Origin of the sequence: Mesorhizobium sp. WSM4310 (genome assembly GCF_007003935.1) — a bacterium.
In the GTDB taxonomy this organism is placed as follows: Bacteria; Pseudomonadota; Alphaproteobacteria; order Rhizobiales; family Rhizobiaceae; genus Mesorhizobium.
In genome coordinates, this window is the sequence record NZ_VFTA01000001.1 from 57,672 (window position 1) to 113,236 (window position 55,565).

Annotated in this window: 56 protein-coding genes (2 of these 56 cut by a window edge); 20 read left to right on the forward strand and 36 right to left on the reverse strand. The window is 64.3% G+C overall.

Annotation, left to right across the window (positions count from 1 at the left end; all coding sequences use genetic code 11):
- From doeA to FJV80_RS00265, 4 genes are all read left to right on the forward strand, one after another.
- On the forward strand, nt 1-602 hold the 3' portion of the coding sequence (gene doeA / locus FJV80_RS00250) for an ectoine hydrolase DoeA (RefSeq protein WP_095771460.1). Its footprint begins 577 nt before the window's first position; the window shows 602 of its 1,179 coding nt (coding positions 578-1,179); its start codon lies off the left edge, out of view; it ends in the stop codon at nt 600-602.
- Between the two features lie 5 nt (nt 603-607).
- Nucleotides 608-1,609, forward strand: coding sequence for a N(2)-acetyl-L-2,4-diaminobutanoate deacetylase DoeB (gene doeB / locus FJV80_RS00255; protein ID WP_142875245.1), 1,002 nt, complete (start codon nt 608-610; stop codon nt 1,607-1,609).
- Between the two features lie 218 nt (nt 1,610-1,827).
- On the forward strand, nt 1,828-2,949 hold the full coding sequence (locus FJV80_RS00260; protein WP_142875246.1) for an acyltransferase: 1,122 nt from the start codon (nt 1,828-1,830) through the stop codon (nt 2,947-2,949).
- A gap of 115 nt (nt 2,950-3,064) precedes the next feature.
- The gene (locus FJV80_RS00265; protein ID WP_246688869.1) at nt 3,065-3,472 is read left to right on the forward strand and encodes an FCD domain-containing protein; all 408 of its coding nucleotides are present in this window, start codon (nt 3,065-3,067) and stop codon (nt 3,470-3,472) included.
- A 102-nt stretch (nt 3,473-3,574) separates the two neighbouring features.
- Here FJV80_RS00265 and FJV80_RS00270 read toward each other — a convergent pair whose 3' ends face one another.
- From FJV80_RS00270 to FJV80_RS00305, 8 genes are all read right to left on the reverse strand, one after another.
- The gene (locus FJV80_RS00270; protein ID WP_185975118.1) at nt 3,575-4,030 is read right to left on the reverse strand and encodes a MaoC/PaaZ C-terminal domain-containing protein; all 456 of its coding nucleotides are present in this window, start codon (nt 4,028-4,030) and stop codon (nt 3,575-3,577) included.
- On the reverse strand, nt 4,027-5,103 hold the full coding sequence (locus FJV80_RS00275) for a Gfo/Idh/MocA family oxidoreductase (RefSeq protein ID WP_142875248.1): 1,077 nt from the start codon (nt 5,101-5,103) through the stop codon (nt 4,027-4,029). The genes FJV80_RS00270 and FJV80_RS00275 overlap by 4 nt, the downstream gene beginning before the upstream one ends.
- Entirely contained in the window at nt 5,096-5,425 is a 330-nt protein-coding gene (locus FJV80_RS00280; protein WP_142875249.1) for an L-rhamnose mutarotase, read from the reverse strand. Before FJV80_RS00280 ends, FJV80_RS00275 begins: the two co-directional genes overlap by 8 nt.
- A gap of 9 nt (nt 5,426-5,434) precedes the next feature.
- On the reverse strand, nt 5,435-6,547 hold the full coding sequence (locus FJV80_RS00285; protein WP_142875250.1) for a mandelate racemase/muconate lactonizing enzyme family protein: 1,113 nt from the start codon (nt 6,545-6,547) through the stop codon (nt 5,435-5,437).
- Between the two features lie 3 nt (nt 6,548-6,550).
- Complete coding sequence (gene ugpC / locus FJV80_RS00290; RefSeq protein WP_142875251.1) at nt 6,551-7,648, reverse strand: sn-glycerol-3-phosphate ABC transporter ATP-binding protein UgpC; 1,098 nt, start codon at nt 7,646-7,648, stop codon at nt 6,551-6,553.
- Between the two features lie 4 nt (nt 7,649-7,652).
- On the reverse strand, nt 7,653-8,519 hold the full coding sequence (locus FJV80_RS00295) for a carbohydrate ABC transporter permease (protein WP_038645102.1): 867 nt from the start codon (nt 8,517-8,519) through the stop codon (nt 7,653-7,655).
- Complete coding sequence (locus tag FJV80_RS00300) at nt 8,519-9,415, reverse strand: sugar ABC transporter permease (protein WP_142875252.1); 897 nt, start codon at nt 9,413-9,415, stop codon at nt 8,519-8,521. The genes FJV80_RS00295 and FJV80_RS00300 overlap by 1 nt, the downstream gene beginning before the upstream one ends.
- Nucleotides 9,416-9,539: 124 nt before the next feature.
- Nucleotides 9,540-10,859: a sugar ABC transporter substrate-binding protein gene (locus FJV80_RS00305; RefSeq protein WP_142875253.1), complete on the reverse strand. Its 1,320-nt coding sequence runs from the start codon at nt 10,857-10,859 to the stop codon at nt 9,540-9,542.
- A 169-nt stretch (nt 10,860-11,028) separates the two neighbouring features.
- Here FJV80_RS00305 and FJV80_RS00310 point away from each other — a divergent pair, with 169 nt between their 5' ends.
- Together FJV80_RS00310 and FJV80_RS00315 are read left to right on the forward strand one after the other, a co-directional pair.
- Nucleotides 11,029-11,814 carry an IclR family transcriptional regulator gene (locus FJV80_RS00310; protein ID WP_095771266.1) on the forward strand — a complete coding sequence of 262 codons (786 nt, stop codon included), beginning with the start codon at nt 11,029-11,031 and terminating at the stop codon, nt 11,812-11,814.
- Nucleotides 11,815-11,879: 65 nt separating this feature from the next.
- A complete protein-coding gene (locus tag FJV80_RS00315) occupies nt 11,880-12,719 on the forward strand; it encodes an amidohydrolase (protein WP_095771265.1) in 840 nt (279 codons plus the stop codon).
- A gap of 62 nt (nt 12,720-12,781) precedes the next feature.
- Here the strand turns inward: FJV80_RS00315 and FJV80_RS00320 are convergent, their stop codons facing one another.
- The 6 genes from FJV80_RS00320 to FJV80_RS00345 form a co-directional block, all read right to left on the reverse strand.
- The gene (locus FJV80_RS00320) at nt 12,782-13,930 is read right to left on the reverse strand and encodes an extracellular solute-binding protein (RefSeq protein WP_142875508.1); all 1,149 of its coding nucleotides are present in this window, start codon (nt 13,928-13,930) and stop codon (nt 12,782-12,784) included.
- A 14-nt stretch (nt 13,931-13,944) separates the two neighbouring features.
- Nucleotides 13,945-15,105 (reverse strand): CaiB/BaiF CoA-transferase family protein, encoded by a 1,161-nt coding sequence (locus tag FJV80_RS00325; protein ID WP_142875254.1) that lies wholly within the window; start codon nt 15,103-15,105, stop codon nt 13,945-13,947.
- Between the two features lie 2 nt (nt 15,106-15,107).
- The gene (locus tag FJV80_RS00330) at nt 15,108-15,659 is read right to left on the reverse strand and encodes a MaoC family dehydratase (protein WP_142875255.1); all 552 of its coding nucleotides are present in this window, start codon (nt 15,657-15,659) and stop codon (nt 15,108-15,110) included.
- Between the two features lie 356 nt (nt 15,660-16,015).
- Nucleotides 16,016-17,002 carry a Tim44 domain-containing protein gene (locus FJV80_RS00335; protein ID WP_142875256.1) on the reverse strand — a complete coding sequence of 329 codons (987 nt, stop codon included), beginning with the start codon at nt 17,000-17,002 and terminating at the stop codon, nt 16,016-16,018.
- A gap of 64 nt (nt 17,003-17,066) precedes the next feature.
- Nucleotides 17,067-17,360: a zf-TFIIB domain-containing protein gene (locus FJV80_RS00340; RefSeq protein ID WP_032929194.1), complete on the reverse strand. Its 294-nt coding sequence runs from the start codon at nt 17,358-17,360 to the stop codon at nt 17,067-17,069.
- A 197-nt stretch (nt 17,361-17,557) separates the two neighbouring features.
- Nucleotides 17,558-18,547, reverse strand: coding sequence for a zinc-dependent alcohol dehydrogenase family protein (locus FJV80_RS00345; protein ID WP_142875257.1), 990 nt, complete (start codon nt 18,545-18,547; stop codon nt 17,558-17,560).
- Between the two features lie 102 nt (nt 18,548-18,649).
- Here FJV80_RS00345 and FJV80_RS00350 point away from each other — a divergent pair, with 102 nt between their 5' ends.
- Nucleotides 18,650-19,552: a LysR family transcriptional regulator gene (locus FJV80_RS00350; RefSeq protein WP_095771261.1), complete on the forward strand. Its 903-nt coding sequence runs from the start codon at nt 18,650-18,652 to the stop codon at nt 19,550-19,552.
- A gap of 89 nt (nt 19,553-19,641) precedes the next feature.
- Entirely contained in the window at nt 19,642-21,288 is a 1,647-nt protein-coding gene (locus tag FJV80_RS00355; protein WP_142875258.1) for an acetolactate synthase large subunit, read from the forward strand.
- 44 nt (nt 21,289-21,332) lie between these two features.
- Here FJV80_RS00355 and FJV80_RS00360 read toward each other — a convergent pair whose 3' ends face one another.
- The 8 genes from FJV80_RS00360 to FJV80_RS00395 all read right to left on the reverse strand — a co-directional run bounded on the left by FJV80_RS00360 (nt 21,333) and on the right by FJV80_RS00395 (nt 30,385).
- Nucleotides 21,333-22,502 (reverse strand): substrate-binding protein, encoded by a 1,170-nt coding sequence (locus FJV80_RS00360; RefSeq protein WP_095771259.1) that lies wholly within the window; start codon nt 22,500-22,502, stop codon nt 21,333-21,335.
- 69 nt (nt 22,503-22,571) lie between these two features.
- A complete protein-coding gene (locus tag FJV80_RS00365; RefSeq protein WP_142875259.1) occupies nt 22,572-23,273 on the reverse strand; it encodes an ABC transporter ATP-binding protein in 702 nt (233 codons plus the stop codon).
- 2 nt (nt 23,274-23,275) lie between these two features.
- A complete protein-coding gene (locus FJV80_RS00370) occupies nt 23,276-23,980 on the reverse strand; it encodes an ATP-binding cassette domain-containing protein (protein WP_095786778.1) in 705 nt (234 codons plus the stop codon).
- On the reverse strand, nt 23,977-24,963 hold the full coding sequence (locus tag FJV80_RS00375) for a branched-chain amino acid ABC transporter permease (protein WP_142875260.1): 987 nt from the start codon (nt 24,961-24,963) through the stop codon (nt 23,977-23,979). The genes FJV80_RS00370 and FJV80_RS00375 overlap by 4 nt, the downstream gene beginning before the upstream one ends.
- Complete coding sequence (gene urtB, locus FJV80_RS00380) at nt 24,960-25,877, reverse strand: urea ABC transporter permease subunit UrtB (RefSeq protein WP_245437946.1); 918 nt, start codon at nt 25,875-25,877, stop codon at nt 24,960-24,962. The genes FJV80_RS00375 and urtB overlap by 4 nt, the downstream gene beginning before the upstream one ends.
- Entirely contained in the window at nt 25,822-26,943 is a 1,122-nt protein-coding gene (locus FJV80_RS00385; RefSeq protein WP_095786776.1) for a class II histone deacetylase, read from the reverse strand. The genes urtB and FJV80_RS00385 overlap by 56 nt, the downstream gene beginning before the upstream one ends.
- 83 nt (nt 26,944-27,026) lie before the next feature.
- Nucleotides 27,027-29,741, reverse strand: coding sequence for a LuxR C-terminal-related transcriptional regulator (locus FJV80_RS00390; RefSeq protein ID WP_142875261.1), 2,715 nt, complete (start codon nt 29,739-29,741; stop codon nt 27,027-27,029).
- Entirely contained in the window at nt 29,738-30,385 is a 648-nt protein-coding gene (locus FJV80_RS00395; RefSeq protein WP_095786775.1) for a GNAT family N-acetyltransferase, read from the reverse strand. Before FJV80_RS00395 ends, FJV80_RS00390 begins: the two co-directional genes overlap by 4 nt.
- Nucleotides 30,386-30,562: 177 nt before the next feature.
- Here FJV80_RS00395 and FJV80_RS00400 point away from each other — a divergent pair, with 177 nt between their 5' ends.
- From FJV80_RS00400 to FJV80_RS00415, 4 genes are read left to right on the forward strand one after another with little or no spacing between them, the layout of a single operon-like run.
- Nucleotides 30,563-31,864 carry an ArgE/DapE family deacylase gene (locus FJV80_RS00400; protein WP_185975105.1) on the forward strand — a complete coding sequence of 434 codons (1,302 nt, stop codon included), beginning with the start codon at nt 30,563-30,565 and terminating at the stop codon, nt 31,862-31,864.
- Nucleotides 31,861-32,919: a phosphotransferase gene (locus tag FJV80_RS00405; protein ID WP_142875262.1), complete on the forward strand. Its 1,059-nt coding sequence runs from the start codon at nt 31,861-31,863 to the stop codon at nt 32,917-32,919. Before FJV80_RS00400 ends, FJV80_RS00405 begins: the two co-directional genes overlap by 4 nt.
- Complete coding sequence (locus FJV80_RS00410) at nt 32,920-34,236, forward strand: aspartate aminotransferase family protein (protein ID WP_185975106.1); 1,317 nt, start codon at nt 32,920-32,922, stop codon at nt 34,234-34,236.
- Between the two features lie 12 nt (nt 34,237-34,248).
- Nucleotides 34,249-34,905: a GntR family transcriptional regulator gene (locus FJV80_RS00415; RefSeq protein ID WP_095786773.1), complete on the forward strand. Its 657-nt coding sequence runs from the start codon at nt 34,249-34,251 to the stop codon at nt 34,903-34,905.
- A gap of 21 nt (nt 34,906-34,926) precedes the next feature.
- Here FJV80_RS00415 and FJV80_RS00420 read toward each other — a convergent pair whose 3' ends face one another.
- From FJV80_RS00420 to FJV80_RS00440, 5 genes are read right to left on the reverse strand one after another with little or no spacing between them, the layout of a single operon-like run.
- On the reverse strand, nt 34,927-36,231 hold the full coding sequence (locus FJV80_RS00420) for an FAD-dependent oxidoreductase (protein WP_142875264.1): 1,305 nt from the start codon (nt 36,229-36,231) through the stop codon (nt 34,927-34,929).
- Nucleotides 36,228-37,211: a branched-chain amino acid ABC transporter permease gene (locus FJV80_RS00425; RefSeq protein WP_185975107.1), complete on the reverse strand. Its 984-nt coding sequence runs from the start codon at nt 37,209-37,211 to the stop codon at nt 36,228-36,230. Before FJV80_RS00425 ends, FJV80_RS00420 begins: the two co-directional genes overlap by 4 nt.
- Complete coding sequence (locus FJV80_RS00430; RefSeq protein ID WP_095771250.1) at nt 37,208-38,116, reverse strand: branched-chain amino acid ABC transporter permease; 909 nt, start codon at nt 38,114-38,116, stop codon at nt 37,208-37,210. The genes FJV80_RS00425 and FJV80_RS00430 overlap by 4 nt, the downstream gene beginning before the upstream one ends.
- Nucleotides 38,113-38,862: an ABC transporter ATP-binding protein gene (locus FJV80_RS00435; protein WP_095791180.1), complete on the reverse strand. Its 750-nt coding sequence runs from the start codon at nt 38,860-38,862 to the stop codon at nt 38,113-38,115. The genes FJV80_RS00430 and FJV80_RS00435 overlap by 4 nt, the downstream gene beginning before the upstream one ends.
- Nucleotides 38,859-39,659 (reverse strand): ABC transporter ATP-binding protein, encoded by an 801-nt coding sequence (locus FJV80_RS00440; RefSeq protein WP_142875265.1) that lies wholly within the window; start codon nt 39,657-39,659, stop codon nt 38,859-38,861. Before FJV80_RS00440 ends, FJV80_RS00435 begins: the two co-directional genes overlap by 4 nt.
- Nucleotides 39,660-39,783: 124 nt before the next feature.
- Between FJV80_RS00440 and FJV80_RS00445 the strand changes: the two genes are divergently transcribed.
- The 7 genes from FJV80_RS00445 (at nt 39,784) to FJV80_RS00475 (ending at nt 45,763) form a co-directional block, all read left to right on the forward strand.
- Nucleotides 39,784-40,518 carry a GntR family transcriptional regulator gene (locus FJV80_RS00445; RefSeq protein WP_142875266.1) on the forward strand — a complete coding sequence of 245 codons (735 nt, stop codon included), beginning with the start codon at nt 39,784-39,786 and terminating at the stop codon, nt 40,516-40,518.
- Complete coding sequence (locus FJV80_RS00450) at nt 40,515-41,003, forward strand: DUF3830 family protein (RefSeq protein ID WP_095786769.1); 489 nt, start codon at nt 40,515-40,517, stop codon at nt 41,001-41,003. Before FJV80_RS00445 ends, FJV80_RS00450 begins: the two co-directional genes overlap by 4 nt.
- Before the next feature lies 1 nt (nt 41,004).
- Entirely contained in the window at nt 41,005-41,358 is a 354-nt protein-coding gene (locus FJV80_RS00455) for a TIGR04076 family protein (RefSeq protein WP_095786768.1), read from the forward strand.
- Nucleotides 41,355-42,410, forward strand: coding sequence for an aldo/keto reductase (locus FJV80_RS00460; RefSeq protein WP_142875267.1), 1,056 nt, complete (start codon nt 41,355-41,357; stop codon nt 42,408-42,410). Before FJV80_RS00455 ends, FJV80_RS00460 begins: the two co-directional genes overlap by 4 nt.
- Nucleotides 42,407-42,838 carry a DUF4440 domain-containing protein gene (locus FJV80_RS00465; RefSeq protein ID WP_142875268.1) on the forward strand — a complete coding sequence of 144 codons (432 nt, stop codon included), beginning with the start codon at nt 42,407-42,409 and terminating at the stop codon, nt 42,836-42,838. The genes FJV80_RS00460 and FJV80_RS00465 overlap by 4 nt, the downstream gene beginning before the upstream one ends.
- Before the next feature lie 48 nt (nt 42,839-42,886).
- Nucleotides 42,887-44,146, forward strand: a complete 1,260-nt coding sequence (locus FJV80_RS00470; protein WP_095771243.1) for an ABC transporter substrate-binding protein — start codon at nt 42,887-42,889, stop codon at nt 44,144-44,146.
- 213 nt (nt 44,147-44,359) lie between these two features.
- Nucleotides 44,360-45,763, forward strand: coding sequence for an FAD-binding oxidoreductase (locus tag FJV80_RS00475; protein ID WP_095786765.1), 1,404 nt, complete (start codon nt 44,360-44,362; stop codon nt 45,761-45,763).
- A 25-nt stretch (nt 45,764-45,788) separates the two neighbouring features.
- On the opposite strand, the gene FJV80_RS00480 is transcribed toward FJV80_RS00475, so the two are convergent.
- The 8 genes from FJV80_RS00480 to FJV80_RS00515 all read right to left on the reverse strand — a co-directional run bounded on the left by FJV80_RS00480 (nt 45,789) and on the right by FJV80_RS00515 (nt 54,000).
- Nucleotides 45,789-46,589, reverse strand: coding sequence for an ABC transporter permease (locus tag FJV80_RS00480; protein WP_142875269.1), 801 nt, complete (start codon nt 46,587-46,589; stop codon nt 45,789-45,791).
- Nucleotides 46,586-47,458, reverse strand: a complete 873-nt coding sequence (locus FJV80_RS00485; protein ID WP_095786763.1) for an ABC transporter permease — start codon at nt 47,456-47,458, stop codon at nt 46,586-46,588. The genes FJV80_RS00480 and FJV80_RS00485 overlap by 4 nt, the downstream gene beginning before the upstream one ends.
- Nucleotides 47,455-48,558 (reverse strand): ABC transporter ATP-binding protein, encoded by a 1,104-nt coding sequence (locus tag FJV80_RS00490; RefSeq protein ID WP_142875270.1) that lies wholly within the window; start codon nt 48,556-48,558, stop codon nt 47,455-47,457. The genes FJV80_RS00485 and FJV80_RS00490 overlap by 4 nt, the downstream gene beginning before the upstream one ends.
- Nucleotides 48,559-48,635: 77 nt before the next feature.
- Nucleotides 48,636-49,661 carry an ABC transporter substrate-binding protein gene (locus FJV80_RS00495; RefSeq protein WP_142875271.1) on the reverse strand — a complete coding sequence of 342 codons (1,026 nt, stop codon included), beginning with the start codon at nt 49,659-49,661 and terminating at the stop codon, nt 48,636-48,638.
- Nucleotides 49,662-49,713: 52 nt separating this feature from the next.
- A complete protein-coding gene (gene araD1, locus FJV80_RS00500) occupies nt 49,714-50,712 on the reverse strand; it encodes an AraD1 family protein (protein WP_142875272.1) in 999 nt (332 codons plus the stop codon).
- A 32-nt stretch (nt 50,713-50,744) separates the two neighbouring features.
- On the reverse strand, nt 50,745-51,521 hold the full coding sequence (locus FJV80_RS00505) for an SDR family oxidoreductase (protein ID WP_142875273.1): 777 nt from the start codon (nt 51,519-51,521) through the stop codon (nt 50,745-50,747).
- Between the two features lie 11 nt (nt 51,522-51,532).
- Entirely contained in the window at nt 51,533-53,260 is a 1,728-nt protein-coding gene (locus FJV80_RS00510) for an IlvD/Edd family dehydratase (protein ID WP_142875274.1), read from the reverse strand.
- Nucleotides 53,257-54,000: a FadR/GntR family transcriptional regulator gene (locus FJV80_RS00515; protein WP_095786757.1), complete on the reverse strand. Its 744-nt coding sequence runs from the start codon at nt 53,998-54,000 to the stop codon at nt 53,257-53,259. Before FJV80_RS00515 ends, FJV80_RS00510 begins: the two co-directional genes overlap by 4 nt.
- Nucleotides 54,001-54,109: 109 nt before the next feature.
- Between FJV80_RS00515 and FJV80_RS00520 the strand changes: the two genes are divergently transcribed.
- Nucleotides 54,110-55,123: an aldose 1-epimerase gene (locus FJV80_RS00520; RefSeq protein WP_246688870.1), complete on the forward strand. Its 1,014-nt coding sequence runs from the start codon at nt 54,110-54,112 to the stop codon at nt 55,121-55,123.
- On the opposite strand, the gene FJV80_RS00525 is transcribed toward FJV80_RS00520, so the two are convergent.
- On the reverse strand, nt 55,068-55,565 hold the final stretch of the coding sequence (locus FJV80_RS00525; RefSeq protein WP_142875275.1) for an aldehyde dehydrogenase. 948 nt of this gene lie beyond the right edge of the window; the window shows 498 of its 1,446 coding nt (coding positions 949-1,446); its start codon lies beyond the right edge, outside the window; the stop codon is at nt 55,068-55,070. The two genes, FJV80_RS00520 and FJV80_RS00525, sit on opposite strands and share 56 nt — an antisense overlap.

Consider the following 55,565-nt stretch of genomic DNA (forward strand, 5'->3'; position numbering starts at 1 on the left):
GCGATCTCGTCGCCGAGATCTATGATGCCGGCACGCGCGGCGTCGACGGCATTGGCGGCGACTATCCGGCGATCGTGCCGCTGCTGCCGTCCGGCGTGGACGCCTCGGCGCCGCATCTGACCTGGGACGACCAGCCGATGAAGCGGGGCGAGGGCACCTTCTTCGAGATCGCCGGCTGCTACAACCGTTACCATTGTCCGCTGTCGCGCACCGTCTTCCTCGGCAAGCCGACGCAGGAGTTCCTCGATGCCGAGAAGGCGACACTGGAAGGCATGGAGGCGGGGCTCGCCGCCGCCAAGCCCGGCAACGCCTGCGAGGACATCGCCAATGCCTTCTTCGCCGTGCTGAAAAGGTATGGCATCGTCAAGGACAACCGCACCGGCTACTCGATCGGTCTGTCCTATCCGCCGGACTGGGGCGAACGCACGATGAGCCTGCGCCCCGGTGACCGCACCGAACTCAAGCCCGGCATGACCTTCCACTTCATGACCGGCCTCTGGCTGGAGACGATGGGGCTGGAGATCACCGAGTCCATCCTGATCACCGAAACCGGTGTAGAGTGCCTGGCCAATGTTCCGCGCAAACTGGTGGTGAAGAATTGAGCCCGATGTCCAGCGTCCGCCCGTCGCCGATCGCGCCGACCGTCGAATTCGACCGTGACGGCGTCCAGCACGGTTTCCTGCGCCTGCCCTACAGCCGAGACGACTCGGCCTGGGGTTCGGTGATGATCCCGATCTGCGTCATCCGCAACGGCAAGGGGCCGACGGCGCTGCTTTCCGGCGGCAACCACGGCGACGAGTATGAAGGGCCGCTGGCGCTCTACGATCTCGCCCGCACGCTCGACCCGAAAAATGTCAGCGGTACGGTGATCATCGTGCCGGCGATGAACTATCCAGCCTTCCGCGCCGGCACGCGGACCTCGCCGATCGACAAGGGCAACATGAACCGCAGCTTTCCCGGACGGCCGGACGGCACGGTGACCGAGAAGATCGCCGACTATTTCCAGCGTGAACTGCTGCCTCGAGCCGACATCGTCTTCGACTTTCATTCTGGGGGAAAGACGCTGGACTTCGTGCCGTTCTGCGCGGCCCACACACTGCCCGACAAGGCGCTGGAGCAAAAAGCCTTCGATGCGGTGGCGGCATTCTCGGCTCCGTTCTCGATGCGCATGATCGAAATCGACTCGGTCGGCATGTACGACACGGCGGCCGAGGAGATGGGCAAGGTCTTCGTCAGCACCGAACTGGGCGGTGGCGGCACCTCGCGTGCGCAAACCGTGCGTATCGCGCGGCGCGGCATTCTCAATGTGCTGCGCCATGCCGGCATCGTGGATGGCGCGGTCGAGAAGAGCAGAACTCGATGGCTGGACATGCCGTCAGGCGATTGCTTCTCCTTCGCCGAGGAGGACGGCATGATCGAAACCATGGTCGATCTCGGCGAGCCCATCGAAGAGGGCGCGGTGCTGGCACGGATCCATTCGGTTGGCCGCACAGGCATTGCCCCGCAGGAGATCCGGGCAAAAATGCCGGGCATGTTGGCGGCACGGCATTTTCCCGGCCTGGTCAAGGCCGGGGACTGCGCGGCGGTGGTAGCCGTGGAGGTCGATTGATCGACACGGCTGCGTCCCGGTACATCCCGCGCGGTTTCCGGCGATTGCGGCTGGCCGAGCCGGACATCAATTTTCTCCATCTGATGGAAGTGTAAATTAACGAGAGGCAGACAAACTAGGCATTGGCGAGCGGACCCTCGCTCTGCGGCCACGGTTGCGGGTATTGGACCGCGCGACATGGCGATGATCGTTGAACGCCCGGACGCCTGGTCTGAATCATGAGATCTTCGACTGGAGAACACTATCCGGCGCTGGACCATATTCGTGGCCTAGCGGCGTTCCTGGTCTTCACCTGGCATTTCCTCCATCAGTCTCCCGAGGGGCCGGTGCCCTATGATTTCGTGCCTGCCGTGCCCATTTTCAGCCTGCTGGATGAGGGGTTCACCGGAGTTTCATTGTTCATGGCGCTCTCCGGCTACCTGTTCGCCAAGCTTCTTGATGGGAAACAAGTCAGCTATCTGCCCTTCTTCGCCAACCGGGCGCTGAGGTTGCTTCCGCTCTTGCTGGCCGTGATAGCCGTCGAGGCTTGCCGCGTATCTATGGCAGGCCAACCCCTGGGCGGCTATTTCACCGACGTCGGGAAGGGGGTGATCTTTCCCACCCTCCCGAACGGCGGTTGGTCGATAACCGTGGAAGCTCACTTCTACATCCTGCTGCCGTTCCTGCTGATGGCGTCCAGACGCTTCCTGTTCGCCCCTTTGCTGTTTATCGCTGCAGCCATTTTGCTGAGGTGGGCGCTTTACGCGCAGTTCGGCGAGGTGCAGTCGGCGGCGGCCTGGACCATCATTGGCCATGCCGATCAGTTTCTCGCCGGCATCCTTGCCTTCCATCTCCGCGCCTATGCGAAGGACCGGCACTGGCTGGCGCTGGCCGTACTGCTGGCCTTTTCGGGGTTCTTCTGGTGGTTCGATGCCGCCGGGGGATTCTACCAGCTACAGCGATACCCCTCGCCACATTGGATATGGATCATCCTGCCGACGGTGGAGGCGGCGGCCTATTCATTTGGGATCGCCTATTACGACACCAGCTTTCCAAGGAAGCGAACAGGCTTGCCGTTCAAGATCCTGGAGAAGGCTGGGGCCTACAGCTATTCGATCTATCTCCTGCACCTGTTCTTCGTCATGCAGCTGGCGGCGTTCATAAACACGAACATCATGGGCATAAGCAATTTCTACATTGCCTGCCTCTGGTCCTTGCTGTGTTTCCTGGCGACGATCCCGATCGGCTATCTCAGCTACACCTGCATCGAAGCGCCATTTCTGCGCCTGCGCATACGGTATGCGGAGCCAGCCGTTGCTGATCCGGTCCTGTTCAAGGATCGGCCGGCCACGGCAGCATAGGCGCCACGCCTGCGCTGGGCAGAGCCCTGCAGAGATTTTCGACAGAGACCATCGGCGCGGGGAATCTCGCTATCAATGCTGGCCAGTCTGCAGCGGGCCTGCGCATGTCGCACGGATGGACGGGGCCGAGATCAGCGAAATCTACGCGGTGCGCGAATTGCTCGAATGCGAAGCGCTCCGCCTCTCCATTCCGGCTTTGTTGGACGGCAATCTCGATGAGGCCGAACAGGTGCTCGACCAGATCGACGCGGAGCGCAATGTCGGCCGCTGGGGTGCGCTGAACCGAACCTTTCACCTGTCGCTCTACGCTGCCTGCGGCAATCAGCGTCTGCTCGGCCTGATCGAGGCGCATCACAACGCGGCCGATCGCTATGTCCGCATCCTCTTGTCCAACCTCGACCATCGCGCCCGCTCGCAGGCGGAACATCGCGACCTGCTGGCCGCCGGCGCGACGGCAAGAAGGCCGGGAGCATTCTGCGGCAGCACCTGCGCGAAGGAAGCGATACGCTCGTCAATGCGATAGAGGGCGGCGGCCTGTCGCGAAAATCATAGTCGGGATGGTCCTGCTGCTCGGGGCTTGAGCGCATCACCGCACGCGACCGGTTCGTAAGAACCACGCTGTTTTTCAGCTCTGCGCCGGCTTGCGTTCGACGACGTAGATATGATCGGCCGCGAGTACCACTTCGCCGCGCTGGTTGATCACCTCGCAGCGTTCGATCACGCGTCCCGAGCCCAGCCGCTTGGGATCGTCCTCCTTGGCCGTAATGGTGGTGCGCGTGCGGATCGTGTCGCCGATGAACACCGGCTTGATGAAGCGCAGCCGGTCATAGCCATAGGAGAACGCGACGGGGTTGATAATGCTTGCCGTCAGCCCGATGCCGACCGAGAACACCAGCGTGCCATGCGCGATGCGCTGGCCGAACGGCGTCGTCTTCATGTATTCGGCGTCCATGTGGTGCGGAAAGAAATCGCCGGTGTGGCCGGCATGGACGACGAAGTCGGTTTCGGTGATGGTGCGGCCGCTGGTCAGCCGCGAAGAGCCGATCTCATAATCTTCGAAATATTGGATTTGTTCCATCAGGGTCTTTCCGCGATCGGCGTCGCCGGCGCCGCGCTCGATCTATAGGCGGCTTCCACCAGCGCCATGGTGCTCCAGGCGTCCTCGACCGAGCTGACCAGTTCGCCGTCTTCTCCTGATACAAAGCGCTGCACATTGGCCATGCGCCCGACGAAGGCGTCGGGGAACCATTCGCCGGCAAGCGGTACCGCGATCCAGTCCGTTGCGCCCTTCGGATGGATTTCCAGAATGTCCGGTTCGCCCCGGGGGTAGTCGAGGTTGAGGCCGAGCTTGAGATAGGCCGCGCCCTCGGTGCCGCAGATGCGAAACTCGCAGGCCTGGTGGCGGCGGCCGAATTTGTGGTCATGGTTGATCGACAGCGCGCAGCGCACGGTGTCACCATAGTCGAGAATGGCGCTGGTGCGGGTCTGCGCCACCTTGTGGTTGGGATGGCCGAGCGTCTTGGCGTGGACGCCTTTGGGATCGCCGAGCAATTGCCTGATCAGGTCGAGATAATGGATCGAGTGCATGGCGATCTCGACGCGCGGCGCCTTGAGCAGGAACTCCCACAACTCCCACGGTGTTGCCAGCGCCAGCCAGGCATCGAAGTCGACGACTTCACCGAGCCAGCCCCTGGCGACGGCGTCCTTGAGCGCCAGCATCATCGGCGCGAAGCGCAGCTGAAAGTTCACCGCCGCCTTGAGGTTCTTGGCGCGGCAGATTTCGAGGATTTCGGTGGCCTCGCCGAGATAGTTGCCCATCGGCTTCTGGATCAACGCAACCGCGCCGTCGGGCAGAGCTTCCAGGATCTCGGCGTGCCGTCCTGGCGGGGTCGCCAGATCGAAGATCGCATCCTGGACAGATGCGGCTTCGTCGACCGAACGGAACGCCGTCACGCCCCATTTTTCGGCCAGGGTTTTCGCCTTGGCCTGGTCCGGATCATAGAGGCCGGCAATCGGAAAGCCGCCTTTGCGATAGGCGGGAAAATGCGCGTCGCCGACGATCGATCCGGCACCGAAAGTGACGATCGGGCGAGGCTTCGAGGGTTTTGGCCAGGACTGGACGAGTAAGGCAGGGTCGAAACCGCCCTCAGTCATAGTGGAAGACCTCGTCCGTGCTGGCCCACCATTCGCCCTCCTTGCGGGTCGAGAGCGGCTCCTGGCATGGTATGCAGACCGCCCACCATTCCTGCGTCTTCGGGTCGGCTGCCATCTTGGCCATGTCGGCCGCATAGTCGGTGCCGTGATATTCGAAATAGGAGAACAGCAGGTTCTCCGGCCGCTTCAGATAGATCGAATAATTCTTGATGTTGCAGGCCGAGATCATGGTCAGCACGTCGGGCCAGACGGCGGCATGCAGGCGGACATACTCCTCGACCTTTTCCGGCTTCAACCCCAGCACCATGCCCATTCGCTGCATATCCGACTCCTACTTCGTGATCGCCGTGGTGAATTCGGCGATGCTCATGGCCTTGACCGCGTCCCAATCCCAGTCGATGCCGATGCCGGGCTCGTCGGGCGCCAGCGCATGCCCATCCTCGATGCGCATGTGCTTGCCGGTCAACTGGTCGAGTTGCGGAATGTACTCGACATACCTGCCGTTCTGAACCGCGCAGGTCAAGCTGACATGCAGCTCCATCAGGAAATGCGGGCAGACCGGAATGTCGAAGGCCTCTGCCGCATGGGCGATCTTGAGCCATGGCGTGATGCCGCCGATGCGGCCGACATCGACCTGCACGATCGAGCAGGCGCCTTTCTGCATATATTCGCGGAAATGGCGGATCGAATAGAGCGACTCGCCAATGGCGATCGGCGTCGGCGTCGAGTTGGACAACCTGATATGGCCGTCGACATCGTCGGCCGGCAGCGGCTCTTCGATCCAGGCGAGATCGAGTTCGCGCAGCCGCGCCGCGCGCCGGATCGCCTCGTCGACCGAAAACCCCTGGTTGGCGTCGGTCATGATCTCGTAGCCGTCGCCCACCGCCTTGCGCACCGCCGACAGGCGGGCGAGATCCTCCGACCCGTGCGGCCTGCCGATCTTCACCTTCGAGCCGCGGAAGCCCTTGGCCTTGGCAGCCAGCGCGTCGTCGACAAGTGCTGCCGTCTCGATGTGCAGCCAGCCGCCCTCGGTGGTGTAGAGCGGACAGCGGTCCTTGGCACCGCCGGCCAGTTTCCACAGCGGCAAGTTCTGCTTCTTCGCCCTGAGATCCCAGAGCGCCGTATCGATCGCCGCGATAGCAATGGCGGTGATCGCACCGATGGTGGTCGCATGGGTGGCGAATTCGAGATCGTGCCAGATCGCCTCGATCATGTCGGGGTCTCGGCCGATCAGGCGTGACGCCAGATGGTCGGACAACAGCCGCATCACCGAGGAGCCGCCGGTGCCGATCGTGTAGCTGTAGCCGGTGCCGGCCGCGCCGTCGGAATCGGTGATGGTGACGATCGGTGTTTCCTGGCTGACGAAACTCTGGATGGCGTCCGTGCGCTTGACCTTGGGCACAAGGTCCACCATCCGCAGTTCGACTTTCTCGATTCTAGCCATCGGTCAGCTCCGCAATGTCGTTCCGGTCTCGGCGGCAAACAGATGCGCCTGCGACAGGTCGAGGCTCATCGCCACTCGCTCGCTGGAACGCAGCGGGCGCGGGTTCAGCATGCGCGAAACCCAGTCCGTGCCGTTGAACTCGACGAACACCAGCGTTTCGTTGCCGAGCGGTTCGGTGACGGTGATCGGCAGCTCGATCTGATGGACGTCGGCCGCGCCGCCGGAGCTGATGCCATGGCCGGTCGGATAGATGTCATCAGGCCGCAGACCGAACACGACCTTGTCGCCGGTCGCGACATTGGCCTTGAACTGGGCGGGCAGCGGCAGCTTTTCGCCGCTGGCGAAAACCAGTTGGCCGTCGTCGACAGTCGCCTCGTGCAAATTCATCGGCGGCGAACCGATGAAGCCGGCGACGAAGCGTGTCGCCGGGCGGCGGAAGACTTCGTCTGGCGTGCCGACCTGTTCGATATGGCCGTCGCGCATGATGACGATGCGGTCGGCAAGCGTCATCGCCTCGACCTGGTCGTGGGTGACGTAGATCACCGTCGACTGCACCTTGGCATGGAGCTTCTTGATCTCGGTGCGCATCTGCGTCCTGAGCTTGGCGTCGAGATTGGAAAGCGGCTCGTCGAAGAGAAACACGTCAGGGTCGCGCACGATGGCGCGGCCCATGGCGACGCGCTGGCGCTGGCCGCCCGACAGTTGCGACGGGCGGCGGTCGAGCAGCGTATCGAGGCCGAGAATGGCCGAGGCCTCGGCGACGCGGCGCTCCATGTCTTCCTTGGCCGCGCCGGCGATCTTCAGCGAGAAGCCGAGGTTTTCGCGCACCGTCATATGCGGATAGAGCGCATAGGACTGGAACACCATCGAGATGTTGCGCGAGCGCGGCGGCAGATCGTTGACGATACGTCCACCGATCTCGATCGAGCCGGCGCTGATTTCTTCCAGTCCGGCGATCATGCGCAAAGTCGTCGACTTTCCGCAGCCCGACGGGCCGACCAGCGCGATGAATTCGCGGTCGGCGATATCGAGATCGATGCCATGCACGATCCCGATATTGCCGTAGCGCTTGGTCAGCTTTTTGAGGGAAACGGTTGCCATGGGATCAGCCTTTCACCGCGCCGGAGGTCAGGCCGCCGACAAGGTGTTTCTGGACGATGTAGGTGAGGGTGAGTGCGGGAATGATCATCACCACGGCCAGCGCGCACATGCCGCGCCAGTCGATGGTGAATTCGGCCGTGTAGTCGAGCAGGCCGACCGGCAGCGTCTTGGCGCTCACCGAACGGGTCAGCTGCGAAGCCAGCGCGAACTCGTTCCAGCAGGTCAGGAAGGCAAAGATGGCGGCGGAAGCGATGCCCGGTCCGGCGAGCGGAAACTCGACCTGCCAGAAAGCCTGCCAGCGCGTGCAGCCATCGATTTGTGCTGCCTCCGCGAGGTCTTTCGGCACCTGGCGGAAGAAGCCGTCGATCAGCCAGATGGTGAACGGCACGTTGAGCGCGACATAGGCCAGGATCAGCCCGAAATGCGTGTCGATGATGCCGAGCCGCACATAGAGGAAGAACAAAGGCAGCGACAGCGCGATGCCAGGCACCGTGCGCGTCAGCATCAGGCCGAGGAACACGCTCGATTTGCCGCGGAAGCGGTAGCGCGCGAAGGCATAGCCGCCGGCCATGCCGATGGCCACCGCAATGATCGTCGAGGTCACCGAGATGATCAGCGAATTGCGGAAATATTCGATGACCGGGATGCCGCCTTTGCCGATGCCTGAGAACATTGCGATGTAAGCGTCGAACGAGATCTCCTGCGGGATCCACACCGGCGGCTTGGCCATGATCTCGACGGTCGGCCGGAGAGAGGACAGCACGATCCAGAGGCCGGGCAGGCAGATCGTCAGCATCGCCAGGAACAGGCCGACGCGATGGACGATGCCCAGCAGCCGGCGCTTCAGGCGGGCGGAAGAATTCTCGTCCATCACCACTCCGCACCGATCTGCGTGCGCGCCGCGGCGAGCTTGTTGAAGAAATAGACGGTGAAGGCGATCGACAGCAGGATCGAGAAGTAGGCCATGGCGTTCGCCATGCCCATGCGGCCGTCGCTGTAGGCGGTGCGTGCCACCAGCGTCCACAACAGCTCGGTGCGGCCCGCCGGTCCGCCATCGGTCATGATCTTGACGATGTCATAGGCGCGCGCCACGTCGAGCGAACGGATGGTCATGGCGATATAGGCGAAAGGCATGACGAACGGCCACGTCACATAGCGGAAGGTCTGCCACGGCGTGCAGCCATCGACCCGCGCGGCCTCGATCGGCTCCTTGGGCATTGCGAGCAGTCCGGCGAGGATCAGGATGGCGAAGATCGCGGTCGACGACCATACCTCGGCGACCGAGATGGCGATGAAGGCGAGGTGGCCCTCGATCAGCCACGGAACGGCGTCCTGTGTGATGCCGAGCGACTGCAGGGCGTTGTTCACCAGGCCGATATTGTCGTTGAACATGAACTTGAACTGGAAGCCGACGAGGATCGGCGAGAACATCATCGGAAACATCATCAGCGTGCGCAGGATGCGCTGGCCGCGCGTCGCCTTCTCGACCAGCATGGCGAGCCCCAGGCCTAGCAGCATTTCGAGATTGAGCGCGATGGTCAGCAGCAGCACCGTGCGCCCGAACGCCCACCAGAAATCGGAGTTGGCCAGGATCGAGAGATAGTTCCTGAAGCCGACGAAGACGAAGAACGTTTCGGGCCTGGTCAGGCGGAACGGTGTGAAGCTGGAATAGAGCGACAGAAGCAGCGGCACGACGACGACCGCGGCCAGCACGATGAAGGCTGGAAGCAGCAGCAGAAATGGCGCCGATGGCTTGAAGCCCTTCATCAGAATCCTGTGGGGTTTTGCATTGCGTGGGTGGGACACCGAAAGGCGATGTGCATCGCGGAGCTTCCGACGAGACGCGATCGCCTCCCCCATTCGTCATGGGGGAGGCAGCCTTGGGACTGTTCTAAAGCTTGCCGGCATCCTGCAGGATCTGCGTCGCCTTGGCGGCGGCTTCGTCCAATGCCTGCTTGGAGGTCTTGTCGCCCAGGATCGCCGCCTGCAGCTCAGGATAGACGGCGTTCGAAATCTCGATCCACTCAGGCGTCTGCGGCACGGCGAAGGCGTGCTTGGCTTCTTCCTGGAAGGCGGAGAGAACCTCCTTCTTGTAGGGATCGTTTTCGGCCTGCTTCAAGTCCCAATCCCACACGGCCGTGCGTGTCGGCAGCGGGCCTGCTGCGGCTTCCAGCTTCTGGCTGTCCTCATTGGTCAGCCACCAAACCAGCGAGGCTGCGGCCTCCTTGTTCGGGCAGTTCTCGGTCACCGAGAAACCGTGGAAACCGGACCAGCCAGTGCGCTTGCCGGAAGAACCCTTCGGCGCGACCTTCACGCCGACATTGCCCGCCACCTTCGACGACTTCGGGTCGTTGAAGAAGCCGGCCCAGCCCGGCCAGTCCAAATTGATGGCGACGGTGCCCGAGGCAAAGCCCTGGCCGAGATCGTCCCAGAGATAGTTGGTCGTTCCGGCCGGCACGGCCTTGGCCTTGTAGAGATTGACGAACCAGTCGAGCGCCCGGATGCCGGCCTCCGAGTTGAAGACCGGCTTGCCGTCCTTGTCGAGATACTCGCCGCCCTCGGCGACCACCATCTCGTAGAAGCGGCCATTGATCGCCTCTTCCTTGCCGGCGAACTGCGTGCCGTAGAAATTGGGCGGGTTGGCGAAGAACTCGGCCTGGTCGGTGACTTCCTTCCAGCTGTCCGGCGGCACCAGGTCATAGCCGTATTTGGCCTTGAACTTGGCCTTGTTGTCGGCGTTCTCGTAGAGGCTCTTCTGGTAGTAGAGCGCCGAGACGTCGAACTGCGCGCGCGGCAGCATCTCGAGCTTGCCGTCGATGGTTGCCGCCTCGATCGTCGACGGCACGAAGGCGTCGATCTCTTCCTTGGGTAGCAATTTGCTGAGGTCTGTGTAGAGGCCGGTATATTGCGGCGCGAAGGACGAATGGTTCCAGCCGACGCACCAGTTGGTGCTGCCAGAGGCGATGTCGGACTTCAACTCCTTGTCGATGTCGAAGCCATTCTTCTTGGTCAGGATGTTGACCTTGGCGCCGGTGGCCTTCTCCCATTCAGGAATGCGCTCATAGAGCTTTTCATATTGCTGGCCGCCGATCAGTTTCACGTCGACGGTGACGCCTTCGAACTTGCCGGGCAGGTCGCCGGCAAGGGCCGTGCCTGCACCGAATGCAAGCACCAATGCGCCGGCGGAGACGCCGGAAAGCAGTCTGTTCATTGGTTTCCTCCCTGGGTGCGCCTTAGCGGCGACCGCAACCTGTCCACGTGACAGGAAATGCTACATTCATATACAAACAAAACATTCATACGCACGTCAAGGCGAAATTTGTTTCCGCCGGCCGCATTCCTGCGTATATGAAGAATCGAATTCACTGGAGGGATGAGCCATGGACGACAGCGAAGACGAGCGCTACCGCGCGCCGGCGCTCGACAAGGGGCTCGACATCCTCGAACTGCTGGCCGGCGTCGACGGAGGCCTGACCCAGGCCGAAATCGCCAAGAAACTCGACCGCAGCCCGAACGAATTCTATCGCATGCTCGACCGGCTGGTGCGGCGCGGCTATGTCACAAGGCTGGATGGCGACCGCTATTCGCTGACGCTGAAACTGTTCGGCCTGGCGCAACTGCACGCTCCGGTGCGGCGGCTGGTTTCCTACGCCACGCCGCTGATGCGCGAACTGGCCGAGACCTCGCAGCAGGCCAACCAACTCGTTGTTTTTGATCGCGGTTCCGCCGTCGTCATCGCCCAGCAGGAGGCGCCGAACTACTGGGGCATCTCGATCCGGGTGGGTTCCCACATCAGCCTGTTCGACACCGGTTCGGGCCATGTACTGCTTGCCTTCCGCTCGCAGGAAGAGCGGCAGATGATGATCTCCGAACACGTCCGCAGCACCGACAAGACGGCCCAATCGACCGAGTTCTTCACCCGGCTCGACCAGATCCGCGACCGTGGCTACGAGATGATGGCCTCGATGCAGACCGCCGGCGTCTTCAACCTGTCGGCTCCGGTGCGCAGTTCCGACGGCAAGGCCATCGCCGCCCTGTCCATTCCCTACATTACCGTGGTCAATGCGCCGTCCGCGCCCGATATCACCAGGACGATCGAGCTGTTGCTGGCAACGTGCGAGAAGCTGTCGCATCTGGCCGGATCGGCTGTAGGGTCGGCAGCATAAATTCTTATTTGAATGAAGAATTCCTCCGTGAGATGATTTGACAACGCCAATTTGGAGGAGCTCCAGTGATCATCGACACCCATCTGCATCTCATCGATCGCTCGGCCTTGCGCTATCCCTGGCTTGCCGGCGTGCCGCCGCTCAACCGCGATTTCTCCTACGAGGACTATGCCACCGAGGCGCAGCGTGTCGGCGTCGAGCGCGTGCTGCACATGGAGGTCGATGTCGATCCGGCTGACATTGAAGCCGAGACCGCACGGGTGGAAGGTCTGTCGCGACAGGCCGGCAGCATGCTGGTCGGGGCGATCGCGTCCTGCCGGCCGGAAGACGCGGATTTCCCGGCCTATCTCGAAAGGCAGCGGGCAAATCCTTTCGTCAGGGGTTTCCGCCGCGTGCTCCATGTCATGCCCGATGATCTGTCGGAAGGCGCGGTGTTTCGTGACAACATCAAGCGGCTTGGCGGCATCGGCCTGACTTTCGATCTCGTCGTGCTGCCGCACCAGATTCCGAAAGCAATAGCGCTGGCCGACCTCGCACCCGACGTCCAGTTCGTTCTCGACCATTGCGGCGTCCCCGACATCAAGGGCGGAGCCGAGCATCCCTGGCGCGAGCATATGAGCGAGATCGCGCGGCGTCCGAACGTCATGGCCAAGATTTCCGGTGTGGTCGCCTATGCCGATTCCGGCAGCTGGACGGTCGGGACGCTGCGGCCCTATGTCGAGCACAGCATCGCTGCGTTCGGCTGGGACCGTGTGGTCTGGGGCAGCGACTGGCCGGTCTGCACGCTTGGTGGCGGCTTGTCGACTTGGGTGGCAGCGACCCACGCGCTGCTTTCCGGTTGCAGCGTCGCGGAGCGCGAGAGGTTGCTGTCGGGCAATGCCCGCAAGCTCTGGCGGTTGGAATAGTTGGATTTGCCTCGGCGTCTCGCCGGGGCGTAGCCCAGACGTTCTCCTCCGCCCGGTTTCGCTCAGGCTCCTCTCTCAGCAGCGGCGCCGGACACCTGCGCGGCGGCACTCTCCCGGAACAGGCCGACGAGATCAGCGACGACCCGGGCGGCTTTGTGCCCGGAGGTCATGGCCGACAGGATGCGGTCGGACGCCGCCTGCTGGAACGCCATGTAGCCATCATGACGCGGCCGCACCCATGCGCCCTCCAGCGTCGCGCGCGTGTCGCGATAGAAATTGCCGGTCGCGGCATTGACGGTCTGGTCCTCCCAGGCGGCAGCATGGCCTGGTTGGCCACCGGCAGCAGCATAGGCGCCGCGCTGCACGTCGCTGCTGGCGACCCAATAGGCGAAGTCCGTCGCTGCATCTTTCGCCTTGGAAAAGGCTGACACCGCTATGCCCGTGCCGCCGAGCGCTGAGCCGATAGGGCCGCTGGAGCCGACAGCCGGGATGTCGGTGAAGGCCAGCCGGTGCGCGCGAAACCCTGACATCGCATAGGAAACGTAGCCGTAGATGAGTGGAGCGCAGACAATGCGGGAATCGGCCTCCGCCATGCGTTCGAAAACCGCGATCGGATCCATCTCCAAACAGGCCGGGTCGACCACCGCGGCGATCTCTCGCATCATCTCGAAGACTTCGCAGCCGGTCTCGCTATCGATGAGATCGCGGGACGGATCGGTCGCGCAAGCGTGCCCGAGATTGCCGGCAAGCGTATAGAACACCATCAGCGCATGCGGCGGCCGCAACGGCAAAAGCACGCGGCCTTGCCGGGCGAGGTCGAGCACCTCGCTCCAGCGCGCCGGCGGCGCGTCGAGCGCGTCCGGCCGCCATGCCTGGACCTGGCTGGCCGCATCGATCGGAAACGCCCATTGCCGTCCTTGCCAGGCGTAGCTCGGATAGGACTGGCCGACGCTGCCTGAGGCGAGCGCTGCGCGCTCGGCCTCGCGGCCGCCGACATCCAGCGGCGCGAGGCAGCGTTCCGCCGTGATCTGGCCCACATGCGGGTGGTCGATGACGATCAGATCATAGGCGCGCGCCAGTTCCTCGACCGGAAAGGACTCGAAATCCTGCAGCGAGCGCTTGTCCCAGTGGATGGCGACGCCGGTCCTCTGCTGCCAAAGCGACGAGCAGGCGACCATCGGATCATAGCCGCGCGGATGGCTCCAGGTCATACCCTTGAGCGTGGTCACAGGCCGAACTCCTCGCGGATCGCGGCACTGTGCTCGCCGATGCGCGGCGCGGCCCGATCGACCTTGGCCCTGGCACCGTCGACCCTGAGCGGCGAACTGGTGGTGAGGATCGAGACATCGTCCTCGCGCGTCACCGTCTGCAGCATGTCGAGCGACTGAAAGCCTTCGCTGGCCAGCATCTCCGGCCAGGTCAGCACCTTGGCGCACCAGATGTCGGCCGGCTCGAGAATATCAAGCCATTCGTCGATGGTTTTGCTGGCGATCCTCTGCGCGATGATCGTCTTGATGTCGTCGCGCGCGGTGAACCACGAGGCCGGTCTGTCGCGATAAGGCGTCAACTCATTGAGCGACAGCAGGTCGGCGAGTTTCGGGATCGGCGTCATGGCGATGGCGAGATAGCCGTCCTTGGCCGGGTAGACGCCGTAGGGCGCCGAGAGATAGGCATGCGCGCTGCGGAAGCTGGAGCGCCTGGGCAAGCGGCGGCCGTCGTTGAGATGCGTGGTCAGCACCTCGAACTGGAAGTCGACCAGTGCTTCCAGGAGGCTGGTTTCGATATGGCTGCCCTGGCCGGTGATGCCGCGCCGCACCAGCGCCGCCAGAATGCCTTGCGCGCAGGCTGCACCCGCCAGCATGTCGCCGATGGCCAGCCCGAAGGGCACGGGTCCCTGGTCCTCGTCGCCATTGAGCCACATCACGCCGGAACGCGATTGCGCCAGCAAATCCTGGCCGGGCCGCTTGACCCATGGGCCGTCCTCGCCATAGCCGCTGATCGATGCGTAGACGAGGCGCGGGTTGATCTTGCGGACGGCTTCGTAGTCGAGGCCGAGCCGCTCGATGACGCCGGGCCGGAAATTCTGGATAAGCACATCGGCCTTTGCCAGAAGCCCGCGCAGCGCGTCGAGATCCGCCTCGTTCTTGAGGTCGATGGCAAAACTTTCCTTGGCGCGGTTGATGGCGTGGAAGATCGTGGAATCGCCGCCGATCTCGGTATCGCTGAGATAGAGCCGGCGCGACAGGTCGCCGCCATCCGGCCGCTCGATCTTGATCACGCGCGCACCGAGGTCGAGCAGCCGCAGCGAGCAATAAGGCCCGGACAGAAACTGGCTCATGTCGACGACGACGAGACCGGCAAGCGGCAATTCGGCCAAAGCCGGCATTTTCATTTCTCCGTCTTGCCGACGAAATCGGCCGGGTTGCGGTACTTCACCGTCTGCAGGTGCTCGCAATAGAGGACCAACTCGCCTTCGCCCTTGAACACTTCGTAGCTGGCACGGATCAGTCCCATCTCTCTGTAGCGCGGCTTCTTGTCGAGGTTGGAGCGGATCGAATAGATCGTGTCACCTATGAAGACAGGCTTGATGAAACGGAGCTTGTCATAGCCATAGGAAAAGGCGTTGACGCAGTTGGTGGCGACCAGCCCGAGCCCCGCCGAAAAGACGAAAGCGCCGGCGATCAGCCGCTTGCCGAAAATGCCTTCGCTTTCGGCGAACATCTGGTCCTGCACATAGGGGTGGATGTCGAGCACCAGCGTGTTGAAGAGGTGGCTGTCGCCCTCCGCCATCGTGCGCCGCAACGAGCGGATTTTCTGGCCGACCGGCCAGTCCTCGTAGAACCAGTTCTCGGCGTTCCACACCGGCAATGCCGCGTGCGCCTCAGGCATGTTTTGGGGGAAGGTCGAGGCAACGCCGACGGTGGGCGCGAAGTCGCTCATGGCCGGCACCGGCAGTCTCGCAGCAGGCTCAGGCCAGCCATATGAACACGCCTCGAAGCGCCGGACTGCATGACGTCTCCTCCCGCTAATCTTCTTTTGTAAATAGTATTTTCACATATGGGGCAATGTTGCAAGCGAGGGCGGGCGAAATTTTGCCCAATCCCGCGCGCTTACGCGCGGGCCGGCGGGGAGGAAATCATGAAAGGATTGCCCTGGTGTTTGTGGTTCGGGAGGCGCCTTATTTCGGTGCGCAGGCCTGCTGACGGACATCGGACGCACCATCGAGATCGGCACACCTATGTGCGTCAGGATCGTGCGCTAAGGCGCCCCGCGACGACCCTCCTTCAATGGCCGGCTCAGGCCTGTTGTATTGCCGAGAGTTTCCAGCTCGAGCCATTCTGACGCGTGAAAGTCCACAGTTCGGTCGTCTCTGTCGGATGGTCTTCGTCGCCCTCGATGACCTTGCCGCTGCCGCGTTCGCGCATCACGTCGCGAGACTCGTAGCGCAACGCGGCCGTGGCGTAGTCGCGGTCGTCCTCGCGCCAGCTTTCCGCGATGTCTGCCTGCAGCAAGGTGATATCGGAGACCTCGTTCCGGAGACCCTTCTGGGCATTGTCGGCCAGCTCTTCCGAGAGATAGGACACCATCTCGGGCGTTGTCGCCCGGCGCAGGGCGGCATGGTCTTCGCGCCCGAATGCTTCCTGGACGTCGGTCAACAGCTTCTGGAATGCGTCGAGGTCGCTCTGAGCCAGCGTGATCTCCTCGGAGACGTCAGCCGGAGAGCCTCCGCCCGAACCTCCGCCAAAGCCGGGGATTGTGAACGAGCCGGCCGTTTGCTGCTGTGCCGGAGCGCGGTTCTCAAATCGCGGCGCCTGGGCATTGCCGGCACCGGCGAGCGCCGGGGTGGGGCCCTGCGCCGACCGCGAGCGGAAGAAGCGGATGGCCAGCATGATCGCGCCAATGATGAGCAGGGCTTGAAGCAGGAAGCCGAACATGCCGGCCAGGCCGCCGAACCCTTGCCCGACGAGCAGGCCGATCAGGCCGCCGAGCAGCAGGCCGCGCATCATCGTTCCGCCAAAACCGCTCATGAAGCCCGGCCGCTGTGGGCCGGCCTGCGGCTGCCGGGTGGCAGCGTTCACACCGGTGTTGGGTGTCATCGAACGCGCGACGGGAGCGATCGGCGCCGGCGCGGTCCTGGTCGGCGGCGGCGACTGGAACGTGCGCGTGCCGCGACTGCCGAAACTGCCGCCGCGCCGCGCCTCGGCATGATCGATCGCGATCATGGAGAATGCCAGGAACAGCCCGGCAAACAGGGTTGCAAATCGGCTGGTGCGAGACATCATCGCAGATGAACCTTTATCGATGTGGCTTTTTTGGAAATTTCAGCAGGCGCCGGGCGTCATCCGGTCAATCGAACAATTCCTCGAAGAAGGATTTCTTCCGCTTGGGATAGCGATGGCCCTGCGAGCGCGAATAGTCGTCATCGCGGCCGTGTTGCGGCTGGGAGAAGGCTGCCGGCTGTGGCTGCGGCGCAGGCGACGCCTCCCTGCCGGAACGCTCGATGATCTTGTCGAGTTCGCCTCGATCAAGCCAGACGCCACGGCACTGCGGACAATAGTCGATCTCGATACCCTGGCGTTCGCTCATCACGAGCGCGACACGGCAGGAGGGGCAAACCAAACCAAGGAGGGAAGATGTCATACGGGGCTCCAAACCGAAAGGATTGAGCCCGCTTGACCGAAAAAGGTGGAAACGGGCCCGTTAAAGCGGTCCGACATCACAATCACCAGAAGCGATCGTCAGAGGGGCCCGGCCCGCTCCAGACAGTTAGGAATGCGGAGCCAGGGCTTCAAGGGCGATATTGCCGGCAAGAATGATTTGTTGGCCGCTGCCGTCGCTCAAACCGTTACGACGATCTTGCCGAACTGCTCGTTCGATTCGAGGTAGCGGTGCGCCTCGACGATCTGGTCGAAAGCAAAGATCCTGTCGATGATCGGCCTCAGCGTGCCGGTTTCCAGGCCTTCAAGGATGAACGCCTTCGCGATCTCCAGCTTCTCTGGGGCGCCGGTGATCTCGTGCACGAGATAACCACGCAACGTCAGCGTCTTGCCCAACACGGCAGCTAAGGGGAACGGCGTCGGCTCGGGGCTCAGTCCACCATATTCGATGAGAATGCCGCCCTTTGACATTGCCCCTGTCAGCGGCTCGAAGATCGGACCGCCGATTGCATCGAGCACGACGCGCACGCCCTGCGGTCCGGCGATCTCGCTCAGCCGTGCGGCGAGATCTTCCTCGGCCAGGACCACAACATGCGCCGCGCCGGCATCGAGCAAGACCTGTTTCTTTGCCGATGTTCGCGTCACCGCGATCGCTGTCGCGCCAACCTTGTTGGCGATCTGGATCGCGGCAAGCCCGACGCTGCTGGAGGCCGCGGTGATGACGACAGCGTCTACACTGCTCAGTCTGGCGATGTCGATCAGGGCGCCATAGGCGGTGAGATATTGCATCCAGACAGCCGCCGCTGTCTGCCAGTCGAGCGACGGTGGGTGCTTGACGATGAGCCCGGCGGGATAGGTGACCAGCTCGCCGTAAGCCGGCCAGCGCGCCATCGATTGCGGCGGGATGACGCTGACGGCGTCGCCCGGGACGAAATCGTTCACGCCTTCGCCTACCGTTTCGACAATTCCCGCCGCCTCGAGACCAAGCCCGGAGGGCAGGGCGGGCGTCTCGATATAGCTGCCCGCACGCAGCAGTGCCTCGGCGCGATTGAGGCCGAGTGCCTTGACGCGGATTTGAACCTCTCCCGGACCCGCTGGAGCGAGATCGATATCCTCGATGCGCAGGACTTCTGGACCGCCATGCTGATGGAAATAGACAGTACGAGCCATTCGGGTTACTCCAAATTATCTGTACCGAATAGGCTATGTAGCCAGAGACTTGATAGATAAATGGGCGTAAGGGTAAAGCAGTAGAAACCATAGGTTTCGAATATGGATAGGCTCGAGAGCATGGCCGTGTTCGTCAAGGCGGTCGACCTTGGCTCGTTCGCGGCAGCGGCGGTAGCGCTCGACCTGTCCGGGCCGATGGTGGGCAAGCATGTCCGTTCTCTCGAAGAGCGGCTCGGCGTTCGCCTCATCAATCGCTCCACGCGCCGCCAGAGCCTGACCGATTTCGGTCGCGCCTATTATGAACGCTGCCGCATCGTGCTGGCCGAGGCGGAAGCCGCCGATGCGCTGGCCGCCGACCAGTTTTCGGAACCGAGAGGCAGACTGCGCGTGACCATGCCGGCGCATTTCGGCCGCCACTGCGTCACCCCCGTGCTGCTGAAGCTGGCGCGGCACTATCCGATGCTGGAACTCGATTTGTCACTCAGCGACCGCTTCGCCGATCTTGCCGAAGACGGCTTTGACCTTGCCATCCGCACCGGCGATCTGGACGATAAGGCGGGCATCATCGCCCGCCGCGTTGCGCGGCAAGGCATGGTCGTCTGTGCCTCGCCCGCCTATCTCGGGCTTCATGGCGAGCCGCGGCGGATCGAAGACCTCGCCGATCATCAGGCGATTGTCTATCGCAGGCTTGGCCAGGTCGTTCAGCCCTGGCTGTTTGCGCGTGAAGGGCAATCCGCACAGGAGATCATGCCGACCGGCCGCCTGCGGCTCGACGATCTCGATGCCATCGCCGATGCAGCGGCAGAAGGCATGGGGCTGGCGTGGTTGCCATGGTGGCTGGTCCGCGCGCGCATAGAGGCCGGTGGGCTGGTCGCGCTGTTGCCGGACCAGCCGCACTATCTCTACGACTGCCACGCGCTCTGGCTGCAGACGCCGCATCTGCCGCTCAAGGTTAGGCTCGCCATCGATGCGCTGGCGGCCGCCCTGCCGAAACTGATGGGCTGATCGCCAACAGAGCAGGCTTGCGCTTTTTGAGGTGCCGCTTTCCAATGCCATATGAAGGCGGAACGTGTGCATTGCAGGAGAGGCGGTTCATGACCAAAGGTTCGGATCTGTTCGTGGCGGCTCTCGAGAATGAAGGGGTCGACCGGATTTTCGGCATTCCGGGCGAGGAGAATCTCGACATCGTCGAATCGATCCGCCGCTCGTCGATCCAGTTGATCCTGACCCGACATGAGCAGGCGGCTGCTTTCATGGCCGCTACCTATGGCAGGCTCACCGGCAAGGCAGGCGTGTGCATCACCACGCTTGGCCCTGGCGCACTCAATCTGACGACCGGCGCGGCCTATGCGCTGCTCGGCGCGATGCCGATGATCATGATCACCGGCCAGAAGGGCATCTTGTCATCGCGGCAGGCGCGCTTCCAGATCGTCGACATCGTCGCGGCGATGAAGCCGCTGACCAAGCTGTCGCGCCAGATCGTCTCGCCCAAGATGATCCCCTCGCTGGTGCGAGAGGCCTTCCGCGTTGCCCAGGAAGAGCGGCCCGGCCCGGTGCATCTGGAACTGCCGGAAGACATTGCGGCGGCCGAGTGCGAGCCGATGGCGCTGGTGCCGACGCACCCGGTCGAACTGCCGTTGGCCAGCGCGGACGCGCTCGATCGCGCCGCCCGCATGATCTTGGAGGCCAAGCGTCCACTGCTGATGTTCGGCGCGGCGGCGTCGCGTCCGCGTGTGACCCCAGATGTCGCCCAGTTCGTGCTGCGCACGCAAATACCCTATTTCACCACGCAGATGGGCAAGGGCACGGTGCCCGGCGGCACCGAACTCTACATGGGAACGGCGGCACTGTCGGAGCGCGACTATGTGCACGAGGCCATCGAACAGGCCGATCTGATCATCACCATCGGCCACGACACGGTGGAGAAACCGCCCTTCATCATGGGCGCCAACGGGCCGAAGGTCATCCATGTCGGCTATCACTCGGCCGATGTCGAGCAGGTCTATTTCCCGCAGGCCGAGATCGTTGGCGATCTTGGCCCGTCGCTGGCGCTGCTGGCGGACCGCATCGAGGGCAAGATCCCCAACGCGCAGGCCTTGCTGCCGCTCAGGGAAGGCATTCTGAGCCGCATCGCCGCGCGCGCCGCCGAAGACCGCTTCACGCCGCAGCGCATCGTGCATGATGTGCGCGCCGTAATGCCGGCGGACGGGGTCCTCGCCCTCGACAACGGCATGTACAAGATCTGGTTCGCACGCAACTACCGCACGCGCATGGCAAACACGCTGCTGCTCGACAATGCGCTGGCCACGATGGGCGCCGGCCTGCCGTCGGCGATGATGGCATCACTGCTTTATCCCCGGCGCCGTGTCATGGCCATTTGCGGCGACGGCGGCTTCATGATGAACAGCCAGGAACTGGAGACCGCCGTCAGGCTGAAGCTCAACCTGGTCATCCTGCTGCTGGAGGACCACGCCTATGGCATGATCCGCTGGAAGCAGGCGGTCGACGAATTCCCGGATTTCGGCATGACCTTCGGCAATCCCGATTTCGTCAGATATGCCGAGGCCTATGGCGCCAAGGGAACTAGGGTTACGGAGATCGCCGATTTGCGGCCGGCGCTGGAACGGGCCTTCACCGGCGGCGGTGTGCATCTCGTCGTCGTGCCCATCGACTATTCCGAAAACACCAGGGTGCTTGTCGACGAATTGCGCGAGCGGCTGCCGGCGCCGCGGACGCCCTGACGGCAGCGGTTAAGCCGCCGTCAGGGCCGCTTGAGTGTAAGATCCTACACCTTGCAGTAAGGCGTGACCGGCGTGATGGTGCCGAAATCCTTGGCGATCTCGTAGCCGATGCCGTCCGCCGCCGCCTTGCCGACATAGGAATGGCAGAGCGTGTGGTTGTTCGAGGCATCGACGCGGATCTTGCCTTGCGGGGCGTCGAACTCGATGGTCGGCAATGCCTTGAGCACATCGTCATCCCTGAGTGACCCGGCCTTCTCGGCGGCCAGCGCATAGAGATGCAGGCCGTTATAGCCGGCCTCGCCGATGCCGTTCACCATCTTCTCCTGGCCGAACTTTTCGCGGAAGCTTGCGATGAACTTCTTGTTGACCGGATTGTCGAGCGCCATCCAGTAAGGCTGCGGCGCATAGGTGCCGGCGGCGACGCCTGGCGGCAGCGCGTCCTTGTTGAAAACCTCGTCGAGCGGCGCGATCAGCGGCTGCTTGATGTCGAAAGAACGATACTGCTTGAGCTGCGTGACGGCATCGTTGCCGACCACCATCGACCAGACGACATCGGGCTTCAGCGACTTGATCTTCTGGAAGGCCGGGCCGAAATCCGTGGTGCCGAACGGATAGTAGTCGGCGCCGATGATCTTGCCGCCGGTCTTCTCGTAAGCTGCCGTGATTGCCTCCGTCATCTTCTGCGGCCAGGCATAGTCGGAAGCCATGATGTAGATCGTCTTGCCGAGATTCTCGGCCACCCATGGCATCATCGGGTCGACCTGCTGCATCGGGATCGGCCCGGTGGCGACGAAGTAGCGATTGCATTCGCCACCCTCGAAATTGGTCGGGTAGAAGAACAGCTTCTTGGCTTTGGAGGTCACCGACAGCGTCGCGCTGCGCTCGGGCGAGATGATCGTGCCCATGACGACATCGACCTTGTCCTCGTTGATGAGCTTGCGCGCCTTGTCGATCGAGCCCTTGGTCGTGGTCTGGTTGTCCTCGATGAACAGTTCGATCTGGCGGCCGCCAATGCCGTTGGCGGCGTTGAGTTCGGCGGCGGCGAGCTTGTAGCAATTGAGCAGCGTCTCGCCGAGGATCGCCTGCAGCCCGGTGATCGGGATCGACAGGCCGACCTTGACGGTGTCGGCGGCGCGCAGGATCGACGGCGCGCCGACCATGGCGAAGGCGGCGGCAGCGCCGCCGGATTTCAGGATCGTTCTTCTGCTTATCATTGTTATGTTCCCTTCCAGTCCGGGCGCGCCCCATGCACGCCTTACAAAGTCAGCAGGTCCAGGCGCGCCTCATAGGGCCAACAGGTCCTTCAGCAGGCTCTCGTCGGCGAACGCCGCCGGCGTGCCCTCGTGCACGATCCTGCCCTTTTCCATCACCAGGCAGCGGTCCGCCGCCTTGAGAACGAGATCGAGATTCTGCTCGACCAGAACGATCGCGATGCCGCGCTCGCGGGCGATGCGCGGCACCAGTTCGGCGATCGACTGCACGATGTTCGGCTGAATGCCTTCCGACGGCTCGTCGAGCAGCAGCACCGAAGGCAGGCCGCACAACGCGCGGCCGATCGCCAGCATCTGCTGTTGGCCACCCGACAGCGTGCCGGCGATTTGCGCCTCGCGTTCGCGCAGGATCGGAAAATAGCCGAAGGTGTCGTCAGGAATGCCGCCGTCGCCACGGTCCCTGGCTGCGCGCGTGCCGACCTCCAAATTCTGCCGCACGGTCAGCTGGTTGAAGATGCCGCGGCCCTGCGGCACATGCGCTATGCCCGCCCGCGCCCGGCGGAAGGCCGCCGCGTTGGTAAGGTCCTGATCGCCGAGAACCACGGCGCCGCCGCTCGCCTTCAGGCTGCCGGCGATGACGCGCAGCAGCGTCGTCTTGCCGGCGCCATTGCGGCCAAGCAGGCCGACGACTTCACCCGGTGCCACGCTGAGATCGATGCCGTTCAGCACAGGCAGCAGGCCGTAGCCGGCCGAGACCGCGAGTGTCCGCAGCATGGTCAGCGCCTCCCCAGATAGACATCGCGGACCATTTCGTCGGTCTCGATGTCGTGGAAAGGACCGCTGCGCAGCCGGCGTCCCTGGTGCAGCACCAGCGTCTCGCAGTTCAGTGCCCGCACGAAGCGGATGTCGTGCTCGACCGCGACGATCGAGAACTCGCCCTTGAGCCGCAGCAGCATCTCGGCGGTAGCCAGCGTTTCCTGCGGCGTCATGCCGGCGGTCGGCTCGTCGAGCAGCAGCAGCCTTGGTTCGATCGCCAGCGCCATGCCGATCTCCAGCCATTGCTTCTGGCCGTGCGCCAGTTCGCCGGCCAGCGTGGCCGCGCGGTTACCAAGCGCGACCAGGTCCAGCAGCTCACCGACCGGACGCACCGGTGAAGAGGCCCCCCACCGTGCGACCTTGAGGTTGTCCTCGACCGAGAGGCTCGGAAAGACCGACGGGATCTGGAATTTTCGGGCGATCCCGAGCCGGGCGATCCGGTGCAGCGGCAGGCCGGCGATGTCATGGCCGAGAAAGCGCACGCTGCCGCTGGTCGGGCGAAGCGTGCCGGTCAAAAGGTTGAGGAAGGTGCTCTTGCCGGCGCCATTCGGCCCGATGATGCAGCAGAGCTCTTTGTCGCGCACCGTCAGGTTCAACGCTTCCAGCGCCTGCAGCCCGCCAAAGCGGATGCCGACGTTCTCGGCCTGAAGCAGCACGTCGCTCATTGCGCCGGCCTCCTGCCGTTGAACAGGCCCTTCAGCCGCGCATAGATCGACAGGATGCCGTCCGGCAGCACGAAGACGATGATGACGAAGACGCAGCCGAGCAGCAGGGGCCACAGACTCGGGTTGAAGCTGCTGATCGTCTGCTGCGCGCGCTGGATGGCGATGGCGCCCAGCACCGGGCCAAGCAGCGTGCCGCGCCCGCCAACCGCCACCCAGACGATCACTTCCGTCGACAGCAGCAGCCCGGACAAATCGGGCGCCACCAGCCCGGCCATGCAGACATAGAGCGCGCCGGCAAGCCCAGCGATCGCAGCGGACAGGACGAAGGTGGCGAGCAGCCTTAGCGGCGCATTGTGGCCAAGGGCGGCCGCCCGGACTTCATTGTCCTGGATGGCGGTGAGCACCATGCCCCAGCGACCACGGCTGATCGACCACAGCGCCAGTACAACCACCGCGACGATCGCCGCAACGAAGATGTAGGAGGGCAGGTCCTGGCTGAGATCGACATGCAGCCCGCCGAGATCGAACGCGATCGGCGGGATGCCGATCAGCCCGCTGTCACCGCCGGTGACCGAGCTCCAGGAGACCGCGGCCTGCTGGCAGATGACGCCCATGGCCAGCGTCACGATGGTGAAGTAGCTGCCGCGGATGCCGCCGAAGAACAGGAAGTAGCCGATAATGGCGGCGACGAAGGCAGCACCCGCAATCGCGCCCAGGATGCCGAGCACGCTGCCCAAGGGGATGGCGTCGTTGAGGGTGGTGAGCGCCATGATGTAGCCGCCAATGCCGAAGAAGGCGGCATGGCCGAAACACAGAATGCCCGTGCGGCCCCAGAAGAAGTCGAGGCTCGCCGCGAACAGGCCGAAGATCAGCGCGTCGCGGATCACCGTCAGCTGGTAGCCGTCGGCGAAGAAAGGATAGACAATCGCGAGCGTCACGCAGACGGCGAAGATCACCAGCCAGTTGCGGTCGCGCGCGATCATCGCGACGCTCCGTTGAACAGGCCGTTGGGCCGCAGCCGCACGGCGACGATGGCCGCCAGCAGCACGATCGCCTGTGCCAGCGATGGCGAGATCTGGTAGTTGAGCACACTCGTCAGCCCGCCGACGAAAACACTTCCGGCAACGAGACCGCCGATCGAGCCGACGCCACCGACAATCACGACGAAGAAGGCGTTGGCGAGATAGTTCACTCCCATCTGCGGCAGCACGATCGCCAGCGGCGCGACCAGCCCGCCGGCGAGCCCGGCGATGGCCGCGCCGAAGGTGAAGGCGATGGCGTAGGTGCGCCGCGTGTTGATGCCGACGCCTTCGGCCATTTCGCGGTTCTGGATGACGGTGCGGATGTCGAGGCCGAACGACGTCCGGCTGATGAGCAGCACGACACCGAGCAAGGTCAGCATGGCTATGGCGATCAGGATTAGCCGATAGGCGGGATAGACGGTGAAGAACAAGTCGAGCGTGCCCTCGATCGGCGGCGTAACCGGCTTGGCGCCGAGACCGAAGGTCAGTTCCAGCCCCTGCTGCAGGATCAGGCTGACGCCCCAGGTGGCGAGCACGGTCGAGACCGGCCGCGAATAGAGATGGCGGATGATGGCGAACTCCAGGATGCAGCCGACCACCGCGCCGGCGATCGGGGCAGCAAGCAGCCCCAGCCAGAACGAGCCGCCGACGCTCTGGACAAAATAGACCGCGAAGGCGCCGACGGTGACGAATTCGCCATGCGCCAGATTGGTCACGTTCATCAGGCCGAAGCTGATCGCCAGCCCGAGCCCGACCAGCATCAGGATGCTGATCAGCGTCAGTGCGTTGAGGAGCGTGGTGACGACAAAATCCATCGTGTCAGGCAGCACTTGCGAGGCGTTGGCGCAGCCCGGCGAGCAGGCCTTCGGCCGCATCGATCACCGCGGCCTGATGCGGCTGCAAGTCCTGCCCGGCCCATTCGTCGATATGGTCCGACAGCGGATCGACCACTTCGGTGCGGTGATTGGCGAGCGTTTCGATGACGGCATGGCCGCAGAACGGCACATAGCCCTCGGAATAGCCGCCTTCATGGGTCATCATCAGCCGTCCGTTGGAAGTCTCGGCCGCCAGCGCCACCATGCGCGCGGCGAGGCGCCGGAAGCACTCGCTGTTGAGCATCATGCGGCCGAGCGGATCGAAGCCCGACGCATCGAAGCCGGAGGCAACAATGACGAGATCCGGCTTGTAGGCGCGCAGCGCCGGAGCGACGACGCGGTCGAAGGTCGCTTCGTAGGCGCCGGTGCCGCTGCCGGCCGGCAGCGGTATGTTGATGTTGTAGCCTTCGCCTTCGCCCTTGCCATTGTCGGCCAGCGCGCCGCGCCCGGTCGGATAGAGATTGTCCTGGTGCAGGGAAATGGTCAGCACCGACGGATCGGAATAAAACACCGTCTCGGTGCCGTTGCCGTGATGCACGTCCCAGTCGACTATCGCCGCGCGGCCGAGCAGGCCTTCATGCTGCAACCGGCGCACGGCAACACCGATGTTGGAGAACAGGCAGTTGCCCATTGCCTGGTCGGGCTCGGCATGATGCCCCGGCGGCCGCGCCAGCGCATAGGCGTTGTCGACACGGCCGGTCAGCACCGCGCGCATCGCGGCATAGGTGGTGCCGGCGGAGAGCAGGGCGATGTCGAAACTGTTGAGGCCGATCGGCGCCTGCGGGCCGGCGAAGCCGGAACCGCGTTCGCTGAGCATCCTGATGTCGTCGACATGGCGCTGCGTGTGCACGCGCAGCAGATCCTCGACCGTCACCGGCTCGGCAAGGATCGGCACCAGGTGGCGCGCCAGGCCGCTGACCTGGATGAGGTTGTTCAGCCGACGCTTCGACCCCGGCGATTCCAGGTGCCGGCCGGGTTCCACGAAACGGCCGGGAGGCATCATGTCGGCGCTGGGGCCAGTGTCATGCCACATCAGTTGTTCGTGAAAAACGTAACCTGTCGCCATGAGCAGCGTCCTTTAAAGTCCGGACGACGCTAGCAGGCTAACGATGCCACGACCCGACCCGAAAGAGGGGTTGTGCCTGGTATCTATGCCCCTCCTTTCGGAGGGGGGCGGAGGTTTGCCGCCGCCTGTGCGGCACGCACGGCCTGGACACGGTTCGAGACCGAGAGCTTGCCGAAAATGTTCTTCAAATGCCATTTCACCGTCGTTTCGCTGACCGACAGCGCAACCGCGATATCGCGGTTGGACATGCCTTCCGACAGGCAACGCAGCAGCTCGGATTCGCGCTGGGTGAGCTGTTCCTTCTCGGCTGCAGGGGCGGCCAACTTTCGTGTCGCCACGGGCATGGCCTGCGCGGCGTCAATGATGCGCGTCGCATAGGCCGACACGGACGGGTCGGTCTTTGCTTGCGCCGCCCGCAGCCGCATCAATGCTTCGACCACAGGCCTGCCTTCGTCGACGAAGGAGCGGATGAAGCCGGAAGGCCGGGCAAGGCGCAGCGCTTCGAGGAGATAACGGTCGGCCTCGCGCTGGTCATGGCCGGCGCTCTTGGCGCGCAGGATCAGCGCCAGTATGTGGCGGCGCATGCGGCCGCTGCTTTTCGTCCGCTCCAGCAGCGCGTCGAAAAGCGCCGCGGCCGCCGCGGAGGATTTTTCCGCCGTCAGTAGCCGGCCTTCGGCGAAGAACTCGAATTCGTTGGCGACGGTGGGGGCGGCTTCCGCGCTTTCGCGGCGATGCTCGTCGAGCAGGGTGCGTGCCTCGGCGATGCGATTCTGGTCAATCAGCAGCCGGATGCGATCATGCACCAGCACCGAAGCGAGGCGGCGGTAGACGGAGCCACGCACGCGCTGGTAGACGCGTTCCAGCATGTCGAGTGCCGCGTCGCCGCGACCGGTCAACTGCAGGACGCGGGCATAGGTCGGCACGCTGGCCAGGGGATAGACGATGACCGCCGCACCCTCGATCAGCGGCCCGAGATTCTCGACCAGCGTCAGTGCCTCGCCGGATGCGTTGGTCTCGTAGGCGAGTTCGGCCAGCAGCGTTCCGGCCAGCGCCTCGGCATAGGAATTCGCGCCAATGCGCGTCCTGGCCTCGATGATCGTGTTGCGCAGCAATTTTTCGGCGGCGGGCAGACAGCCAGCCGAGCGTTCGATGACCGCCATGTAGCAATTTGCGATGGTGACGCCGAGCAGGCTGCCGCTTCGCTCATGCGCCTTGCGCGCCGCGTCCACCGCCGCCCGCGCCCCCTCGAGGTCGCCCAATGCGTAGAGATTGTAGCCGATGACATTGGCCGTCGCCCCTTCCATGAACCAGGCATCGGGCGCGATGATGCGCAGGGCGGCCAATGCGGTGTCGCGCGCGGCTTCGAACCGCTCCAGCGTGCTGTGGACGGCGGCATCGAGGACGGCGATTTCGGCCTCGATCGTGGTGCCGGTCAGCGTACCCGGATCCTTGCTGTCGGCCGGCCCGGTCTCAACCAGCTTGCGCGCACTGGCGAGCGTCTGCTGGGCGATCTCGGGCTGGCTGCTGTGCACCGCCAGCCACAGCACCACGAGCTGCAGGCGGATGCGCTGGTCGACCAGTTTCCTCGGCAGCAGCGCCAGCAATTGGCGCACGTAAAGCAACTGGCACTGGGCGATGAGCTCGAGCGCGTTGTTCTCGACGAACACCGCCGCGCGCGCGTGGTCGCCGGCGGCGAGCGCATGCCCGATCGCCTCGGTCAGCATCTTGCGTTCGCCGAACCATTCGGCGGCGGCCAGGTGCAGCGGTGCGATCATCTCCGGTTCGCGCCTCTCCATTTCGCGGCTGAGGAAGTCATGGAACAGATGATGATAGCGGAACCAGCGCCGCTCCTCATCGAGCGGCACCAGGAAAAGATTGCGGGTCTCGATCTCGGTGATATCGGCCTCGGCATCCGCCGCCCGCAGGACCGCCCGGCACGCTTCGGCGCTGAAGCGCTCGAAGATCGAACTGTGGAGCAGGAACTTCGCCAGGGCCGGCGGTAGCCCCAGGAAGACTTCGCCCATCAGGAAATCGGCGACGTTGCGGTTGGCGCCGGTGAAATTGCCGATGACGGTTTCCGGTGCATGCGCGGCGCTGAGCGACAGCGAGGCAAGTTGCAGGCCGGCGGCCCAACCCTCGGTCCGCGAGCACAGGGTCTCGACCGTGCCGCTGCTGACGCTGAGACCCAATTTGTCGTTGAAGAAGGCTTCGGCTTCGGACGAAGCAAAACGCAGGTCGTCCGGGCCGATTTCGAAAACGTCGCCAAGCACCCTGAGCTTGCCGAGCTGCAGGTCGGGCAGGTTGCGCGAACCGATGATGAAGGCGACGTTGGTGGGCGCCTGCCGCGTCAGGCGTTCCATGAACCGTTTGACCGCTGGCGCTTCGACGACATGGTAGTCGTCGAAGAACAGGGTGATTTCGGCGTCGCGCGCCGCAAAACCCGCCACCAGCGCCGCGAGCACCACATCGAGTTGCGGAATCGGGCTCGACTGGAAGGCGAGGTCGAGCTCTGCAGGATTCTGGACCAGGTGGCGCAGCGCCCCCACCAGATGCGACAGGAAGGCGCCTTCGTCATTGTCCGTCGCCTCGCAGGACAACCATGCCGTCAACCGGCCGTGGCGCGCGACCTCAGCCGCCCATTGCGCCATCGTCGTCGACTTGCCGAAGCCGGCGGGCGCGGCGAACAGCACGATGCGCGTGTCGACATGCCGCTCCAGCCTCGACAGGATGCTCTCGCGCCGCACCCACCGGCGATGGTGAGACGATGACAGGCCGGCGGGTTCCGAAGACGGTCTCATCTGGCGCCGGGCACCCATTCCGTTTCGATCAACGGGATTTGCGGGGCGGCATCGCGCGGCAAGGTTCCCTTGATCCGGGGATCGTCGGTGATTTCGAAGCCGGCCGCATAGGGCTCAAACCCGCAAGCCCGGTAGAAACCGATGACGCTGTGATGGTCGATGCTGCTGGTGTGCAGCCAGATGCGGCCGGGGCCGAGGCGCCATGCCTGGTCGAGCGCGCCGGCCATCAGCCGTTTGCCAAGGCCGCGGCCGGTCAAGCCGGGGAACAGGCCGAAATAGGTGATCTCGATCTCGTTGCCGTCGGCCATGCGGAATTCGACCATGCCGACATGGCCGCCGCTGTCATCATGGCCATAGTAGAGATGCTGGCGCGGATCGGCGAAATGCGCTGATACTTCGGCATCCGACATTTCGGCGGCGCGATCCCACAGCCAGGGAGCGCCGATCACGAGGAAGATCGCGCGGTAGGCGGCGCTGTCGGGCTTGGAGATCCGGGTCATGGCCAGGGGCTGGGCGAGACCTGGTACCGGCGCCCGCGCTTCCATCCATGTCACCGCATTGACGATCTTGCCGGCCGGCACGCGCCGGTAGCCTGACGTGAGATCGGTGATTTCATCCGGCAATGCGCCTTCGGTGACCTGCATCTGTCCTCGATCTTCGCCATGCAGCTTTACTGGCATGCAAGAAGCTGATGCCAACTCTGCGCCCGCCTGCCAAGAGATTCCCGGGTTGGGCCATAGTTTTGGCCCGACCTGTCTCCTTGCCTTTCCAGGAAATGGCATATGAGATATGATACACCATTCACGGGAAAGCGGAATATCATGCCTGAGCGAATTGCCGACGAAGCCATTTTGCGCGCGGTCGACGACGGCTTCGCGCGGCAAGTCGCGTTCCTGGCGGAACTCGTGCGCTTTCCCTCCCAGCGCGGCGAGGAGCACGCGGCGCAATCCTTCATGGCGACCGCCTATGAGGCAGATGGCTATGCCGTCGACATGTGGCGTGTCGATGTCGACGCGATCCGCGACCTTCCGGGGTTTTCGCCGGTAGCGGTCTCCTATGACGATGCCTTCAATGTCGTCGCCGCCCACACGCCGAGAAACGCCACCGGCCGTTCGCTGATCCTCAACGGCCATATCGATGTGGTGCCGACGGGGCCGCTCGACCGCTGGGTGCGCGACCCCTACGATCCGGCGATCGAGGATGGCTGGATGCATGGCCGCGGCGCCGGCGACATGAAGGCCGGCCTGTCGGCCTGTCTCTACGCGCTCGCCGCCTTGCGCAGCCTCGGCTGCCAGCCGGCCGCCAATGTTTACCTCCAGTCTGTGGTCGAGGAGGAGTGCACCGGCAATGGCGCCCTCGCCTGCCTGCAACGCGGCTACCGCGCTGATGCCGCCTTCATTCCCGAGCCCTTGGAACCGCGCTTGATGCGGGCGCAGGTAGGGCCGATCTGGTTCAGGGTCGAGGTCGATGGCGATCCGCAGCACGCTTCCGGCGCTTTCTCGGCCGGCGCCAATGCCATAGAGAAGGCCTTTCTCATCATCCAGGCGCTGAAGCAGCTCGAAATCGTCTGGAATGCGCGCAAGGTCGATGACAAGCATTTCTGCGATCACCCACATCCGATCCGCTTCAACCTCGGGAAGATCGAAGGCGGCGAATGGACATCTAGCGTGCCGGCGCGCTGTGTATTCGAGATGCGGGTCGCCACCTATCCCGGCCAGAAGCTCGAGGACGCCAGGGCCGAGCTCGAAGCCTGCATCGCCGATGCGGCCCGTGCCGATCCCTTCCTGGCCAATCGCCCGCCCAAGATGAGCTACAATGGCTTCATGGCCGAGGGCTATGTGCTGGAAGGTGCCGACGAGATGGAAGCCGTGCTGCGCCGCAGCCATACCGCCGTCTGGGGCGAGCCGCTGACGGAGCATGTCACCTCGGCGACGACGGATGCGCGCTTCTTCGGCCTCTATGCCGACACGCCGGCGATCGTCTACGGCCCGATCTGCCGCATGCCGCATGGCTATGACGAGGCCGTTGATCTGGATTCGGTGCGCAAGGTCACCCAGACCATTGCGCTGTTCATCGCCGACTGGTGCGGTCTCGAGCCGATCGATCCGGAGGTAAGCTCATGAATGCGGCCGTGCCAGACGGCTTTGGCGAAACGCTGGCCGAGGATGCGCCTGACGTTTCGATTGCCGACGCGCTTGCCATCTTGCGCCGGCACTACGGCCTCGCCGGCAGCGCGCGTCCGTTGCCCGGCGAACGCGACCACAATTTCCACATCCATACCGACGGCGAGGGCGAGTTCGTCCTCAAGATTTCCCATCCGGCGGAGGAGGCCGGCTTCACCGATTTCCAGAACAAGGCTCTCGACCACATCCTGGGGGTCGACCCGACCTTGCCGGTCCCTTCGGTGCGCAAGAGCCTCGAGGGCGAAGCGCAGTTCACGGTCAGCGTCGGCGGATCGGCGCCGCGCATCATCCGGCTGGTCACCTATCTGCCCGGCCAGTTGCTGTCGCGCTGCCCCGCGTCGGCGGCGCAGGATCGCAATCTCGGCATTTTCCTCGCCCGGCTTGGCCGGGCTCTGCGCGGCTTCTTCCATCCAGCCGCCGGCAGCGACCTGCTCTGGGACATCCGCAAGGTCGCCAAGACGCGGCCGATGCTGGCGTTTATCGCCGACGCCGGCCACCGCACCATGGTCGAGCGCGTCATCGATGCCTTCGAGGCGCGTGCGGCGCCGGTCATTCCGAGCCTGCGCGCCCAGATCGTCCACAACGACATGAACTCCTACAATGTGGTGATGGATGCCTCGCGGCCGGAGGTGGTGAGCGGCATCCTCGATTTCGGCGACATGATCCACTCGCCGCTGATCTGCGATCTCGCCATCGGCGCCGTCTACCGCTGGCCGGCTGAAGGTCATCCGCTGGCGCCGGCCGCGCGCTTCGTCGCCGGCTATCAATCCGTGCAGCCGCTCGAGGCTGAAGAAATCGGCATCCTTTTCGATCTGGTCCGTGCCCGCCTTGCGCTCATTGCCAACATCGCCAGTTGGCAGGCGGAACGGTTTCCGGCCAAGCGCGCCTATGTGCTGCGCCTCATCGCCGAGGTCTGGACCTCGCTCGAACGGCTCGATGGGCTGTCATCGGATGAGGCCCGCCGTTATTTTCTCGACCATTCCAATCCGGAGTAGATGCCCGTGTCCCAGTCCTCACCCACGAACGTCCTTGCCGACGCCGACGCTTCGGCAGGCGATCGCGCTCTGCTCGAACGCCGCGCCAGCCTGCTTGGGCCGACCTATCGCGCCTTCTACCGCAACCCGATCCATCTGGTGCGCGGCAGCGGCGTCTGGCTCTACGATGCGAGAGGCCGCAAATTCCTCGACGCCTACAACAATGTCGCCTCGGTCGGGCACTGCCATCCCCGCGTCGTCGAGGCACTGTCGGGACAGGCCGCCACGCTCAACACCCATACCCGCTACTTGAGCGAGATCATCCTCGATTACGCGGAAAAACTGCTCGGCACGGTTCCGGCCCATCTCGGCCATGCCATGTTCACCTGCACCGGCAGCGAGGCCAACGACCTCGCCATCCGCATCGCGCAGCATTCGAGCGGTGGCACCGGCGTCATCATCACCGATTTCGCCTATCACGGCGCCACGATCGCCACCGCGCAGCTGTCGCCGGCGGCGGTCGGCGCGAAGGGCGTGCCCGCGCACCACCGGACTGTGGCGGCGCCGGACACGTTCCGCGACCACGGCCGCGCCGCGAAGGACTTCGCCAAGAATGTCGCGGCCGCCATCGATGACATGCGTGCGCAGAATATCCGTCCGGCGGCGCTGCTGCTCGACTCGGCCTTTTCCAGCGACGGCATTTTCTTCCCCGACGCGGCGGTCATGCGCGAGGCGGCGGATCACGTCAGGAAGGCCGGCGGCATCGTCATCGCCGATGAGGTCCAGTCCGGTTTCGGCCGCCTTGGCCAGGGCATGTGGGGTTTTGCCAATTATGGCCTCGAGCCCGACATCGTCACCATGGGCAAGCCGATCGGCGACGGCCATCCGATGGGCGCGGTGCTGGTGCGGCCGCGGCTTGTCTCATCCTTCGGCTCCAATACCGGTTATTTCAACACCTTCGGCGGCAATCCGGTCGCGGCCGCCGTCGGCATCGCGGTTCTGGACGTGATCGAAGGCGAGGGGCTGATCGAGAACGCGCGCAATGTCGGCGCCTATACGGCTGACCTGCTGCGCGCTCTGCAGGGCCGTCACGGCATGGTCGGTGACGTCAGGCACAACGGTCTCTATTTCGGCGTCGAGCTGACGGCGGATGGCGACGCGGCGCTGGCCGCCAGCAAGACATCTTCTGTCGTCGAAGCCATGCGCGAGGATGGCGTGCTGATCTCGTCCTGCGGTCCGCGCGGCAATGTGCTGAAGATCAGGCCGCCTCTGCCCTTTGCCAGGGACAATGCCGAGCAGTTGGCCGAGACGCTCGACCGCGCTTTGTCGAATTGGTGATCTGGACCGCGCATGCTGAAGCTCGAACATCAAACCCTCAACGACCGCGCCTATGGCGCGCTCAAGCAGGAATTGATTTCAGGCGGTTTCAGCCCGGGCCAGACGCTGGTCATCCGCAAGCTTGCCGAGACCTTCGGCATCTCGACGACGCCGATCCGCGAGGCGCTGCAAAGACTGGTCGCCGAGCGGCTGCTCGAAATGCAGAACAACCGCTCTGTTATCGTGCCCTTGCTGTCGGCCCCGGCCTTCGAGGAATTGACCCATATCCGCATCGCCGTCGAGGGGTTGGCGGGTGAGATGGCCGCCACGCGGATGAGCGATAGCGGGCTGGTCGAGATACAGGCGACGCTCGCCGGCATGCAGCGCGCCATCGAGGCCGGCGACGCCAGCGCCTATCTCGCGCTGAACGAGGCGTTTCACTTCGCCATCTACCAGCATGCCGGCGCGCCGATCCTGTTGAACATGATCCGCGACCTCTGGGGCCGGGTCGGGCCTTATCTCAAGCTTCTGATGCAGGCCGAGCGATATATTCCGCAGTCGAACGACGCGCATCGCAGGATTGTTGCTGCGTTGGAGCAGCGCGATGGCCCTGCTGTCCGGGTCTCCCTTGAACAGGACATCGCCCTGGCGGCCGCGGTTCTCTCTGAAAATCTTCGCACGACGGCCTGATCGGACGGCGGCTGGAGCGGCCTACGCTGTCTCGTCCAGCCGGTCGCGCAGCATGCTCCAGCCGAGCAGCGCGTTGGGCGCGTGCCGCAGCAGCGCGTGGAAGGGGATCGGCGCCGGCGGCGCGAAGGGCAGCGGCAAGTCGCGCGCTTCGGTCCCGGCGGCCCAGTCGGCCAGCGCCTTGCCCATCGCCGTCGTCATGGCGATACCGCGACCGTTGCAGGCGCGGCCGGCGATCAGCCCTGGCCCGAGATCCAGGAGGTGCGGCAGGAAATCCGGTTCGACCGCGGCCATTCCCGACCAGCCACAGGCAAGCGGCGGCAGGTCCGGCAGGTCGAGATGCCTGGCCAGCCGCCGCCAGATTGTCTGCGGCACACGTGTGTCGGCGCCGGCGCTCAGAATATGCATGCCGCCGCTGATCAGCCGGTTGTCGGCATCGAAGCGGAAGGTGAAGAGATTGCGCCTGGTGTCGCCGACGCCTTGCCCGCCAGGAAGCAGACGCGTCCGCACCTCGCGCGGCAAAGGCTCGGTCGCGATCTGGAAAATCTTCAGCGGAAAATAGCTACGTTGCAGCAGCGGATTGAGCGACCCGCCATAGGCGTTGGTGGCGATCAGCACCTTGCCGGCACGCACCGAGCCCGATGGCGTTTTCAGCGACCAGCTATCGGCCATGCGATCGACCGAACTGACCGGCGTGTGCTCGAAGATCTTGGCGCCAGCCTTCCGCGCCGCATTGGCCAGTCCGTTCGCATAGGCGACCGGATTGAGCACGCCACCCGAACGGTCCATCCAGCCGCCGACATAGCCGCGCGCGCCCGTCAGGGCCTCGACGTCCTGACGATCCAATGTGACCGCAGGCCGGTCGCGCCGTGCCCATTGCCCGGCGCGCGATTTGACCTTCTCGAACGCTGCAGGCGAATGTGCCGGCTGGATCCATCCGTTCTGCACCGCGTCGCAGTCAAAACCGTGTCGTTTGATCAGGCTGAAGACCAGGTCCGCGCTGCCGGCGGCAAGGTCGATCAGGCGTTCACCGCGCTCGGGGCCGAGATGCGCGACGATGCTGTCCGGGTCCATCTTGGCGAAGTTCGGCACGACAAAACCGGCATTCCGGCCGGTCGCGCCCCAGGCGATGATTTCGGCTTCGAGGACGGCGACCGAGATGCCTTTTTCGGCGGCGTGCAGCGCGGCCGACAGGCCGGAAAATCCACCGCCGACGATGGCCAGATCGACATCCAGCCCGCCTCTCAGCGCCGGCCGTTCCCGGCGATTGCGGCTGACGGCGTGCCAGAGTGAGGCGCCGTGCGCTTCCTGCCCGATCGCAGCGGTCATGAGCCGGAACTGCTCTTGATCGCCGCCGCTTTTGCTCGCTTCCCGAAGCGCGGGCGACGCGGCCTGTCGCCGAACAGCCCGTTCGGCCGGATCAGCAGGATGACGCAGAGCATGACGCCGATGGCGACGATCTGCAGCGAGGCCGCACGCGCCTGCTGCTCGGGCGCAAACAGCGCACTGGTCAACGTACCCGACCCAGCCCATATCCCCCAGACCAGAATGCTGCCAATGACAGCGCCGAGATTGCTGCCGGAACCGCCGACGATCAGCATCACCCAGACCTGGAACGTCAGGATCGGCAAATAATTGTCCGGCGCGATGAAGCCGGTGAAATGCGCCTGCAGTGCGCCGGCCAGGGCCATGATCGCGCCGCCGACGGCAAAGGCCTGGACGCGGTAGAAGCGCGCGCTCTTGCCCAGCGAGATCGCCGCCCGCTCATCCTCGCGCAACGCCTTCAGCACGCGTCCCCAGGGGCTGCGCGACAGATGCTCCAGGGCGAGATAGGCGATCAGCGTGACCGCGCAGACGACGGCGAGGTTGGACAGGTTGAACAGCAGCGGCGTCTCGGCGAGGCCGCCGAAGGGACGCGGGATGAAGCCGATGCCGAACGGCCCGCCCGTCAGCTTCTGCGCATTGAGCGCGACCAGTTGCACGACGACGGCGACGCCGAAAGTGGTGATCGCCAGATAGTCGGACCTGAGCCGCAGTGTCGCCATGCCGGTCAGGGCAGCGGCAATGCCGCCGACGACCATGGCGCCAAGCCAGCCGACAAGGATCGGCAGGCCGAAGCCGCCCAACCGCGCGGCATCATCCGGTGTGGTCAGCAAGGCCGAGGTGTAGGCGCCGATGGCGACGAAACCGGCGAGGCCGACATTGAACAGGCCGGTCAACCCCCACTGCAGATTGAGCCCCAGCGTGACCAGCGAAAAGATCAGCGCGGTGGTCAGGAAGAAGGCGCCGTAACCGATGATATCGATCATCTTTCCCGAACTCCGAAAAGGCCGATCGGCCGCACGAACAAGACAGCCATCAGGATGATGAAGGACACGGCGGCGCGCCATTCGGCACCGATCAGCTGCACCGCGGCGGCCTCGGCGAGCCCGATGATCAGCCCGCCGAGCACCGCGCCCGGAATGCTGCCGATGCCGCCGAGGATTGCGGCGGCGAACATCGGCAGCAGCATGTCGAAGCCCATGAACGGACGGATCTGCACCAGAATGCCGATCATCACGCCGGCGACGCAGGCAAGCGCTCCGCCGATGACCCAGGTGACGCGCACGACGCTGGCGACGTCGATGCCGACGATGCGGGCCAGCGCCGCGTTCTGGCTCAGTGCCTGCATGGCGCGGCCGGTCTGCGTGCGCGTCATCAAAAGATGCACACCGAGCACCAGCACGGCGGTCAGCAGCAGAAGCGCGATCTGGTCGGGGGTTATGCGTATGCCGAAGCCGACCGGCATGGCGATCTGGATCGCCCGGCTGAAATAGGTCGGCCGCGAGGTGAAGGTGAATTCGAGCAGGCTCCGCAGCGCCATCGAGGCGCCGAAGCTCGCCATCACCACGATGATGGCCTGGCCCTGCGAGCGCAGCCGCGAAAACAGCACCTTGTCGAGCAGCAGCGCCAGCAAGGCGGTAAAGGCCATGCCGACGACCAGGGCAACCAGGAGCGGCCAGCCGAAGGACAGCGGCGCGATGGGTGCCATCTTGCCAAAGGTGGCGCCAATGGCGCTGACGACGGCGAGCGTCGCATAGGTGCCCCAGGCCATGAAGTCGCCATGGGCAAAATTGGAGAAGCGCAGGATCGAATAGGTCAGCGTCACGCCGATGGCGCCGAGCCCGATCATCGAGCCGGTCAGCAATCCGTCGACGACAAATTGCAGGCTCATGCCGCGCCTCCCTTGCCGGCACGAGCAGGGCGCTGGCCGAGATAGAGTTCGGCGACGACCGGGTCGTTCCACAGCTCGGAAGCGACGCCCTCGTGCCGGTCCTTGCCCTCGACCAGCACATAGGCGCGGTCGCCGATGGCCAGTGCTGCCTTGGCATTTTGTTCGACCAGCAGGATGGTGACGCCGGATTTGCGGATGCCGGCCAGCATCTCGAACACCATCGACACGAATTTCGGCGACAGGCCGGCCGACGGCTCGTCGAGAACCAGCACCTTGGGATGCACGATCAGGGCGCGGGCGACCGCAAGCATTTGACGCTGTCCGCCCGACAGATTGCCCGCGGCGGTGCGGCGCTGGCGCACGAGATCCGGGAAGGCCGCATACATCTCGTCGATACGCGCAGGGATTTCACGTCGCTCGAGGATGCCGCAGGCGACTTTCAGATTGTCCTCGACCGACATCAGCGGAAAGATATTCTCGGTCTGCGGCACGAAGGCCAGGCCAAGCCGCACCATGGTATGGGCGGGCGCGGCCGTGATGTCCTTGCCGTCCAAAAACACCGTGCCGGCGGTGATCGGGACGAGGCCGGCGATCGCCTTGATGAAGCTGGATTTGCCGGCGCCGTTGGGGCCGAGGACGACGACGATCTCGCCCTTTCCGACAGTGATCGAGGCGCCGCGCACGATCGGCACGCCAGGCTCATAGCCGGCTTCGAGATCGTGGACATCGAGGACGGTCTCGCTCATGCCGTGCCTCCGAGATAGGCTTCGATGACACGCGGGTCGCGGGCGACCTGTTCCGCGGTGCCTTCGCTCAGCAACTGGCCGCTCGCCATGACCAGCACGCGGTGGCAGAGCCGCGTCACCATGTCGATGTTGTGTTCGATCAAAAGGAAAGTGATGCCGCGCGCATTGATGTCGCGGATGCGGTCGATGATGACTTCCAGCAGCGTCGCGTTGACGCCGGCTGCCGGCTCGTCGAGCAGGATGATCGCCGGGTCGGCCATCATGACACGGGCAAGTTCGAGCAGCTTGCGCTGGCCGCCGGACAGCACGCGCGCCGGCTCATGCGCCAGATGGGTGAGGGTCACCAGTTCCAACAGGTCGAGCGCCTTTGCCCTGGCCACCTTTTCCTGTGCCGCCACCCGCCATGGCGTGACGAAGTTTGCGAGTAATTTCTCGCCGGCCTGACCTTGTGCCGCCAGCATGATGTTTTCGATCAGCGTCAGATTGGGCAGCGGGCGCGGGATCTGGAAGGTGCGGCCAAGGCCACGGCCGATGCGCAGATGCGCGGCTTCGCCCGAGACGCTCGCGCCGTTGATAAGGATGTCGCCGCTGGAAGGCAGGATACTGCCGGCCAGCAGGTCGAACATGGTCGTCTTGCCGGCGCCGTTCGGCCCGATGAGGCCAAGGATTTCGCCTGCTTTGACGTCAAACGAGACATCGTTGACGGCGACGAGGCCGCCGAACCGCCTGACGACATGCCTTGCCGTCAGAACCGGCGCACGGGTGTCCTTCCCCTGCCGTTCGCTTGCCTCGCTCATCAAACCCTCTGGCCGAAGACGATCATCGCCGTCTCCTGATTTTTGATTTGTGATCACACTTGCTTTGATCACGCTATTCGGCTTTAATTTCATCCGCAAGCCGAAAACGGGGCAAAAGCCGGGAATGCAGAAGGCTGCCATCGAGCGAACCAACGAAACAATCGCAGCCCAGCTTACGCCGGTCGGCCGCGAGACCGTGCAGGATCGCGTCTATTCTGAATTGCGCCGCGCTTTGATCGGCGGCCTGTTCGAGCCGAACCAGGTACTGACCATCCGCGGCCTTGCCGATGCGCTGGTCACCTCGACCATGCCGGTGCGCGAAGCGCTCGGCCGGCTGATCACGGAAAAGGCGCTGGAAGCGCTGCCCAACCGCTCGGTGCGCGTGCCGCCGATCACGCTGGAGCGTATCGACGACCTTTTGCGCGCCCGTTCACTTATCGAAGGCGAGGCGATCGCGCTTGCCGCCACGCGCATGAACCCGCGCCAGATCGCTTCGATTGAAGCCATGCTCGGCGAGTGGGACGAGATGCGGGCCCTGACGCACAAGAAGGATATCGACCGCGAAGCGACGCTCAACCAGAGCTTCCATTTCGAGATCTACCGCTGCTGCGGCTCGGCCGTGCTGATCCCGATGATCGAAAGCCTGTGGCTGCAATCGGGCCCCTGCATCCGCGTCGCCATCTATGCCTTTTCCGACGCCGGTGAGGTCGACACCGCGCACTATCACCGCCGCATCGTCGCGGCGCTCGCCAAGCAGGATGCGCAAGCGGCGCGCGAGGCGCTGGTGGCCGATATCAGCCGGCCCTTTGCCTTCCTGCGCGACAAGCTTCAATCCGCCGCCGCGAGAGGCCAGACATGAACAAGCCGGCCATCAGGATCACCGAACCGCGCTCGCAGCTTTCCGTGACGGCGCTGCTGCGGCCCGAAAAGGCGCCGGAAAACGCCGCCTTTCTCCAGGCGTACCTCGCCACGCCACGTGTCGTCCCCGGCATCCATGCGATGTGGACGGGACCGGAAATCTCCTGCCCGATTCCATCAGATGATCTCGATGGCCAGCCCTATGCCAGGCCCTTGCCGGCGGAGAACGCGACGCTGACGCCGCAGCCCGGAGACATCGTGCTGTCCTACGTTCCGCCGCGCATGTGGGGCGGCAACCCCGATGCCATTTTCGACATCGGCCTCTACTACGGACAGGGCGCGCGGCTTCTGTTCCCGATCGGCTGGCTGGCCGGCAGCGTGGTGGCGCAGCTACGCGCCGAAGAGCGCGACCAATTCGCCGCCTCATGTGGCGTCATCCGCCGCAACGGCGCCTGCGACGTCACCTTCAGCCTGGTGGAGGCCTGACATGGCCGACGACAGTTTCGAGCTCTTCGACCTTCGCGTCGAGGCGGTCATCCCGCAGGGCAAGCCGATCTATTGTGGCGCCAAGGCGGGTGATTATTTTGAACTCAAGGGCGAAATGCTGTCGATGCCGGCAGGGCAGGGCTTCTCGATCTATTCGCTCGCCGCCGTGCTGCCGCTGCTGGCGGCAAAGCAGCGCCCGACCGATGCCAATGACTGGATGACATCGGACGCCGAGATCGCCTGTCCCGATCCCAATTGCGCCAGCCGGCTACGAATCATCAGGACCGGCAAACGGCGGTTCAGCCATGCCGAGACGACGGCCGTGCCGCTGCCGAAGGAGAATGACAAGGGATGACCGCCAAGACTTTCGAACTCGGCCCCGGCTACACCATCTCGCGTGTCATTCGCGGCGGCTGGCAGCTTGCCGGCGGCCATGGCGCCATCGACCGACAACAGGCGGTGACCGACCTGATCGCCACCTTCGATGCTGGCATCTGGACCTATGATTGCGCCGATATCTACACCGGCGTCGAGGAACTGATCGGCGCCGCGCGCCTGCGGCTGGCCAGTGAGCGCGGCCTCGACGTTGCCGCAAGAATGAAGGTGCATACCAAGCTGGTGCCCGACCTGGAACGGCTGGCAACGATCAGCCGCGACTATATCAGGGGCATCGTCGAGCAGTCGCTGCGCAGGCTGAAGACCGAGCGGCTCGATCTCGTCCAGTTTCACTGGTGGGACTATGACCAGCCTCGCTATGTCGAGGCGATGGGCTGGCTCGACGAGCTTCGGCGCGAGGGCAAGGTGCGCAATCTCGGCACCACCAATTTCGACACGCCTCGGCTGGCCGAAATCCTCGCCGCCGGCATTCCGCTGGTCAGCCAGCAACTGCAATATTCGGTACTCGATCAGCGGCCTGCGCACAATCTCGCAGCGCTTGCGAAGACAAATGGCGTCAGCTTCCTCTGCTATGGTTCGGTAGCCGGCGGCTTCCTCAGCGACAAATGGCTTGGGGTCGCCGAACCCAGCACGCCGCTCGAAAACCGCTCGCTGGTCAAATACAAGCTGATCATCGACGATTTCGGCGGCTGGGACCTGTTCCAGCAGCTGCTCCATGCATTGAAGGCCGTCGGCGACCGCCACGGCGTCGACATCGCCACCATCGCCAGCGCCTGGGTGCTGGATCAGCCGCGAGTCGCCGCCGTCATCGTCGGCGCCCGCAATCAGGCGCATGCGCTCGCCAATGCTGGCATCATGGACGTCCCGCTCGACGCCGATGACCGGGCGAAGATCGCGGCTGTGATCGCGCAGGGCCAAGGTCCCCTTGGCGATGTCTACGCGCTGGAGCGCGACCGTCACGGCCGCCACGGCTCGATCATGCACTACAATTTGAACGCAGGCCGCACATGAGCGCCAGCAACTCGACGCTGTTTTCGCGGGCCAGCGCCGAGGTCGTCGGCCTGCATCGCTTCTTCGTTGAATGGTTCGTCGCCGCGCGTGCGAACACGGTGGATTTCTCGCGCTTCGAAGACGTCATGGGCGAAGGCCTGACCATGATCGCACCGAGCGGCGAGATCCTCGACCGTGACGCTGTGATTGATCATGTCCGCTCAAGCCGCGCCACGTGCGACGACGGGTTTGCCATTTCGATCGAGGATATCAGGCCCGGTTGGCAAACCGAGGACTCCATCGTCGTCCTTTACGTCGAGGCGCAGTTGCGCGGCGGCAAGCACAGCCGCCGCCAGTCGAGCGCTGTCTTCACCACCAGTTCATCGGCGCCCAACGGCGTCGAATGGCGACACCTGCATGAAACCTGGCTGCAGGTGCCGGAACGCTGAACAGGCTCCAGAGATCAATTAGTGTCGAGTAACGAAAGGGGAACAACAATGAGAAAGACGATACTCCAACTCACCACCGCGCTTGCTCTCGTCACGATGGCGGGCGCAGCGCAGGCCGCCGATTGCAAGATCACCGTCGGCCTCGTCATGGAACTGACCGGTCCGGCCGGCGAATACGGCCAGGCCGGCGCCAAGTCGGTCGAAATGGCTTTTCGCGACATCAACGAAGCCGGCGGCGTGCGCGGCTGCGATCTGGTGACCGATACGCGCGACAGCCAGAGCCAGGGCAACATCGCCGTCGACGCCGCGACCCAGCTGGTCCAGGTCAAGAAGGTGCCAGTCATCATCGGCGGCATCATCTCGTCGGTGTCGATCCCGATCCTGACCTCTGTCACAGCACCTGCCAAGATCGTCCAGGTCTCGCCGGCGTCCTCCTCGCCGACGCTGACCGCGCTTGGCCGCGACGGCAAGACCAACGGCATCTTCTTCCGCACCATCACGTCCGATGCGCTGCAAGGTGTGGCTGCCGCCAAATACGCCATAGACAAGGGCTTCAAGAAGCTTTCGATCATCCACGTCAACAACGATTTCGGCGTCAACATGGTGGCCGAATTCTCGCGCGCCTACAAAGCGCTCGGCGGCACCATCGTCTCCGACACGCCCTACAACGAGAAGCAGTCGAGCTATGCCTCGGAAGTCACGGCAGCGATGGCCGGCGAGCCGGACGGCCTCTATCTGGTCAGCACGCCGGTCGACGGCGCCACCGTTGCCCGCACCTGGATTTCGCAAGGCGGCGTGCAGAAATTCCTGCTCAATGACGGCATGAACAGCCCTGATTTCATTGAATCGGTTGGCGCCGATTATCTGAAGGACGCCTACGGCACGTCGTCGGGAACCAGCCCGACCGCATCGACCGAGTACTTCACCAAGAACTACAAGGCATTCTCCGGCATCGAACCCTCCAACCCGGCGGCCGATCGTTCCTATGATGCCGGGGCCATTGTCGGGCTGGCTATCGCCATTGCCGGCTCGGAGGATCCGGCCAAGATCAAGGATGCCATGTACAAGGCGGTCGATCCGGCCGGCACGCCGATCTTCGCCGGCAAGGAGGAGTTCGCCAAGGCGCTCGGCCTGATCAAGGACGGCAAGCCGATCCGCTACGAAGGCGTCATCGGTCCGGTCGCCTTCGACAAATTCGGCGACATCACCGGCCCGTTCCGGCTGTGGAAGATCATCGACGGCAAGGTGACCACCGACGGCGAAATGACCACCGACGACGTCAACGCGCTGCAGGCCAAGCTTCAGTAAGCAGACATAGTGCTGCCGGCATCGATCGCGTCTTACGGTGATTGATGCCGGCGTCGCTCAGGGCAGGCGATATCGCTTGCACGGCAGGCGATCCCGAATAGGATCGGCCGGCTGCAGTTGAAGGATGGCAAGCGTGTCGGACGGAAATACTCATCGGCCCATCCGGTCGCGGGACGCAGACGACGCGCTTCGCCACGCCGGCGCCTGAGTCCGATGTCACCTGAAACGCAACGGCTTCTCTCCGCCCTTGGCGATCGGCTGGGCGCGGGCGGCGTGCTTGCCGGCGCCGATGTCGACCAGCGCTATCGCGACGATCCCGACGGCAAGCTTGGCGTGCTGCCCGAAGTCGTGCTGCGTCCGCGCGATACCGTCGGTGTCGCGGCAGCGCTCGCTGGCTGCAACGCTCTCGGCCAGCCGGTCGTCGTCCAGGGCGGGCGCACCGGGCTGGCTGGCGGCACCCGCGTCCAGCCCGGCGAGATCGTGCTGTCGCTGGAACGCATGAGTGGCCTCGCCGCGCCGGACGCTCAAGCCGCCAGCATCGTCGCCGAAGCGGGCGCGACGCTGCAGGCGGTGCAGGAGGCGGCCGACGGCGCCGGGCTGATGTTCGGCGTCGATATCGGCGCGCGCGGCTCGGCGACGGTCGGCGGCAACATCGCCACCAATGCCGGCGGCATCCGCGTGCTGCGTTATGGCATGTACCGGGCGCAGGTGCTCGGGCTGGAGGCCGTGCTGGCCGATGGCAGCGTGCTGTCCTCGCTCAAGGGCCTGCCCAAGGACAATTCCGGCTATGACCTCGGCCAGTTCTTCATCGGCGCGGAAGGGACGCTCGGTGTCGTCACCCGCGCCGCGCTCCGGCTGCACCCCAAGCCGGCCTCCGAGGTGAACGCCTTCTGCGCGCTCGCTTCGCTCGATGCGGCGATCGCCTTGCTCGGGCTGCTGCGGCAAAGGCTCGGCCCGTTATTGTCTGCCTATGAGGTGAATTTCGCACCGCTCTATGACGTCATGGCTGCCAGCATGGCCATGCCGGCGCCGTTGCCTGTGGGCTCTCCGGTCTATGTGTTGGCCGAAATCCAGGGCAGCGAGCCCGAGCGCGACGGCGAGCGCTTCGCCGAGGTCCTGATGCAGGCGGTCGAGGACGGCGTGGTCGACGATGTCGTCGTCTCGCAGTCGCCGCGCGAATTCCGGGCGCTCTGGGACGTGCGGGAGGACGCCAATCGCGTGCTGTTTTCGATCAAAGGCCTGATCGGCGTCGACATCAGCATCCCGCTGGCGCGCATGGGCGCGTTCCTGCAAGAAGCCGACGCGGCCATCCATGCCGTCGATCCCAGCGCCGACATCTATGTCTTCGGTCATCTCGGCGACGGCAATCTGCATTACCAGGTGCTGACGGCGGATCCGGCGGCCGCCTACGGCATCGTCTATCGCGGTGTGGCGGCGGCGGGAGGTAGCGTTTCGGCCGAACATGGCATCGGCCTCGACAAGAAACAGTGGCTGCATCTGGTGCGCAGCGACGCCGAAATCGCCACGATGCGGCGGCTGAAGACGGCGCTCGACCCGAAGAACATCCTCAATCGGGGGCGTGTCTTCGACCTCGATCCAACTGCCGTTCCCCGATGACAAGCATCGCCCTGTAAGCCAGCGCTCAGTTCCGCTCCGTCGCCATCTGCCTGGGGATCAGGAAACGGGCGGCGAGGACGCAGAGCAGCACGGTGAACATCAGGATCAGCGCCACCAGTGCATTGATGTCGGGTGAGAAGCCAAGCCGCATCATCGCCCACAGCCTGACCGGCAACGTGCTCTGCGTGCCGGTGACCAGGATGGTGATCATGGTTTCGTCGAACGACAGCGCGAAGGCCAGGATGGCGCCGCCGACCATGGCGCTCGACAGGTTCGGCAGGATGATGCGCCAGAAGGTCTGCCAGCCGGTGGCGCCGAGATCGTAGGACGCTTCGACCAGCGTGCGGCTCATCGACTGCAGCCGCATCAGCACGGTGCGATAGACGATCGCCAGCACGAAGACCGTATGGCCGATGACGACCGTCAGCAGCGAACGTTCGAGGCCGATCTCGCGGAAGAAGATCAGCAGCGCCAGGCCGCTGATGATCGGCGGCATCAGGAACGGCAGGAAGATGATGAACTGCAGGATCGCGCGCCCCGAGCGACGGCCGTGATAATAGAGTGCCAGCAACGTTCCGCTGACCACCGCGAGCACGACGGTGCACAGGCCGACGATCAGCGTGGTGCGCAAGGCAGCCAGGATGTCGTGATTCCCGGCCAGAGCCCGGTAGGTCGAGAGGGTGGGTGACGACCAGTCGACATCGCCGTGCGAGATGGCGAAGAACGACGACACGATCGGCACCAATAGCGGGCTGTAGAGCAGCATCGCGACCAGCGTTGTGATCGCGGCCAAGAAGATGGTGGAGGGGCGGGGCAGGGCGTTCATACCGACGTCCCCCGTCTGCGCCCGAACCGTTCGCCGATGAGGATTGCGCAGATCACCACGATCGCCAGCGCTACCGACAGTGCGGCGCCGAACGGCCAGTTATAGGCCGTGCCGAACTGGCTGTAGAGGATGCGGCCGAAAGTGAAGCCGCTGATCCCGCCGACCATCTGCGGCGTCAGGAAATCGCCGATCGCCAGCACGAAGACGAAGCTCGCCGCCGAGGCGACGCCGGGCAGGCTGAGCGGCAGGGTGATGCGCAGGAACGTCTGCAAGCTGCTCGCGCCAAGATCGTCGGAAGCACGCAGCAAGGTCTGCGGTATCCGCTCCAGCGACAGGAAGATAGGCAAGATTGCGAAGGGGATCAAAAGCAGGCTCAGCGTCAACAGGATGGCGTTCATGTTGAACACGAAAAGCGTCGACGGCTGCTGCAGGATGCCGATTGCCACCAGCGCCTTGTTGAGGAAGCCGTTGAGGCCGAGGATGCTGCGGATCGCGTAGATCTTGATGACGTAGCTCATCAGCAGCGGCACCAGAAGCAGCATCAGCAGGGCATAGCGCCACCGCCCTCTCAGCGTCGTCAGGAAATAGGCAGCGGGATAGGCGAGCAGGATGGAGATGACGGCCACCGACACGCACAGCACGATGGTGTTCCAGAACACCGGCAGGAAGATCGGGTCGGTAAAGAACCTGACATAGTTGCCGAGCGTCGGCGCGTAGACGATCGTGCCCTGGTCGACGCTGAAGAAACTGTAGACCAGGAAGATCGCCAGCGGCACCAGGACGAAGATCACCGGCAGAGCGAAAGCCAGCACGGTCACCAGCAGCGACAAACGCCTTTCCTCGGGCTGTGTCGTGACGGCCGCGCTCATGCCAGCACCAGATGGCCTTCATGCGGCGCAAACGAAAGCGAAACCGTCTCGCCGGATCTCAGCGCGCTGCCGTCGATCCGGCTTGGGGTTCGCAGCCGCAGCCGCTGCGCGGCAGTGTCCGCGCACGCCGTGATCGTGGCGACGGTGGACGATCCGGCAAAGGCCAGATCGGAGATGGTGCCGGAAAAGCGGTTGTCGGCGTCCGTGGCGTCGGCGAGATGCAAGGCCTCGGGTCGGAACGCCGCGAAGGCGCTCGCGCCGTCTGGTGCGGCCTTCAGATGCGGCTGGTCGCTGATCGAACAGATCAGCCGCCCAAGTGCGGTCTCGATCGGCCGCTGCTCGCCCTGGACGGGGCCGAGCTTTCCGGCCACCAGATTGTTCTCGCCGAAGAAGCGCGCCACGAACTCGCAATTCGGCTTGTAGTAAAGCTCGTGCGGCGTGCCGAGCTGGCGGATATGGCCGGCCTGCATGACGCAGATCCGGTCGGCCATGCCGATCGCTTCTTCCTGGTCATGCGTGACGAAAAGGAAGGTGGTCTTGATCTCGCGCTGGATGGATTTCAGGAACTCCTGCATCTGCCGGCGCAGTTCGAGGTCGAGCGCGGCGAGCGGCTCGTCAAGCAGGATCAGGCGTGGCTGGCAGATCAGCGCTCGGGCGAGCGCGACGCGCTGGCGCTGGCCGCCGGAAAGCTGTGCCGGAAAGCGGTCGGCGAAACGTCCGAGTTGCACGAGATCGAGGGCTTCCGCGACACGGCGCGCAATCTCCTTGCGCTGGACATGGCGCACCGAGAGACCATAGCCCACATTGCCAGAAACGGTCATATGCGGAAACAGCGCATAGTCCTGGAACACGGTGTTGAACGGTCGCTTGTTGATCGGCATGCGGCTGATGTCCTGGCCGTCGAGGCGGATCTCGCCCGCGGTCAGCGGCTCCAGCCCGCCGATCAGCCGCAGGACCGTGGTCTTGCCCGAGCCCGACGGTCCAAGAACGGTCAGGAACTCGCCATCCCGGATAGACAGGTCGATGTCGTGCAGCACGGGAACCGTGCCGTAGGATTTCGAGACGGACCGCAGCGTCAGCAGGTCGGTGTTCTGGTTCATGGTACAGTCTCGCATACGCTGCGGCGGTCCGGAACGTCCGGACCGCCGGGTCATTCTGGATCGGGCCGCGGAAAGGATCAGGGCGTCGCCTTGATCTCGTTCCACATGTCCGACCGCTTCAGAGGGTCCTCGACATTGTTCAGCCAGACCAGCTTGTCGTTGCTGCCGGCGCTGCTTGACTCGACCACGGTGTTGCCGAAACCGGTGCGCTCGGAAAGCTCGCCGCTGACCTTCTTCGTCAGCATGAAGTCGATCCACTTCTCGGCCGCGGCATTGTCGCGCACACCCTTGGAGATCACCCAATTGTCGAGCCAGGCCAGAGCGCCTTCACTCGGATTGACGTAGGCGACATGGGCGCCGATCTTCTGCAGCGCCTTGACCTGCTGCTGGCCGTAATTGGCCCAGATCAGGGCAACGTCATTGTTCTGGTAGATCTGCTGCGCCTCGTCGGCGGTGGTGTAGAAACTCAGCACATTGCGCTTGAGCTCGACCAGCTTGGCCTTGACCGCCGCCATCTGCTCCGCGTCGAGGTTGAACGGATCCTTGTAACCGAACGTCAGCGCGGTGAACGAGAAATTGTGCTCGCCATTGTCGTAGGCCAGGATCTTGCCCTTGTAGGCCGGATCCCACAGCACCGACATCGAGGTCGGTGCCGGCTTGACCTTGTCGGTGTCGTAGATCAGCCCGATGGAATCGAAGCAGAACGGGATGCCGAACACCTTGCCGTCCTTGGTGTCGCCGCTGACCTTGGACAGATCGCGAAAGCGCGGCAGCACCTCCTTCTGGTTGGGCAGCTTGGTGATGTCGATCGGAGACACCAGGTCCGCCTTGATGTAGCGCTGCAGCTGGGCGGTGTTGACGGCAAAGACATCGAAATCCTGGCCTTCGCTGCCCTTGATCTTGGCCCAGATCTCGTCATCGCTGCCGATGAAGACGACATCGACGCCGATGCCGGTTGCCGCGGTGAAATCCTTCACCCAGTCCGGGTCGGCATAGCCGTCCCAGGCCAACACCCGAAGGTTCGCGGCCAAGGCCGCCGATGTCATCAGGCCGATGCCGAGCCCGATTGTCGCTAGTTTTAGAAACGCTTTCTTCAGTCCCATTTTTAATCTCCCATTGTCGTTCTGGTGGACCGTAATTTCCGGGCCTCTGCCGTCACAGCTGGGTGACGGTGACCAGTCCCTCGTCCGGCACCGACACCATCCGGTTGCGCAGTGGCTTGCCGAATGCCTGTGCCTGGATTTCATACTCGTCGCCGGAGGCCGTCTTGATGCCGGAGGCGTAACTCATCACCGCCGCGCCGAAGAAATAGGCGTGCAGGTCGCCCGCCCTTCGGTGCATCGGGTAGCGGAAATGGAAGTGCTCGAGATTGGCGATCGAGTGCGACATGTGCGCCTCGCCCGACAGGAACTCCTGTTCCCAGATGACAGTGCCGTCGCGCAGGATGCGGGAATGGCCCCGGACTTCTTCGGGCAGGTCGCCGATCAGCAGCTCGGGCCCGATCGAACAGGAGCGAAGCTTCGAATGCGCGAGGTACAGGTAGTTCTCGCCCTCCGTCACGTGGTCGGAATATTCGTTTCCGAGCGCATAGCCGATGCGATAGGGATGGCCGTCCGGCCCATTGAGATAAAGCCCGACGATCTCGGCTTCCTCCGCGCCGGCTTTCGCGAATGCCGGCATCGGCAGCGGCGCGCCGGGCGGCACAACGCAGGTGCCGACGCCCTTGAAGAACCACTCGGGCTGGATGCCGATCTTGCCGGCGCCAGGCTTGCCGCCCTCCAGCCCCATGCGGAAGATTTTCAAGGAATCGGATTCCGCGGCACCGTCGCCATGGGTCAGAACATGCATCTGGTTGCGCGCGGCGGCACTACCGGTATGAGTCAGGCCGGTTCCGGTTACCAGGAAGCGCGCCGGTTCCGGATGATCGACGGGAGCCAGCACGCGGCCATCGCGCAACAGCTCGTCGTAGTCGATCGTTGCAGCGCTCGTGCGCTTCTCGACCAGCGACGCGACGGACATGTCCTCGGCGATCGCCGCTTCGGCAAGCTCCAGCACGCTGCCGGTCTTGTCGAGCGGGTGCAGGTGATTGCCGTCTTCGGAGACGCGGCCGACCCGCCTGCTGCCATCCGGCATTCTGTACTGAACAAGACGCATGAAATACCCTTCTTCCCTTGGAGCCGTGTCGGTCACACCCAGCCCGCATCGACGATGAACTGCTGGCTCGTGCACATGCGGCTGTCGTCGGCGGCGAGGAACAGCGCCATGCGCGCGATGTCGGCGGGCTGCAGCCGGTCGGGCAGGCACTGCCTTTCGGCGATCTGGCGTTCACCGGCCGGATTGAGCCACAGGCGCATCTGGCGCTCGGTCATCACCCAGCCCGGCACCATGCAGTTGACCCGGATGCGCTCGGGGCCGAGTTCGCGGGCCAGCGCCCGCGTCATGCCGTAGACGGCGGCTTTCGCGGTGACATAGGCCGGACAATCGGGATCGCCGACCATCCAGGTGATGGAGCCGAAATTGATGATCGAGCCACCCCCCTGCGCGCTCATCTGCGGTCGCACCGCCTGCGCGGCGAAGAACTGGTGGCGCAGGTTGACCGCCATGCGGTCGTCCCAATAGGCCACCGTCACGTCCTTGGTCTGATGGCGGTCATCGTTGCCGGCATTGTTGCACAGCACCTGGATCGGGCCATTGTGCCGCATCGCCTGCGCGGTTGCCGCCTGTAGCTGCTCGACATCGCGCAGATCGCACGGAATAAACAGCGGCGCTGGGTGTCCTTCGGCCGCGATCGCCTCGACCAGATGCCTGGAAGGCTCCTCCGCCAGATCGACGAAGGCGACGCGGCTGCCTTGCGCGCAGAAATGGCGCACCAGGCTTTCGCCGATGCCGCTGCCGCCGCCGGTTATGAAGACGCTGCGGCCCTTGAGGCTTGGGTAGATGGCGTAGCCGATTTCATCCGTCATCGCGCGCCTCTCTAATGGGAATGCCGGGGGATGCCGGCATCGCGCCGGCCGACGAGAAAGTCGAAGTCGCAGCCCTTGTCGGCCTGCAGCACGCGCTCGACATAGAGGCTCTGATAGCCGCCTTCAGGCGGCTCCGGCGGCTTCCAGTCGCGGCGGCGGATCGCTAGCTCCTCGTCCGATACCAGCAGTTCAAGCCGGCGGCCGGCGACATCGAGCTCGATGAGATCGCCGTCGCGCACCAAGGCCAGCGCGCCACCGGCCGCGGCCTCCGGCGCGACATGCAGCACCACCGTGCCGTAGGCCGTGCCGCTCATGCGTGCATCCGAGATGCGCACCATGTCGGAGACGCCCTGCTTGAGCAGCTTCGCCGGCAGCGGCATGTTGCCGACCTCGGCCATGCCGGGATAGCCGCGCGGCCCGCAATTCTTCAGCACCATCACCGAGGAGGCGTCGATATCCAGCTCCGGATCGTCGATGCGGGCGTAGTAATGCTCGATGTTCTCGAACACGACCGCCTTGCCGCGATGCTGCATCAGTTCCGGCGTTGCCGCCGATGGCTTGATGACCGCGCCATTGGGCGCCAGATTGCCGCGCAGGATCGAGATGCCGCCTTGCTCGGTCAATGGCTCGCTCAGCGGCCGGATAACCTCGCGGTTGTAGTTGGGCGCGCCGTCGATCAACGCGCCGATCGTCTTGTCGCTGACGGTCATGACGTCGCGATGAAGAAGCCCCACTTCATCAAGCGACGCCATGACCGCAGCCAGCCCCCCGGCATAGTAGAAATCTTCCATAAGGAACCGGCCCGACGGCATCAGGTCGACAATGGTTGGAACGTCGCGGCCAAGGCGGTCCCAGTCTTCGAGGCTGAGATCGACACCGATCCGGTTGGCGATGGCGATCAGATGCAGCACCGCATTGGTCGAGCCGCCGATCGCGCCATTGACGCGAATGGCGTTCTCGAACGCTTGCTTCGTGAGAATGTCCGAAATCTTCACGTCCCTGCGGACCAGATCGACGATCTGGCGTCCGGCCATCTGCGCGAGCACGCCACGGCGCGAATCCACGGCCGGGATCGCGGCGTTGTCCGGCATGCCGATGCCGAGTGCTTCCACCATGCTGGCCATGGTCGAGGCCGTGCCCATGGTCATGCAACTGCCGGCCGACCGGCTCTGGCCCTGTTCTGCGGCGAGGAAGTCGGCGACCGGCATGCGGCCGGCCTTCACTTCCTCGGCGAATTTCCAGACATGGGTACCCGAGCCGATATCCTGCCCACGGAACTTGCCGTTGAGCATCGGCCCGCCGGAAACGGTGATGGTCGGCAGATTGCACGAGGCGGCCCCCATCAAGAGCGCCGGCGTGGTCTTGTCGCAGCCCACCAGCAGGACGACGCCGTCGATGGGGTTACCGCGAATGGATTCCTCGACATCCATGCTGACCAGATTGCGAAACAGCATGGCTGTGGGACGCATGTTGCTTTCGCCCAGCGACATGACAGGGAACTCGAGCGGCAGACCGCCGGCCTCGTAGACGCCGCGTTTGACGTGATCGGCCAGCGCCCGCAGATGCGCATTGCACGGCGTCAGCTCCGACCATGTGTTGCAGATGCCGATCACCGGGCGGCCGTCGAAGGCGTCGGCCGGGATGCCCTGATTCTTCATCCAGCTGCGGTGCATGAAGGCGTTCTTGCCTTCACCGCCGAACCAGGCTTCGGACCGCAGTTTGCGTTTGGTGTCGGTCACGATTGCTGGCCCCGATCCTGGCGGCGTCTGTTGCGGTTCTCGACGCTGCGGCGCACGTCGTCCTCTGCATTGTCGATGAGAACCAGCAGTGCCTTCTGCGCGCCGGCGGCGTCGCCGGCGGCGATCTTCTCGGCCACCTCGCGATGCAGCGGCAAGGAATGGCGTTGGCCTTCCGGATTGTCATTGGAGAGGCGAAAGCTCATCACCAGCGCGGTTTCGACCAGTGCCGCCAGCGAGCCGATCAGCTCATTGCCGGTCATGCGCAGGATGGTCTGGTGGAACACCAGATCGGGCTTGGCGAAGCGGTCGCCATCGTCGCTCACCGCTTCCATTTCGGCGAGTGCCGCCTGGATCTCGGCAATCTGTGCCGGCGTGGCGCGCTGGGCGGCAAGTGCTGCCGACATCGGTTCGATGGCGCGGCGCAGTTCGAACAGCGCCCGCACATCGTCGGCGCTGACACCGCCGGTGTAGCGCCATGACAGCACGTCCGGATCAAGGAAATTCCAGTCGGAGCGTGGGCGCACTCGCGTGCCGGTCTTCGGCCGCGATTCGACCAGCCCCTTGCCCGCCAGAACCTTGATCGCCTCGCGCAGCACCGTGCGGCTGACCCCCAGCATCTCGCTGGAATCGTCGGCATTGGGCAGCGCCTCGCCGGGCAGGAAGTCGCCCTGCACGATGCGCAGGCCGATCTGCTCGACGACGGTCGCGTGCAATGCGGTGGAGCCGCTGGAAACCGCCATGGCAACCCGCGACGTCCGTGCCGTGCTAAAAGATTTCTTATTCTTCATACTATTCATATGATATGTCTTATCGCCATGGCGATTGGAGTCAAGGGACGGGGGAGCGCCGATGACAAAGAATTTCGCTGCGGTTGCCCCGCAGCGCACGGAACTGGTCTCGATCAGCGATGGCATCGCGACGGTCGACATTGCTCCGGCCGCCGGCGGTGCGCTGGCGTCGTATCGATGGTGGCAAGATGGCGCCGCTGTGGATTGGCTGCGCCCGGCCGATCCAGCGGCGATCAGTAGTCGCGATGCCGGCGCCATGGCCTGCTTCCCGCTCGTTCCCTATTCCAATCGCATAAGGGGCGGCCGATTCGAGTTCGCGGGACGCACCATCCGGCTTCCGACGACCGCCGACGATCCTCATCGTGAGCATGGTCATGGCTGGCGCCGGCCCTGGGTGGTCGTCAGGCATGAAGCCGGCACGATCGTCCTGCGCTATCGCCACGCCGCCGATTCCTGGCCGTGGAGCTATGAAGCCGAGCAAGAGATAACGCTGGCTGACGGCAGGCTTTGCGTGACCATCAAGGTACGCAACCTGTCGGACGCACCGATGCCGTTTGGCTTCGGCCTCCATCCCTATTTCCCGTCGACGCCGTGGGCGCATGTCCAGGCGCCGGTGTCAGGCATGTGGGAGACGGACACGGAGGTCCTGCCCGTCCGGCATGTCCTGCCGCCGGCAGGAGCCGACCCGTCCATCGGTTTCGACGTATCGGAAGTGGACTTCGACACGGTTTTCACCGGATGGGCGCGCCGCGCCCGGATCTCCTGGCCCGAACACGGACGGCGACTGGACATCGAGGCCGAGGCGCCGCTCGATTTCCTTGTTCTCTACACGCCGCCCGGCGAGCCGTTCTTTTGCGCCGAGCCGGTCAGCAACATCACCGATGCCTTCAACCGCACGGGCGGCGGCATCGACACTGGCTGCATCGTACTGGCGCCCGGTCTGATGCGATCCGCCAGCGTTCGCCTCACGCCGTCCCTGGCCGTTTGGTCCGTATTGCCGACAGCGAGACGAGGCCGGCTCAGAACGGATAGTGCTGGCCGGGGTCCTCGATCGTCACCCAGCGCAAATCGGTGAATTCGGCGATCGAGGCCTTGCCGCCGAAGCGGCCATAGCCCGAGCCCTTGACGCCGCCGAACGGCATCTGCGCCTCGTCGCCGACGGTCGGCCCGTTAATGTGGCAGATGCCCGCCTCGATGCGCGCGGCGACCGCCATGGCACGCTTGATGTCGCGGCTGAACACCGCCGACGACAGGCCGTATTCCGTGTCGTTGGCGACATGCACCGCCTCGTCCTCGCCCTTCACCCGGATCACCGGCTTGACCGGCCCGAAGGACTCTTCGGCATAGACGCGCATGGCAGGCGTCACATGGTCGAGCAGCGTTGCCTCGACAACGGTACCAGCACGCTTGCCGCCGGCGGCAAGCTTGGCGCCCTTGGCGACGGCATCGGCGACAAGCTCCTCCATCTTGTCGGCCGCCTGGCTGCTGATCAGCGAGCCCAGCACGACATGGCCACG

Coding starts and splice junctions, on each gene's coding strand:
- FJV80_RS00480 (WP_142875269.1), bottom strand. CDS start 46,589: ATGAACGCCCTGCCCCGCCCCTCCACCATCTTCTTGGCCGCGATCACA.
- FJV80_RS00475 (WP_095786765.1), top strand. CDS start 44,360: ATGTCACCTGAAACGCAACGGCTTCTCTCCGCCCTTGGCGATCGGCTG.
- FJV80_RS00310 (WP_095771266.1), top strand. CDS start 11,029: ATGGACGACAGCGAAGACGAGCGCTACCGCGCGCCGGCGCTCGACAAG.
- FJV80_RS00435 (WP_095791180.1), bottom strand. CDS start 38,862: ATGAGCGAGACCGTCCTCGATGTCCACGATCTCGAAGCCGGCTATGAG.
- FJV80_RS00300 (WP_142875252.1), bottom strand. CDS start 9,415: ATGAAGGGCTTCAAGCCATCGGCGCCATTTCTGCTGCTGCTTCCAGCC.
- FJV80_RS00370 (WP_095786778.1), bottom strand. CDS start 23,980: ATGAGCGACGTGCTGCTTCAGGCCGAGAACGTCGGCATCCGCTTTGGC.
- FJV80_RS00455 (WP_095786768.1), top strand. CDS start 41,005: ATGGCCGACGACAGTTTCGAGCTCTTCGACCTTCGCGTCGAGGCGGTC.
- FJV80_RS00385 (WP_095786776.1), bottom strand. CDS start 26,943: ATGGCGACAGGTTACGTTTTTCACGAACAACTGATGTGGCATGACACT.
- ugpC (WP_142875251.1), bottom strand. CDS start 7,648: ATGGCAACCGTTTCCCTCAAAAAGCTGACCAAGCGCTACGGCAATATC.
- FJV80_RS00335 (WP_142875256.1), bottom strand. CDS start 17,002: ATGATGTCTCGCACCAGCCGATTTGCAACCCTGTTTGCCGGGCTGTTC.
- FJV80_RS00305 (WP_142875253.1), bottom strand. CDS start 10,859: ATGAACAGACTGCTTTCCGGCGTCTCCGCCGGCGCATTGGTGCTTGCA.
- urtB (WP_245437946.1), bottom strand. CDS start 25,877: ATGCGGCCGAAGGCCTGCTCGCCGGGCTGCGCCAACGCCTCGCAAGTG.
- FJV80_RS00265 (WP_246688869.1), top strand. CDS start 3,065: ATGGACGGGGCCGAGATCAGCGAAATCTACGCGGTGCGCGAATTGCTC.
- FJV80_RS00450 (WP_095786769.1), top strand. CDS start 40,515: ATGAACAAGCCGGCCATCAGGATCACCGAACCGCGCTCGCAGCTTTCC.
- araD1 (WP_142875272.1), bottom strand. CDS start 50,712: ATGCGTCTTGTTCAGTACAGAATGCCGGATGGCAGCAGGCGGGTCGGC.
- FJV80_RS00485 (WP_095786763.1), bottom strand. CDS start 47,458: ATGAGCGCGGCCGTCACGACACAGCCCGAGGAAAGGCGTTTGTCGCTG.
- FJV80_RS00365 (WP_142875259.1), bottom strand. CDS start 23,273: ATGCTGCGGACACTCGCGGTCTCGGCCGGCTACGGCCTGCTGCCTGTG.
- FJV80_RS00340 (WP_032929194.1), bottom strand. CDS start 17,360: ATGACATCTTCCCTCCTTGGTTTGGTTTGCCCCTCCTGCCGTGTCGCG.
- FJV80_RS00360 (WP_095771259.1), bottom strand. CDS start 22,502: ATGATAAGCAGAAGAACGATCCTGAAATCCGGCGGCGCTGCCGCCGCC.
- FJV80_RS00400 (WP_185975105.1), top strand. CDS start 30,563: ATGCCTGAGCGAATTGCCGACGAAGCCATTTTGCGCGCGGTCGACGAC.
- FJV80_RS00295 (WP_038645102.1), bottom strand. CDS start 8,519: ATGGACGAGAATTCTTCCGCCCGCCTGAAGCGCCGGCTGCTGGGCATC.
- FJV80_RS00280 (WP_142875249.1), bottom strand. CDS start 5,425: ATGCAGCGAATGGGCATGGTGCTGGGGTTGAAGCCGGAAAAGGTCGAG.
- FJV80_RS00275 (WP_142875248.1), bottom strand. CDS start 5,103: ATGACTGAGGGCGGTTTCGACCCTGCCTTACTCGTCCAGTCCTGGCCA.
- FJV80_RS00260 (WP_142875246.1), top strand. CDS start 1,828: ATGAGATCTTCGACTGGAGAACACTATCCGGCGCTGGACCATATTCGT.
- FJV80_RS00490 (WP_142875270.1), bottom strand. CDS start 48,558: ATGAACCAGAACACCGACCTGCTGACGCTGCGGTCCGTCTCGAAATCC.
- FJV80_RS00440 (WP_142875265.1), bottom strand. CDS start 39,659: ATGAGCGAGGCAAGCGAACGGCAGGGGAAGGACACCCGTGCGCCGGTT.
- FJV80_RS00445 (WP_142875266.1), top strand. CDS start 39,784: ATGCAGAAGGCTGCCATCGAGCGAACCAACGAAACAATCGCAGCCCAG.
- FJV80_RS00420 (WP_142875264.1), bottom strand. CDS start 36,231: ATGACCGCTGCGATCGGGCAGGAAGCGCACGGCGCCTCACTCTGGCAC.
- FJV80_RS00465 (WP_142875268.1), top strand. CDS start 42,407: ATGAGCGCCAGCAACTCGACGCTGTTTTCGCGGGCCAGCGCCGAGGTC.
- FJV80_RS00430 (WP_095771250.1), bottom strand. CDS start 38,116: ATGAGCCTGCAATTTGTCGTCGACGGATTGCTGACCGGCTCGATGATC.
- FJV80_RS00390 (WP_142875261.1), bottom strand. CDS start 29,741: ATGAGACCGTCTTCGGAACCCGCCGGCCTGTCATCGTCTCACCATCGC.
- FJV80_RS00415 (WP_095786773.1), top strand. CDS start 34,249: ATGCTGAAGCTCGAACATCAAACCCTCAACGACCGCGCCTATGGCGCG.
- doeB (WP_142875245.1), top strand. CDS start 608: ATGTCCAGCGTCCGCCCGTCGCCGATCGCGCCGACCGTCGAATTCGAC.
- FJV80_RS00505 (WP_142875273.1), bottom strand. CDS start 51,521: ATGACGGATGAAATCGGCTACGCCATCTACCCAAGCCTCAAGGGCCGC.
- FJV80_RS00495 (WP_142875271.1), bottom strand. CDS start 49,661: ATGGGACTGAAGAAAGCGTTTCTAAAACTAGCGACAATCGGGCTCGGC.
- FJV80_RS00330 (WP_142875255.1), bottom strand. CDS start 15,659: ATGAGCGACTTCGCGCCCACCGTCGGCGTTGCCTCGACCTTCCCCCAA.
- FJV80_RS00350 (WP_095771261.1), top strand. CDS start 18,650: ATGGATAGGCTCGAGAGCATGGCCGTGTTCGTCAAGGCGGTCGACCTT.
- FJV80_RS00460 (WP_142875267.1), top strand. CDS start 41,355: ATGACCGCCAAGACTTTCGAACTCGGCCCCGGCTACACCATCTCGCGT.
- FJV80_RS00410 (WP_185975106.1), top strand. CDS start 32,920: ATGCCCGTGTCCCAGTCCTCACCCACGAACGTCCTTGCCGACGCCGAC.
- FJV80_RS00375 (WP_142875260.1), bottom strand. CDS start 24,963: ATGATCGCGCGCGACCGCAACTGGCTGGTGATCTTCGCCGTCTGCGTG.
- FJV80_RS00345 (WP_142875257.1), bottom strand. CDS start 18,547: ATGGCTCGTACTGTCTATTTCCATCAGCATGGCGGTCCAGAAGTCCTG.
- FJV80_RS00320 (WP_142875508.1), bottom strand. CDS start 13,930: ATGACCTGGAGCCATCCGCGCGGCTATGATCCGATGGTCGCCTGCTCG.
- FJV80_RS00405 (WP_142875262.1), top strand. CDS start 31,861: ATGAATGCGGCCGTGCCAGACGGCTTTGGCGAAACGCTGGCCGAGGAT.
- FJV80_RS00325 (WP_142875254.1), bottom strand. CDS start 15,105: ATGCCGGCTTTGGCCGAATTGCCGCTTGCCGGTCTCGTCGTCGTCGAC.
- FJV80_RS00355 (WP_142875258.1), top strand. CDS start 19,642: ATGACCAAAGGTTCGGATCTGTTCGTGGCGGCTCTCGAGAATGAAGGG.
- FJV80_RS00515 (WP_095786757.1), bottom strand. CDS start 54,000: ATGGCGGTTTCCAGCGGCTCCACCGCATTGCACGCGACCGTCGTCGAG.
- FJV80_RS00470 (WP_095771243.1), top strand. CDS start 42,887: ATGAGAAAGACGATACTCCAACTCACCACCGCGCTTGCTCTCGTCACG.
- FJV80_RS00520 (WP_246688870.1), top strand. CDS start 54,110: ATGACAAAGAATTTCGCTGCGGTTGCCCCGCAGCGCACGGAACTGGTC.
- FJV80_RS00425 (WP_185975107.1), bottom strand. CDS start 37,211: ATGATCGATATCATCGGTTACGGCGCCTTCTTCCTGACCACCGCGCTG.
- FJV80_RS00395 (WP_095786775.1), bottom strand. CDS start 30,385: ATGCAGGTCACCGAAGGCGCATTGCCGGATGAAATCACCGATCTCACG.
- FJV80_RS00285 (WP_142875250.1), bottom strand. CDS start 6,547: ATGGCTAGAATCGAGAAAGTCGAACTGCGGATGGTGGACCTTGTGCCC.